We start from the raw sequence: 49133 nt of genomic DNA, 5'->3' as shown, positions 1-49133 counted from the left end.
GACCGGTGGCCTGCTCCACCCGATGCGCGACATGCTCGACCGCATCACCGATATCGTCCAACCACCCCACGGACGACCCCCGCTCTGTCCTACTTTCGGGTCTACATTCGCGCCCGGGTCGGAGCCCGGCATAGGCACCACGGAACACCCCTACCGCGAATCCCCCAGTGCCACTACCCTACCCGATAGATCCTGCGGACAATGCCGGGGCCGCCATCGATCCGGAACGGTTCACACGGGAACTGTTGCCTGCGACAAGGACTCCAATCAAGCGAACCGCCGGACCGCCTGAGGCGGTCGAGGGGATGTGTGTGTCAGGCGGCGGCGCGCTGGGGGCGGCGGGCGTCGACGACGAGGGTCGCGGCGGCGAGGGCGGCCAGGAGTGGGTGGACGATGTGGTCGCGCATGTCGACCGGGATCGCGCCGAGTAAGACTTTGTGCTGCAACAGCTCCCAGGCTGTTGCGGCCAGGTAGACGAGGCCGACCGTGGTGACGGCGGCTCGGGTCGTGCGGGGCAGGGTGAGGCCGGTGAGCAGGATCGCGGTCAGTATCAGTTGCCAGATCGAGCGCCAGCCGTCGCCAGGGAGGCCGAAATGGGTGCCCATGGCGAGGGTGGTCAGGGCTCGGATGGCCAGGAAGATTCCTACCACCAGGCAGTACCAGCGGGTTGCATGCGGGCCTAGTCGTTTCACGAGCATGGCGAATCCTCTCCGAGGGTCTTAATGCCACTGTGGCATTAACACATCGCACTATACTGCCGCCATGGCAGTAGCGGAAGGCGGGGCGCGGCGGAGGCGGCGGCAGCCCGAGGACGCTCGGCGCGAGATCCTCGATGCGGCAACGGAACTGCTGGCCACGGTGCCTGCGCACGAAGTCACGGTGGCGGCGATCATGGGGCGGACCACGTTGTCGCGCAAGTCGTTCTATGTGTATTTTCGTGATCGGGCCGAGCTGGTGGCGGCGCTGGTGCACCCGTTGCGGGTCGAAGCGGACGCGGGGCTGGCGCAGTGGGCCGCCGCGGTGGAGCCGGTCGCCGCGGGGCGGACGGCGTTGCGGGCGGCTGCCGAGACGTATCGCCGCCACGGGGCGATTCTGCGGGTGGTGTTCTGGGCTGCCACCGGGGATCCCGATATCCGCCGGGTTCGTGACGATCTGACCGCGGCCGTGGTCGATGTCGCCGTCGCCAAGGTGGAGCAGGCGAGCGCGGGGCTGGCCGATCCGCGCGCCACCGCGATCGCGTTGGTCACCATGAACATTCATCGGCTGCTGGCGCTGGACGCCGAGGCCACCGATACCGAACTCGACGAGCTGGTCGGGACCCTGTCCACGATCTGGGAGCGCACTTTGCGGCTCTGAGCGCGAATCCCCGACCTGCCCGCCGGTCGGCATCGGCGCCAGCGTGCTCAGTCGAGCAGCCAGTCGTCAGGGCTGAACAGTTCGAAATGCACACGGTCGGCAGGGATTCCGGCGGCGTGCAACTGGGCGCGAACGGCCTGGAGGAAACCTGTACTGCCGCAGAGGTATACGTCGGCGTCGGCGGGGAGGTCCAGGCAGGTCAGGTCGACGGTGCCCGGGTGACTGCCGGGGGAAGGGTGCTCGTACCAGACGGTGAGGTCGGCGGCCGGCAGGCGGTCCACCAGGGTGCGCTGGGCGTGACGCAGGGGGTGGGTGTGCTCGGCGCGGTCGGCATGTATCACCCGGACGCGGCGCGCGGAGCCCTGGGCGGCCAGATGTTCCAGGATGCCGATCATCGGGGTGATGCCGATGCCCGCGGAGACCAGTACCAGAGGTGAGATCGCCTCGGTGTCGATCGTGAGGTCGCCGAAGGGCAGGGTGATCCGTATCCGGTCGCCGACTGCGACCGTGGTGTGCAGATGGGTCGAGACCTCGCCTGCGGGATGGGCATCCGTGGCGGTGACCGGCCGCACCGCGAAGGCCGACCGGCGGTCGTGCGGTGGGTTCACCAGGCTGTACTGGCGCAGCTGCCGGGCACCGTCGGGGAGTTCGACGCCTACCGAGATATATTGCCCAGGAAGGAATTCCGGTAGGGGGTCGGGCGACTCCACGACGAAGGTGACCACACCGGAGGGGTCGACGATCCGGTCCACCACCACGGCGTCGCGGAACACGTCGCCGGGCTCGACACCGGCGGCGGCGTACAGGTCGCGTTCGAGGCTCATCAGGGTGTCGGCCATCAGCCAGTAGACGCGGTCCCAGGCGGCGGCGATCTCGGGGGTCACCACATCGGCGCCCAGGACCTGCACGATCGCGGCGAACAGGTGCTCGTGCACGATCGGATATTCCGCGGGGACCACTCCCAGCGAGGCGTGTTTGTGGCCGATGCGGTGGAGCAGGGTGCGGGGATGCGGGAGTGCGGGATCGACGAGGTGGGTGGCGAAGGTCGCGATGGAGGCCGCCAGGGCGCGTTGCTGAGCGCCCTGGGCCTGATTGCCGCGGTTGAAGCGATCGCGCAGCAGGCCGGGGTGGGCGGTGAACAGCCGGCGGTAGAACTCCGCGGTGATGTCGTCGATCCGGGCCGCGATCAGCGGGAGGGTCGCGCGGACCACCTCGGCGTGCCGGCGGTCGAGTTGCGCGGGGAATTCGGGTGCGATCGTCATCGGATACTCCTCTCGGGATCGGCGTGGGACGCCGTGGGAGTACGGTAACGACTACATCGGAATTTCGGCCGATTATATTGGTGTGCAATCAATTACGCGCCGGAGTGCGGAATTTCCAGGTGCAGCAGCGCGACCGTGCGGTGGTCGACCAGATCGCCGAGGGTGTAGCCGTCGAGTACCCGGTAGAACCGTTCCTGCGCTTGCGCGAGCATGCGCCGCAGGCGGCAGGCCGACGCCAGGGGGCAGGGGTGTTCGCCGGCGCAGTCGACGACCTCACCGGCGCCCTCGAGGCCACGCACGATCGCGCCGACCGTGGCCGAGCGGCCCTTGTCGGTGAGGAAGATCCCGCCGGTGCGACCGCGCTGCGAGTCGACCAGGCCGAGATCGGACAGTTTCGTCACCGCCTTGGCGACGTAGTGTTCGGACGCGTTCACTTGGCGGGCAATGAGTTTGGCCGTCACACGCTCCTCAGCGGCGGCACTGACCGCCAGGCGCATCATCGCGCGCAGGCCGAGATCGGTGAATCGGGAGAGCTGCACCAGACCACCCTACTTTATTCCGCTTTCCGGAAGCGGAATAAAGGGTGTGGGCTCGAATACGCGACGCCGTGCGGATTATGTGCGGCGGGTCACCGCCGCGCCGCCCAGTCCGGGACGAGCACGGTGTGCAGGGCGTCCTCGACCAGGCGCGGCAGCGGCAGGTCGCGGCAGCGGGGATCGGTGATCCAGGTGCGGAAGGTGTATTCGCTCGCGGCGAGTGCGACGGTGATCAGCAGGCCGGGGCGGGGGTCGGCGGCGGGGTCTCCGGTGACGCCGAGGCGGCGCGCGGCCACCGCGATCAGGGCGGCCCGGTCGCCGGGGCCGACCAGGGTGACGCGGCTGATCAGGTGCGGGGCGCTGCGGACGGCCGTGCACCAGAGTTCGGTCTCCGCGGATTCGACCACGGTCGTGCAGTCGACCATCGCCGCGATCAGGGCGTCGACGACACCCTCGCTCGCGGGCCGGTTGTCGAAGGCCGCGACGATCGTCGAAATACCTTCCAGCAGTGGATCTATCAGCAGGCTGTCCTTGCCGGAGACGACCCGGAAGAAGGTGCTCTTCGAGATTCCCGCGGCGGCGGCGATGTCCTCGACGGTGACGGCGTCGAATCCGTTGCGCGCGAACAGCTGTAGCGCCGCGGCCCGCACGTCGGCGATCAGCTGGGAGCGGCGGCGGGCGCGCAGCGGCAGCGGCGGGTCCAGGCGGGTGTTCATCGCGGTGTCAGCAAATCGGGGTGGGCCCGGCCGGCGACCAGAGGCAGTTCGACCGCGGTGCGGATGCCCGGCGGCGCCGCGCACACGTACGGGATCGAGTTGACCAGGTGGGCGGCGGTGGCGACGATGCCGGCGTTGCGGGTGAGGCCGGAGCCGACCGATTCGGGATGCCAGCCGTGGATCACCACGTGGTTGCTCGGATCGCCCTCCACCTGCATCTCGAACCGCGGCCCCTCGGGGCCGAAACTCCATGCCGGATCGAGGTTTTCCTCACCCATCAACCAGTTCACGCCGATCCGGACGACGGTGTCGGCGCCGACGGTGGCCTCCCAGTGGAAGCGCTGGGCGGCGACGCGGCCGGGCTCGATGACCCCGATGGGCGAGTCGATGGGGGCGGTGGCGACGGCGCAGTCGTGCAGGCCGCGGATCTCCGCCGCGCCGGGGGCGATGCCGAGGGTCTCCAGGATCATCCGCACCGACTGCCGGAAACCGCCGTCGAGCAGTGACAACATGGGGCCCTCGGCCGCCGCGGCGGGGGTGGCCCCGAACCGCATGATGTGGCGGACCACGTCGGGGGCGTCGTAGGTGCGGATATCGGAGAATTCCTCGCCGCGGACGAAGGTCACCGCCGACGACATCGCCGTCATCATCAGCGGGAAGATCTCGGTGACGCCGCCGGGGTCGATGCCGGTGCCGTGCAGGGTCGTGCCGCCCTCGGCGCAGGCCGCACGCAGCGCGGCGGCCTCGTCGGCGCCGGGATAGAACCATCCGACGGGGGTGACCACGTTCTTGCCCGAGCGCAGCAGCGCCGCCACCTCGCCCGCGTCGGGCAGCAGCGGCGCGTACACCACCGCGTCGGCGCGCAGCGCCAGGATCTCGTCGACGCTCGAGGTGGCGACGACCCCGAGCGGATCGGCGCCGATGATCTCGCCGACGTCGCGGCCGTGCTTGCTCTCGGAATGCACCCAGCAGCCGGTCAATTCGAGCTCCGGGTGAGCCCGGACGCATTCGATCGCCGCCCGGCCGACCGAGCCGGTGGCCCATTGCACGACCGTCCACACCATCGGGAACCTCCTGAGACCGACACCGTCCATGGGAGTCTGTTCCCACTTGGAACCGAGTGTCAAGGCTGCTCCGCGTGGACCGGTGACGACGCAATTCAGCGCCGGCGCTTTACCGTGGAATCAACGACGGAGGGGAGCCCGACGATGCCCGACCACCGGGAGAGTTGTCCGTTCTGCGAACGGATCGCGAACTACGACTACGACCAGCACTACAACTTCATCGTCGTCCGCATCCAGCCGCTGAACCCCGTCACACCGGGGCATCAGCTGTTCGTACCGACGTGGCATGCCGAACATCCCAGCGACGAAGCGGTGCGGGCCGCGATGGGCTACGCGGAGTACTACGGGGGCGACCAAGGCGGTGATTTCAATCTGATCACCTCTTCGGGAACCGCCGCGACCCAGACCATCCGGCACATCCACGTGCACTACGTCCCGCGCCGCGCCGACGACGGCCTGCGCCTGCCCTGGACCCCGCCGGCGTGGTGACCGGCGGGAAACGCACTGCGCCGCAGGCTAGTCCACCGGTTTGCGGCGGGTGCGCCGCAGCGGGTCGGGCCATTCCAGGCGCGCGGGATCGTCGGGGATGTGGTCGATGGCCTGGGCCAGAATGGTTTTGCCGGTGTCGTGCAGCATCAGGCTCAGCTGGTCGAGCACATCACCGATCGCGACGCCCGCGGTGCGGAGTTCCTCGCGGGTCGAGTCCGGGCGGTCGTAGACGGCGTGCAGGGCGTCCAGGCGCAGGCTCGCGTCGAACAACCGGCGGGCCAGCCGGCAGCCCAGTTCGGCGAATGCCACTGTGCCCTCGGCTGATTCGGTGGCCTGGAGCGGAGGGCCCAGTGGGATGAGGCGGCCGCGCATGGCGGTCGGCGGTAACGGGACCGGTCGCATCGTCTCGGTCATGGCTTGCCCTCCGGAGCGCTCGAACGGATCGCCGGACCGGAACGGAAGTCCGGCGCACGAGCCCGCGGTCGGCTCGTGTGAAACGCGATCGAAACACTACGGCTCAGCGGCGCTGTCCGGGAGGGTCATTGGTCATCTCTGTGCGGTTTCATCCGGGAACGAGAACCGCCAGGTCGGTATCGTAGCGGCGGTACAGCAGCCGGCCGCGGGCGGTGTCCCGGTCGGTGTAGAACAGGTGGGGCAATTCGAATTCACACAGCCGTTGCGCGGCTTGGGTTTCCGAGAGCACCAGCGGAGACCTGGGGGTCAGGGTGAACGGGCCGATACCGGTGCGAGGTGGCTCGGCGCGGTACTGGCGGACGAGCTTGTATCCGGTGGGTCCGGCCCGGTGGACCGCGGCCTCCTCGCCGGTCTCGATGTCGGTGAACAGGTGGGCGGGATAGTCCATCGCATCCATCTCGGCGGCCGCCTCGATCGGGGTACGCTGTTGCAGCGCAACGATTTTGCGGCGGATGACCCGGCCCGGGCCGGCCGTCGGCGGGCCCGGGGGCCGGTCGTCCGGCCAGGGTTGCGGCCGCCACGGCCGCAACCGGGTGGTGATCAGCCGGTTCAACCTGGTCACCAGCGGCAGTATCCGGGTGCGTTCGGGGAGTACGGTCTGCACGCGGGCCGGGGCCTCCGCGAGGACCAGGTTGACCTGCGCCAGCAGCGGGCCGTCGGCGCAGGCGGTGAGGCGGACCCGGGCGCCGCCGGCGATCGCGTAGCGGTCGAGCATGCGGGCGACCGCTCCGGCCGTCCGTTCCAGCTCCAACTCCGGGACCGCACCTCGCACCAGCACGGTGACCTCCGGATACGACGTCGACGACCACGAGTGCGCTGTCTTCGGCACGCAGACCTCCTTTCACCCCGGGACGGGGGCAGTCCGATCAGCATCACGTCCGATCGGATACCCGTTCCAGGGCCTTAGGTCACCGGTCTGCCGGGCTTCGGTCCGCCGAAGCACTCGGGGACCGTGCACGCTCAGGGCAGTGGCACACTCAGGGCAGTGGCACCGACCAGTGCACGATCGTCCCGCCGCCGGGTGCGGGGCCCAGCACGACCCGGCCGCCGTGGCGCTCGGCACGGGTCTCCAGGTTGGCCAGGCCGCTGCGCCGGGTGTTGTCCGGATCGAAACCGCCACCGTCGTCGGTGATCTCGAGGGTGACGTCGTCGGTCACCGACACCATGATGGTGACCGTCTCGGCCCGGGAGTGGCGGACCACATTGCTGAGCCCCTCCCGCAGCGCCGCCTCCATATCGTCGGCCAGCGGCCCGGGAACCACCGATATCGGGCCGCTGAACTGGGTGACGGTACGCAGGCTGGTCGCCGCGGTCATATCGGAGATCACGTCGTGCAGCCGCTTGCGCAGCGGCGAGGCGCCCGACTCGTCACCGTGCAGATCGAAGATGGATTCGCGGATGTCCTCCACGACCGATTGCAGATCGTCCACGTTGCGGGTCAGCCGATCCCGCATCTCCGTCGAGCGGGCGCGTTGCAGGGTGCCCTGCAACGCCAGCCCGGTCGCGAACAAGCGCTGGATCACCCGATCGTGCAGGTCGCGGGCGATCCGGTCGCGATCGGACAGCACGTCGAGTTCCCGCATCCGCCGCTGGGTTTCGGCCAGTTGCAGCGCCATCGCGGCCTGGTCGGCGAACAGGGCCATCATCGGCAGCGCGGCGGCGTCGAATTCGACGGCGGCCGGCGCGCGCACCGCGACCAGCACCCCGATCACGGATTTACGAGCGCGCAGCGGCAGGATCAGGGTCGGCCCGAACTGGTCCCGCAGATCCGGGAAGGGGTTGTACGCCGGTTCGGCGCCGGTCTCGGCGTCGCCGGTGCGGAACACCACGCCGGTGCGCGACCCGTTGAGCGGAATTCGCCGGCCCAGCAACGTCGGCGCGGGAGCACCGGAACCGGCGCACACCATCAATTCCGCGTCCTGATCGTCAGAATTGTCCGGGTCTTCCGGCAGTGCGATGAATGTGCACACCGAATCGGTCAGCGTGCGGGCATGATCGGCGATGGTATCGAGCACTTCGGCCGGTTCGCCACCGGCCAGCAGTTCGGTGGCCACGTCCCGGGTGGATTCCAGCCAGCGCTGCCGTTGCCGCGATTCCTCGTACAGTCGTGCATTCTCCACGGCGATCCCCGCCGCCGCCGCGAGCGCCTGCACCACCGCCTCGTCGTCCTCGGTGAACTCCTGTCCGTTGGCCTTCTCGGTCAGATACAGGTTGCCGAACACCTCGTCGCGGACCTTGACCGGAACCCCGAGGAACGACTTCATCGGCGGATGGTTGACCGGGAAGCCGACCGAGGTCGGATGCGTCGAAAGATCGGTCAGCCGTAGCGGTTTCGGCTGCTCGATGAGCAGTCCGAGGACGCCGCCGCCGTGCGGGAGGTCGCCGATCAGCGTCCGGGTCTGATCGTTGATGCCCTCGTAGACGAACTCGGCCAGATTGTGGCCGGTGCCGCGGGTCTCCCGCACGCCCAGGGCGCCGTAGCGCGCGTCGACCAGTTCGATCGCGGTGTGCACGATCGAGCGCAGCGTGTCGTCGATATCCAGGCCCGCGGTCACCACCAGCATCGCCTCGATCAGCCGGTCGATACGGCTCTGCACACCCACCAATTGCCCGATGCGGTCCTGAACTTCGCGAAGCAATTCGCGCAACCGCAACTGCGACAGCACATCACTCATCGAAGTACGGTCGCCGACCGGTAACTCGGGCACGGACATGCCAGCCATTCTCACACGACGTAACTTCCGTGTCAGCAAACCAATTCGTCGCTTTTCCGGTGTCACGAATTGCGGGTCCGGTTAACACGTGGTGATCGAAAACCGAGCCCGTGCCGTGGTCCGACGGCCCCCACGATCGGGGACTTTCGGTCGTCCCCGGCGCGGCGCCCGCCGTGCCACGCTGGACTTATGACCAATACGAGCCGAACCCCCTCCGCTCCGGACCCGAACCCGCCCATCGTCGTCGGCGTGGACGGCTCCGCGTCGTCGTACCAGGCCGTCGCCTGGGCCGCGGTGGATGCGGCCCTGTACGGCTGCCCGCTGCATCTGGTCGATTCCGTCGCCATCGCCGCGGGAGCCGGCGCCGAAGTCGCCTGGACCGGCATCGACAACGAGTGGCTGAACACCGAGGGTGAACGGGTCCTGGCCGAGGCGACCCGGATCGCGCAGGCCGCGGTGCCCGGCGACGGGCCGTCGATCACGACCGACGTGACTTTCCGGCACGTGGTGACCGATCTGGTGGCACTGTCGAAGACCGCCCGCCTGGTCGTCGTGGGGGACCGCGGCCTGGGCGCGGTCGGCCGCGGCGTGCTCGGCTCGGTCGGCTCCGCGGTGATGCACCACGCGCACTGCCCGGTCGCGATCGTGCACGCCACCGCGGCCATCGACCCGGTCTCGGCCGTCGAACCGGTGGTGGTGGGCGTCGACGGGACCGCCAACAGCGTGCCCGCGCTGGAGATTGCGTTCGAGGAGGCCTCCCGGCGCAAGGTCGGCCTGACGGCCGTGCACGCCTGGAGCGACATGTCCGCCGGGCTGGACGTCTCGATCACCGGCTGGGACGCCCTCCGCGACTCGGAGGATGCGGTGTTCGCCGAGAGCCTGGCCGGATGGTCCGAACGTTATCCCGATGTCGAGGTGCGGCGGATCCTGGCCCGCGACCATCCGACCCGGGCCCTGCTCGAGGCCGCCGAGCGCGCGCAACTGGTGGTGGTCGGCAGCCACGGCCGCGGCGGTTTCGCGGGCATGCTGATCGGCTCCACCAGCAATGCGCTCGCCCATGCGGCGCAGTGCCCGATCGTGATCGTGCGGCACGGCCGGCGGCAGCCGGAAATCAGCGGCTGACAACCACTTCCGGCCGGCGCACGACCGGATGGTCCGTGCTCGTCACCGGTCGCGCACCGAGATCAGGCCGCCGAGGACACCCAGGTAGGCGGTGCCGTCGGGGCCCAGGGCGATCCCGGAGTAGTTGTTGTTGAACAACGGCCCGGCACCGGACAGCTGCTTCCACACCGTGCGGCCGGTGCGGAAGTCCAGGGCGGTCCAGTACCACGGATCCTCGGGCCCCGAACCTTTGGTGTAGGTGTAGATCAGACCGGTGGCCAGCGACAGTTTCGGCACCACTGTGGGCCCGGCCTCGGCGTCGGTGGACCACTCCCGATGGCAGCCGCGGCCGTCGGCGTCGAGGTCGACGCGGGCGAAGCCGGGGGTGGTGGTCCGGCCGAGCAGGGTGGCCTCCGGGCCGGTGTAGCCGAAGTTGTTCTCCACCACCAGCGATCGGCCCGCCGCGATCAGCGAGTTCTCGGTGGCGCTCGCGCCGGGGGCGAACACCGGCACCGAACACACCTGCCGCGCAGCCGCATTCGGTGCGGTGCGGTAGACGACGACGTTCATCGGGTCGGCGTTGTCGGTGACGGCGACGTAGCCGCCGGGTAGCAGCGCCGGAGTGGTGCCGGTGCCGGCGTCGACCTGTCCGGGTTTGCGCCGGCCGCTGTTGGCGTAGGTGACCCGCCAGGTGACCGCGGGTTCGCCGTGCGGGCCCGCGTCGAAGCGCAGCAGTTCGTGATCGGTGGCGAGGTACACGTCGCCGTCGGCGCCGACGGCGAAGGAGTTCTCGATCTCCCCGTCGGCGCCGGTGCCGAGTCGGATCACTTGCACCGCACCGGTTTCCGGGTCGATGGTGCCGACGGCGCCGTCGGTTCTGGCGACGAACCAGAACCGGCCGGTGCTGTCGGGCAGCACCGAGTTCACGATCTCGTCCGGGTGCAGGGCCGCGCGCAGGTCGTCGTCGCGTTGCAGGGTGAATCCGTCGGCGGCGGCGGTCTCGGCCAGCACCAGCACGTGGTCGTCGTGGGTGCCGATCACCGCGCGGCCGGCGTTGTCCAGATAGAAGTAGCCGCCGCCGGTGAAATCGCTGAACGCGCCCTGGCGCAGGTAGTCGGTGACGGCCCGGCGCGGCAGCGGGTAGCTGCCGAGGACCCGCAGGCCGACCGGATCGATCAGGTACAGCGCGGTGTCGGCGCCCAGGCAGGCGGTGACGATGCGGCCCGCCCGGTCGAAGGCGATCGAACCGCACTCGCTGCCCAGCAGCAGCGAATTCGTCTGTGGCGCAACGCCGAGCGGACCGGGACCGGGATAGGTGTTGGTCATCCAGCCGTCGTCGTGGATGTTGGACGACGCGCCCGGGGCCAGGTACGGATGCTGCGGCACCGCGGGAATCCCGGTGATCGGCTGCGCGGTGGCGGGGCTGCCGGAGAAGCCGGGCGCGGACCCCGGTTCCTGGGGGATCGGCGCTGCCGCGGCCTGGCCCGCGCCGAGCACCAGGACGGCGCCGAGGGTGACGGTCAGGCCGCGGGCGGGCCGCCGGATTCGGTCGAACATGTCTCGATTGTCGCCGTACGCCCTCGCCGCCCGGTGTGCCGGGTGATCGTTCCGCAACCGGATAACTGCGAATTGACGGACGGACGATTTTCGCATCCACCCCGATGTTTGCCGAGAATTGTTGTCGGACTTGCCGAATCGCGTAGGTGTTCTCGGTTAGGCTCGGAACACAGCCGTACCGGCTGTCGTGGTGGTCTCGAACGGGAAGGCGCCCTCATCGGCGAGGGGGACAATGATCGTGCAGCCGTTATCCGGTGTCCGGAAAATACTCGTGGCCGCCGCGGCGGTGGCCTGCCTGCTCCCGTTCGGGGCGGCATCGGCGCAACCGCCCGACGACGGCACGGTCCAGGAGATCGACGGGGTGGCCACGGTATCCGTGCCACCGGCCTCGTGCGAACCGGGCGCGCAACCGGAAACGGGTCTCCAGGGCGACGTCGGGGCCGCCGATCGCGACAGCGGGCGCAGCACCCAGGGGTATCGGTGCAATCTGACCCGGCTCGGCGGCTATGCCGGCCGCGGCGGCGGTATCACCTCCACCAGTTTCGACCACTGCCTCTACATGGGCAGCACCTTCCCGGGTGATCTGCTCGGGCCCGCGACCGGCGTGCAGGTCGTCGACGTGTCCGACCCGGCGAACCCGGTGCTGTCCGCCACGCTCACCGAACCGGCGATGCTGGCCGGCACCTGGGAGAGCCTGAAGGTGAATCCGGCCCGGAAACTGCTGGTGGGCACCGGAGTTCCGGCACTGACCGGATTCGGGCTGCTGTCGGTGTACGACATCTCCGACTGCGCGCATCCGCGGCTGCTCAACCCCGGGCCGGGCACGAATCTGGCCATGCCGCTGCCGATCACGGCACACGAGGGCGGATTCTCGCCGGACGGCAACACCTATTGGGCCTCCGGGGTGGCGCCGGGCATCGTGAGCGCGGTCGACCTGACCGATCCGGCCGATCCCCGGGTGATCTGGCAGGGCCTGCCCGGATTGTCGATGCACGGCATGGGAATCAGCCCCGACGGCAACCGGGTGTACCTGTCGAACAACTTCGGCGGGATCAGTGTGCTGGACAGCAGCGCGGTGCAGCGCCGGGATCCGAATCCGGTGGTGCCGGAGCTGGCCGAGATGCACTGGGGCGACGGCTGGGCCACGCAGCACAGCATTCCCGTCGAATACGGCGGGCACCCGTACCTGTTCACCGTCGACGAGGCGGGATCCGGTGGGGTGAAGCTCATCGACGTCGCCGACGATCGGCGGCCGCGCATCGTGAACACGATCAAACTGGCGATCGAACTGCCCGCCAACCAGGATCGGGCGGTGGCATCGAGCATGGGCGGTGGCGTCTTCGCCTACGATCCGCACTACTGCGCCGCCGACCGGCCCGTCGACCCGACCGCGCTGGCCTGCGGCTGGGAATCGTCCGGCATCCGGGTCTTCGACGTGCGTGATCCGATGCGGGTGCGGGAGATCGCCTACTACAACCCGCCCGCCCGGACCGGCCAGAACGCCGAGCTGTGGAATTCGCCGCACGCGCTGGCCTCGGTGATCGGCGCGCCGCTGCTGTCCGGCCCGGCCATCATCACCTCGCTGGAGCAGGGACTGTTCGACCCCACCGAGGCCTTCGGGCCGCGCTCGGGTGAGGTGGTCGGCGGCGACATCTCGACCGACTGGTGTTTCGCGCCGCCGGAATGGCACGGCAGCCAACTGTGGACCGCGTGCGCGGACAACGGATTCCTCGCCCTGCAACTGGCTCCCGGCACCTATTCCGTTCCCGCCGACCAGCATTCCACGGTCGGATCATGACCGTCCGCCGCGCCGGCGGCGTGCTCGCCGCCCTGTGCGTGGCGGTGTTGCTGCTGGTGATGGGCGCGGCTCTGCGGCCGCTGCTCGTCCCCGGCTCGACACCGCCCCCGACAGTGCTCAGCGCCACCGAGATCGCTTTCGTCCAGGACATGACCGCCCATCACCAGCAGGCGCTGCTGCTGGTCCAGCGACTGGAACCGCAGGCCGATCCGATGGTGCTGCGGCTGGCCCAGCAGATCGCCGACACCCAGCGCGGCGAGATCGGCATGATGCTCGGCTGGCTGCGCCTGGCCGGCGCCACCGTCACCGACCCACACCCGATGGCGTGGATGCACGACGGCGCCGAACCCTCTCCGGCGCACCAGCATTCCGCTGCCGCGGCGGCACCGGTCAATGGGCTGCCGATCCCGGCCGCATCCGGATCCACCCCGGCCGGTCGGTCGACGAGCACCGCTGCGGCCGAAGCGATCCCGGTGGACATGCCAGGCATGGCGAGCCCGGCCGAGCTCGACCGACTGGCCCACACCACCGGCCCGGACGCGACCATCCTGTTCCTGCGCCTGATGCAGCGCCACCACTACGGCGGCATCGCGATGGCCCAGGCCGCGGACCGAATCCTGAAATCCGGCGTGGTGAAACAGGCCGCCCGGGACATGATCACCACCCAGAGCCAGGAGGCCGGGCTGATCGGATTGCTGCTGGACAAGACATCCGGCCCGCCGGCGCGCTGACCGCGCGCGGTGGCCGATCCGGCCCGCGATGAATTGGGCTGCGGTCGTGAGCCGTTGGTCACCACATCGGCTGTGTGCCCGGTTCAGAGTGGGCTGGGCGGAACAGGATCCGTGGGGGGCGGGTCCGGCGACGGGATCGGGGGGACGTCGGGTGCCGGGCCGGGCCGGGGTTCGGGGACCGGGGGGAACGGTTCGGGGGCCGGCGGTTCGGGGACCGGGTCCGGGGGTGGCACCGGCGGGATGGGGTCGGGGGCCGGGGGGAACGGGGTGCCCATCGACCGCCAGCCGGTGCCGGTGCAATCCGGTGGCAGCCGCGGCGGCCAGGGGCCGTCCGCGTGGCATACGTGCTGGGCCGCACAGTCGCACCAATAGATTCCGGGGGCGGGCAGGGTCGCCCGCAATTCGTGGTTCGAACTCGGCGCGTATTCGATCACTCGCCGCGGCTACCCGGCAGCGCATGCGGTACTCGGGTGGACACGAGATCGTTGCACGGCTGATCGGGTGTCGTCCGGATCACCGGTGTCGATCGGGGCCGGGGTGGGTATAGCCGCCGTGCACATGCGGGTCTTCGAGGTGGGTATGAATCAGAACGACGAACACAGCGAGTGGGTGGGGCAGCCTCATCCTCAGGGGGAGCCCGAGCCGATCACGGCCGCCGAGGCGGACGCGGCGAAGTTGTCCAGCCCGGATCATCCGCTGGGTACTCCGGGGCGGCGTTTCGATCGGCGGTCCCCGTTCATGCTCGGGGTGGCCGGCGCCGCCGGGGTGCTGCTCACCGTCGGGGCGGTCCAGGTGGTGCTGGCCGCGCACGAGGCGTTGCTGCTGGTGGTCGCCTCGTTGTTCCTGGCGATCGGGGTCGAGCCGGCGGTGTCGTGGCTGGCCGCGCATCGGGTGCGGCGGGGTGCGGCGGTGGCGCTGGTGTTCGTGGTGGTGGTCGCGGGGCTGGCCGGATTCCTGGCGGCGATCATCACGCCGCTGGTGGATCAGGGGCAGGCGCTGGTCGGGCATGCGCCGGATCGACTGCACCACCTGGAGGACACCTATCCGGCCTTCCGGTCGGTGGCCGATCGCTTCCATCTCGAGGAGAAGGTGCGCGACGCGGTCGACACCAAGTCCGCCGACCTCGCCCACGGGCTGGTCGGCGCCGGGAAGATCGTCTTCGGGGCGGTGACCAGCACGGTGGTGATCTTCGTGCTCACGGCCTATTTCTCGGTGTGTTTCCCGAGTCTGCGCGCCAACCTGTACCGGCTGTTCCCGCAGCACCGCCGGCCGCGCGCGATCCTGATCGGTGACGCCATCTTCGCCAAGGTCGGCGGCTACGTCCTGGGCAATCTGCTGATCTCGCTGATCACCGGCGTGCTGACCTTCGTCTGGCTGGCGGCGTTCGGGGTGCCGTATCCGCTGGTGCTCGCGGTGCTGGTCGCGGTGCTCGATCTGATCCCGCTGGTCGGGTCGACGCTGGCGGGTATCGTGATCGCGGTGGTGGCGCTGACGGTGTCGCTCCCGGTCTGCCTGGCCACCGTCGGATTCTTCCTGGTCCTGCGAGTGGTCGAGGACTACCTGCTGGCGCCCCGGATCATGGGCCGCACGGTGCAGGTGCCGGGGGTGGTCACCGTGGTCGCGGTGCTGATCGGCGGGTCGCTGCTGGGGGTTCTGGGCGCGTTGCTGGCCATCCCGCTGGCCGCCGCGGTCCTGCTGCTGGTGCGCGAGATCCTGTTTCCCGGGCTGGATCAGGACCGGTCACGGACCACGCCTGCGTAGCGGCCCGGCCCGGCCGCGGATCGCACCCGCGGCCGGGCCGGGGCCGAATCCGGCAGCGCCACAGGCTGTCCGGCGGCGGCAGCGGTGCTCACCGATGGGCGAGGTCCAGCGGCGGCCGCGGAACCAGGTGGTGCAGAACCCATTCGACGCCGAGACAGTCCGCCGGGAGGGCCGGCATCGCCGCGCCGCCGCCTTCGGTGAGGCACCAATGGCCGCGCCCGCAATCACATTCGTAGTAGCCGCGGACCAGGGCGTTCTGACCCGGGAGGCACCGCAGGACTTCTCGGATTCTCGCCATGGTCCACGACTACCCCGGTCCGCGGCGGTGACCCGGCCCACCGCGGCGCCGTGGCCGGAATGTCATGCGGCGCCGAGGATCGCGGCGAGGTCACGGTGGTTGAGGTAGACGAGGATGTGGCAGCCGCCGGCGTCGCGGCGGACCAGATAGGTGGATTCGAGCCGGACGGATTCCCCGTCCCGGCGCGGGGTGTCCCAGTCGGCCGTCACCAGGACGTGGCGGTCGTCGAGATCGAGCTGGCTCGCCGCCACGCAGACGGCGTGCCCGAGACCGGCCGCTTCGAACATGCTCCGCCGCATCGGCAGCGACGCCACCAGCGCCTCGCGCGTGACGACCGTGGCGGTGTTCGGATCTGCGGTGAGGAACTGCGCGGCGAACTGCTCGCCCTGGTCGGATTCCGGTATCGCGGAACGTCGTTCGAAGTCGGAGAGGAAGGCGGCCAGGTCGGGATCCAGCGGCTTCCAGGTGGTGGTGATCACGGCGGTGCGGCTACTTTCTCGCGGAGGGTGCGCCGGACGGCCGGCGCGGCTACCTAATCTAGATTAGCTAATTCAGATTAGGCAAATGGGAATTCACAACCGCCCGGCGATCTTCGCCAGCACGGGCAGCGCCGCGGTCAGCGCCGCGTGTTCGGACTCGTCGAGATCGTCCCGGAGCACGGTGTGGATGCGGCCGACGACGGCGGCGCCGCGATCCCGCAGGCCCCGCCGCCCGGCCTCGGTGATGGTGACCACCACCCGGCGGCCGTCGGCCGGATCCCGGGTCCGTTCGACCAGGCCCAGCTCCTCGAGATGCCGCAGCACCCCGGCGATCGCCGGGGTGGTGACGTCCTCGTCGGAGGACAGGGATCCGGGTGAGGCCGGGCCGTCACGATCCAGGCGGTGCAGCACCGCCAGCTCGAGGAAGGCCACGCCCTCCTCGGCATCGACCAGCAGCCGCCGCATCCGGCGCGCCAGCCGGCCGGTCACCAGCCGCAGCTCGCGCGCGGTCCCGGAATCGTCCGTCGTCATACCGGCAATCTAGTCAGTCGGCGCCGCGGGTCCGGCGCGGGAGATCACTCCTGGAGTGCGCGTTCCCGCAGCGTGGTGAGCGCCTTCGTGAGGATGCGGGAGACCTGCATCTGCGAGACGCCCAGCTGTTCGGCGATCTGGACTTGCGTCCGATTCTCGAAGAAGCGCAGCCGCAGTACCCGGCGGTCACGTTCCGGCAGGTCCAGCAGCAGCGGGCCGATCGCCAGGGCATCGTCGGTGAGCCGATACCCGGTTTCGCTGTCCGCGTCGACCAGCGCCGGCGGGGTCGGGAGGCGGGGGCTGTCGTCGCTGTCGGAACCGTCGATGCTGTCGGTGCTGTAGGCGTTCGACGCCAGCAGGGCGTGGGTGATCTCCACCCGGTCGACCTCGAGTTCGGTGGCCAGTTCCGAGGCGGTCGGCATCCGGTGCAGCCGATGCGACAGCCGTTCCACGGCGGGGCCGATCGCGGCCTGCAACAGTTTCGTGCTGCGCGGCACGCGCAGCGCCCAGGTGCGGTCGCGGAAGTGGCGGCGGACCTCGCCCATCATGGTGGGCACGGCGAAGGCCATGAACGAGGAGCCCTTGCCGAGTTCGTACCGATCGATGGCGAGCACCAGCCCCACGGATGCCACCTGGTACAGGTCGTCGTACAGCTCACCGCGACCGGCATAGCGCCGGGCGATGTGCTCGGCCAAGGGCAGGCAGCGGTGCACGATGTGCTCGCGCACGCGCGCATATTCCGCATCATCGGCCGGGATGGCCGCCAATTTCTCCAGCCACGGATCGATGTCGTCGTACGGATCGTGGCCGCGGCGAGACCGGTCGGCGGTGACCGGTGGTACGGAGTGATCGAGCATGGTGTGCCTCCGGCGACCCCATTTTCGATGAGAGGTCCGGCGCTCTGAGTTGAACGTGACCTGTCTCGGATGGCCGCGATCTCCAGTCTCGCCGTCGTCCCGGCGGTCTGTCTGTGCGGAAAACGAAGGATCGGCGGGCCAGAAAGCGAATTCCGGCCCGGATCATCCGTTCGTCGTCGGGTCCGGACGGCCGCTGAGCGTGGTGGCGGGGGATCGTCCGTAATGCCGCCGGTAGAGCGCCGCGAACCGGCCGGCGTGGCCGAAGCCCCAGCCGGTCGCGATCGCGGCGACGGTCGCGTCCCCGCCGGCGATGAGCTGCTCGTGGGCGCCGTGCAGCCGGAGTCTGGTCAGATGCGCCATCGGGGTGGTGCCGAGGTGACGGCGGAACGCCAATTGCAGCGCACGCACGGAGATGTACGCGGCCGCGGCGATATCGGACACCGCGATGTCGTCGTGCACCCGGGTCTCCATATAGGACAGCGCCCGGCGCAACGCCGCCGGATGCGCGTCCGTGCGGCCGGAGTCCGCCGACTCGTCGCCGGCGGTGTTCGGGAAGGTCTCCAGCACGGCGGCGGCCAAGTACTGGGTGCCGGTGGCCGCCACCAGCGGCGGCACCTCTCCGTGGTATTCGGCGGCCAGTTGCCGGAGGTGGGTGAGGATCGTGTTCAGCCGCCGACCGGCCGCGACGGATACCGGGCGGTGACCGGTCAGTTCGACCGTCGTCGCGGGGTCGGCGTCCACCACCCGCCCGAGGTGGGCGGGATCGAACATGGTGATGGTGTAGCGCGCGGAATGGATCACCCCGGAGTACGGCAGCTGCGGTGGGGTGAGAATGCCGATGTCACCGGGTTCGAACCGGTCTGCTCCCGCGTCGAGATGGTGTTCCTCCACCGAGCCCGATTCCACCGCGCACAGGCAGATCCTGCCCAGCGGTTCGGCGTCGTAGCTCATCTCGAAGCCGAGCTCGAGACGGTCCAGGCTCACCTCGCCGAGCAGTTCCCGGGAGACCGTGCTGCGGACCGGCGCGTCGGTGGCGTTGCCGATCTTCATGGTGGTGTAGTTCCGGTTCAGGAACTGCTCGGTAGCGGCCAGGCTGGTGCTGTCGAAATCGATACTCATCTCGGTAGTGCTCCTCGCTGTCCGGACCCCGAGCCGGACGGACGCCGTGCACGCTTGCTGGGTGGATCCCGATCACCTGTCTACCTGTGCCGGATACCCACTTGCGCGCGCCGGATGCACCGCGGGCCCGCCACCGCGCGCTCGGTCGCCGGGATTGCCGGCGGCACATTCGGCCGGCTCGGCATCCGCCGAGGCTCGGGCCCGCAGATCCTGGAGGATGCGCAGCAGCATGCGGCAGACTGTCATCTGGGACACACCCAGGTGGTCGCCGATCTGCTGTTGCGACAGGCGGGCGGAGAAGCGCAGGGCCAGCAGGGTCAGGTCCTCCTGCGACAGCGACCGCAGGTGCGGGGCGACGGCGAGGGCGTCCTCGACCACCTCGTAGAGCGGTTCGGTGACGGCCAGCATGCCGCTGCGGGGCAGCGGCGGGTCGTCGTCGACGTCGATCAGCATGTCCAGCGATTCGGTGTGGTAACAGTGCGAGCCCAGCATGGCCTCCTCGATGGCGCCGACCGGGACGTCCAGATCGGCGGCGAGGTCCGCGCGGGTCGGCATGCGATGCAACTGCTGGGCCAGGTGCGGGGTGGCGGCGTTGATCCGCTGGTGCAGTTCCTTCAACCGCCGCGGCACATGCACGGTCCAGCCGCAATCCCGGAAGAAGCGGCGCAGCTCGCCGGTGATGGTCGGGATCGCGAACGCCAGGAACGGGCTCTCGTGGCCCGGGTCGTAGCGGTCGACGGCCAGCACGGTACCCAGCCGCGCCACCTGGCGCAGATCGTCGAAGGTCTGGCCGCGGCCGAGGTAGCGGGAGGCGAGATGGTCGGCCAGTGGCAGGCAGCAGTCGATGATCCACTCCCGCAGCCTGGCCCGGGACGGGTCCTCGGGGTCGAGGCCGTGCAGGACCGCCAACTCCGGTTCCAGGTGGTCGTACGGATCGCCGTCACGATCACGGGGAGAACGCGCGGCGAGAACGTCCGGCGCGTCCGCACACACGATGCTCATGCCGGTCCCTTCGTCGGAGCACCCGATAACACGTCGATCCCGGCGCGGAATGCGGTTTCACACGGTGTGCACGAGCGGCAGATCCGATGCTCTGCCCGGCGCGGGACCCCAGCCGGCCGTGCTCTCGACCGACCACCCGAGCATCCCACCGGGACCGGGCGCGGGGTCCCCTCGTGATCCTTTCGATCCGATCCGGCAACGTCGCCGATAACGAGGAGATCGAGCCGTTGATTCGATTTTCGACGCCCGGGTAGGCCGATAGCGGATATGTCCGCCCGTCCGGAAGGGAATGTCATGCCCCAGGAATGGTCCGCCAAGGACGAACGGCAATACGAGCACATCGAGGAATCCGAGCGCCGGCGGGGCGCCGGCACCCGCCGGGCGAAGGAGATCGCGGCCCGCACGGTGAACAAGAATCGCGCGCAGAGCGGTCGCACACGTACCGCGAGCCGCAGCACCCTGGCGGATATGTCACCGCAGCGCCGCGGCGGCCTGCGATCGGGCACCGACCGGCCCGCGGGGCCGACCCGTGATCAGCTCTACAACGAGGCCCGGCAGCGCAATATCAAGGGCCGCTCCACGATGACCAAACAGCAATTGTCGAAGGCGCTGGGAAAATAACGCTCGGACGGCCGTTTCCAGGACAGTCGCCGGAATCGGGACACCGCGCCGCGCCGGTGTTCAGAGCCGGAATTCCGTGGCGCTGACCGCCAGCGACATACCGTGACCCACGATGTCGTCGGCCGCGGCGCCCAATTTTCCGGAGTGCGGCAGCAATCCGTCGACGACCTCCGGAACCCCTTCGACCAGTAGCGGTTCCAGTCGCGCGTGGTCGACGTACCATTCGGCGTGGCGGAGGTTGGGCACCGCTGCGGCGATCGGCGCGTGCAGCGCGGGCGCGCCGTGCGCGGACACGTCGAGCCCGTGCGCGGCCGCCAGTGCCGCGCCTTCGAGAAAGCCGCTGTAGCCGCCGCATCGGGTCACGTTCAACTGGAGGCAGTCCACCGCCCCGAGCAAGGCGGCCGCGCCGAACGGCTCGCAGATGTATTCGCCTGCCGTGACATCACATTCGACGCTGTCGCGCACCGCCGCCAGACCGGCCCGGTCGGCGCTGGGCACCGGCTCCTCGAACCAGGTGACACCCAACTCGTCGAGGGCGGCGCCCCACCGCCGCGCGGCGCCGACGGAGTAGGCGCCGTCGGCGTCGACCATGAGTTCGGCACGGCCCGTGACGAGTTCGGTGGCCAGGATGAGCCGGTCCAGGTCCCGGGCGATGTCGCGGCCGATCTTGATCTTCACCGCCGTGCACCCGGCGGACAGCCAGCCGAGGATCTGGTCGGCCAGCTCGTCGTCCGGGAGGTTGGTGAAACCACCGGAGCCGTAGACCGGCGTCGCCAGGCGGACCGTCCCCAGCAGCCGGGTCAGCGGCGAATCCAGCAGTCGCGCTTTGAGATCCCACAGTGCGATGTCGATCGCGCTGAGGGCGTGCGCGACCACACCGGTGGTCCCGATGTCGCGGCAGGCCCGGCGCAACTCCGACCGGCACTGCGCGATGTCCCAGGGGCTGCGGCCGGCCAGAATCGGCAGCAGTTCGTGTTCGATGATCGCGGCGGCCGCCGGGGTGCTGTAGGTCCAGCCGAGTCCCGTCACGCCGCCGGCGCTCAGCGACACGGTCACCGCGACGGTGGACGTCCAGGCGAAAGTGCCGTCGGTTTCCGGCCCCGGCGTCGGAAATCGGTACACCCCTACGGAACCCGGCGCCTCGAGCAGGAGCGGGGGCGCGGTCATATCGCGCCCCGCGGTGTCCCGGCAGGCGCGGGTGGTGCGGCGGGGGAATGTGGCATGGCCTGCCCTTCGTACGACGTCGACCCGGACAATGCTCGGCGGCTACCCCGTCCGGACCGGCTCACACAGCCCGATTCGGATCCGGATCGTCGTCGGCGCCCAGCGGCAGCGCGCGGCGACCGGCGGCGTGCTCGCGCCGGCCACATCCTGTGCGGTGCGTGCCACCTCGTGCGGGCGGCGCCGAATCATCCGGTCGCCGGTAGCGCCGGTCACAGCTCGGCCGACGGTTGCGTAGCCGGTGCGGCGCGGGGTAGCCGCGGGGGAACAGCCCGTCCAGCCCCGATCACAGCCATCACGCTGCGGTACCGAAAGGAAGACATCATGCTCCGGCGTATCGCCCGGCCGCTGCTGGCCACCACCTTCGTCGCCGACGGCATCGCCGCCCTGACGGATCCCTCGTCGCGAATCGAGGCCGCCGGCCGCCTGGCACGGCGCGGCGAGCGGGTGCTGCCGCGCGGGCTCGGGGCCTACCTGCGGGACAACCCCTCCCGGATCGTGGAGATCAACGCGGCGATCCGGGTCGGCGGCGGAGCGCTGCTCGCGATGGGGAAACTGCCGCGATTGTCGGCGATGGCGCTCGCCGCCACCGCCGTCCCGACCACCGTGACCGAACACGATTTCTGGAACGAGAAGGACCCCGACCGCAGGACCCTGAAACGGGCCGGATTCCTCCAGGACGCGAGCATGCTCGGCGCGCTGCTGATCGCGGCCACCGACCGCGAGGGCCGGCCGTCGCTGGCCTGGCGCGGCCGCCGGGCGCTGGCCCGGTTCCGCACCGAAACCGCGCCGCGGCGAGCGCATTTCGCCGAAACCGCGGACACCGTCCGGGAGCGCGGCGCGGAAGTCGGTGAGGCACTGCGTGATCGGGGCGAACACTTCGCCGAGGCGACCCGGGAACTCGGCGCCCGGGCGGAATCCGCCGCGGCCCAGCGCGGCGGCCGGCTGCTCGACACCGCCCGCCACCACGGCGGCGACCTCTACGACACCACCCGCGACCGCACCGGAGAGCTGCTCGACACCGCCCGCGACCGGCGCGAAGAGCTGCTCGACACCGCCAGGGACCGGGGCGAGGATCTGCTCGGCACCGCGCGGGATCGCAGTGGGGATCTGCTCGGCACCGCGCGGGATCGCGGTGGGGATCTGCTCGGCACCGCGCGAGATCGCGGTGAGGAGTTGCTCGATACCGCTCGGGGGTCGGAGCTGTACGGACTGGCCCGGGAGCGCGGGGAACAGTTGACCGAGGCGGCGCGCCGACGGTCGCGGTCGCACTGAGGAAGGACACGGTCATGCCCGGACAGCTCCAGGACGCCCGCGTACTCATCGTCACCTCCAACACCGGCGTGGAGCACGACGAACTGGTGGTACCGCGTGACCGGCTGCGGCAGCGCGGCGCGCGGGTGATCCACGCGGCCGAGCACGACGCCCCCGTGCGGACCTACCACCACGATCTGGAGCCCGACGAGGAGATCCGGCCCGACACCACCCTCGATGCGGTGGACCCCAGCGAGGTCGATCTGCTGATCGTGCCCGGTGGCACCGTCAACGCCGATCGGCTGCGGGCCAACGACTACGCCCGTCGCCTGGTCCGCGCCGCGGCGGGCGCCTGGAAGCCGATCGCGGCCGTCTGTCACGGTCCGTGGTTGCTGGTCGATGCCGGGGTGTTGCCGGGTAAGCGGCTGACCTCCTATCCGACGCTGAGCACCGATATCCGCAACGCTCGCGGTGAGTGGGTGGATCGGCCGGTCGTGCGCGACGACAGCGACGGCTGGACCCTGATCACCTCACGGCGACCGGCGGATCTGCCCGATTTCGTCGATGCCATCACCCGGGAGCTGACCGACTGAATCGCCATGGTGCCGGGCAGGCGGCACACCGGTTCCCGATAGCCGAAAACGTGGTATGCCAGAAGTTCGCTGACTAGACTGGCGGCGAAGGGCCGAGCGTCCGCTTCGAAGGTGATATATGGCCGCACACCCTGCTGTCGGGGCGACAACTTACGACGCGAGCCTGCACCATGGGGGATCGGGTGGAGTTTCCGCGTCCGGAGGTCGAGCCGACGCAGTGACCGACCCGGCGGAGCGAGACATCGCCGCCGAGTTGCTGGCGTTCGGCTATGCGGACGCCGAGGTGATCGGGCGCGGCGGATTCGGCACGGTCTACAAGTGTGTGGAGTCGGCGCTGGACCGGCCGGTGGCGGTGAAGGTGCTCAGCGGCGACCTCGATGCCGACGACCGCGCGCGATTCGTCCGCGAGCAGCGCGTGTGCGGCCGGTTCGCCGCACATCCGCACATCGTCCCGATGTTGCGGGTCGATGTCACCGCCGGTGGCCGACCGTTCCTGGTGATGCCGTTCCACGCGCGCGGATCGCTGGAGCGGCGCCTGCGCGAACGGGGTGCGCTGCCCTGGCCGCAGGTGCTCACGCTGGGGATCAAGCTCGCCGGGGCGCTGGCCGCGGCGCACAGCGCGGGCGTGCTGCACCGCGACGTGAATCCGGCGAATATCCTGATCACCGATTACGGCGAACCGCAGCTGGCCGACTTCGGCCTGGCCCGCACGCCCGACGCCTTCCACACCGCCGACGGGACGCCCGCGTACACCGCGCCGGAGGTGCTGCAAGGGCGGCCGGCCTCCACGGCCGCCGATCTGTACGGGCTCGGCGCCACGCTGTTCGCGGTGCTCACCGGGCATGCGGCCTTCGCCCGGCGGGACGGCGAGACGCTGCTCGCCCAGTTCGTGCGGATCGGCTCGGAGCCGGTGCCGGATCTGCGGGCCGCGGGACTGCCGGCGCCGCTGTGCTCGGCGATCGAGGCCGCGATGGAACGTCGGCCGGAGGACCGGCCCGGGTCGGCACGCGAATTCGGCGCCCGGCTGCGCGACATCCAGTTCGCCGCCGGACTGCCGGTCGACGCGCTGATCCCGGCCGTCGGCACGGAGGCCGCGCCCGCACGGCCGCGGCGCACCGGACGACCGGCCCCGGGCACCGGATTACGACCACCGACCTCCTCGCACCGGCTGATCGCCCGCCCCCGGCTGCTGCGGGCGCTGCGCGAGGGCGGTTCGCGGCGGCTGGCGCTCGTCCACGCGCCGGCCGGCTACGGCAAGAGCACGCTCGCCGCACAGTGGGCGGCGGAGCTGACCGCCGACGGCATCCCGGTGGCCTGGCTGAACCTGGTGCCCGACGACAACAACATCGTCTGGTTCCTCACCCACCTGATCGAGGCCGTCCGGCGGGTGCAGCCGAATCTGGCCGGTGAGCTGACGCAGGTGCTCGAGGAGGGCGCCGCCGACACCGCCGACGAGGTCGTCACCGCCTTGATCAACGAGATCCACGCCGGTGACCGCACGGTCGCGATCGTCCTCGACGACTGGCATCGCATCCACAGCGCCGAGGTGCGCGAGGCCGTCCGGTTCCTGCTCGACGACGCCTGTCGCCATCTGCGTCTCGTCGTGACCAGCCGGACCACGATCGGACTTCCGCTGGGACATCTGCGAGTTCGCGACGAACTGGTCGAGATCGATGAGACCGCATTGCGATTCGACGAGCCGGAGGCCGGACAGCTGCTGCACGACGTCGGCGGCGTGCCGCTGGACTGCCCGCAGGTCCGGGACCTGTGCCGCACCACCGAGGGCTGGGCCGCCGCACTGCAACTGGCCTGCCTGTCGCTGCCGGGCAAGGACGATCCGGCCGCGCACATCGGCCGCCTGTCCGGACAGCACGAGGCCATCGGCGAATACCTGATGGACGACGTGGTCGGCGAACTCGATCCGGCGCTGCTGGAATTCATGATGCGGACCGCGGTGACCGATACCGTCTGCGGCGATCTCGCCGAGGCCCTGACCGGCGAACCGGGCGGCCAGGACCGGCTGGAGGAGGTCCGGCGGCGCAATCTGTTCCTGCGCGGCCAGGACGAGGAGCTGCACTGGTTCCGCTACCACAGCCTGTTCGCCGGATTCCTGCGGCAGCGGCTGGCCCGGCGGCATCCCGGCCTGCCGCAACGGCTGCACGCGGTGGCCTCGGACTGGTTCGGCGAGCACGACATGCTCACCGAGGCAGTCGATCACGCGCTGGCGGCGGAGCGGCCGGAGCGCGCGCTGCGGCTGGTCCTCGACAGTGCCGACACCCTGCTCGCCCAGTCGCGGATGTCCACGTTCCTGGCGCTGGTGGCCAAGCTGCCGCCCCGGCAGGCCGCGGCCGATCCGCAGCTGCAACTGGCCGTGGCCTGGGCGCATCTGCCGCTGTTCCACCGCGACGCGGTCTGGTCCGCGCGCTATCGGGTGGAGACGATCCTGGCCACCCGGCCCCAGGACACCGCCGGCACCGATATCGCGGTCGAGGCCGAGGTGGTCCGGGCGGTGCAGGCGTTGCAGAGCGACCGGTTCGACGATCTGTCGACGGTGGCGAAATGGCGGCTGAGCGGACCGGTCCGGCCGTTCCTGGCCGATGTCGGGGCCGCCGCCGCGGCCGCGCTGGCCTTCTACCGCTTCGATTTCGACGAGGTCCGGCGCTGGCACCAGCGGTCGTCCCGGCGCAGTGTCCGCAGCGGCCCGTTCAACGCGGTGCTCAGCGATGTGCCCGCCGCCATGGCGGCCTTCGAACAGCTCGAGGTCGAGCGGGCCGAGACGGTCCTGCGGGGCGCGCTGGCGGTCGCGCTCGAGTCCGGGCTGCGGCCGCATGCGGCCCGATTCATCACCGCCGCTCAGCTCGCCGAATTACTCTATCTCACCGGGCAGTTCGCCGAGGCCGGGGAGCTGGTGCCGGTCGGCGAGGAACTGGACACGGCCATCGTGGAGGTGCTGCTCACCGCCCACGGCACCGCCGCGCGACTGGCCGGGGTGCGCGGCGACACGGCCGCGGCGATATCCAGCCTCGACCGGGGATATCAAGTCGCGCAACAGCTTTCACTGCCCCGCCTGACGGCGCGGATGCGCAACGAGCGGATCCGGCTCGGCCTGCCGATCGGCTGCGACGAGCGCCGCTACCTGGAACGGCTGGCCCCCTACGCCCGGCAGGGCGACCATATCCGCGCGGCCACCGCGGAATACGACCAGGATTCGATCATCCGGCTGCTGCTGGCGCAACGATCGCCGAGCGCGATCCGGCGGGCGATCGAACGGTCGGAGCGGATGTTCGAGCAGATCCGCCGGCAGCGGCGCCCGCGCGCGCTGTTGCAGGCGCAGCTGTTGCACGCCAGTTGCCTGGCCGCGGGCGGTCGCACCCCGGAGGCCGTGGAGCTGTCGGCGCCGGCCCTGTCCCGGTGCGCGCGGCTCGGCCTGGTCCGCTTCGCGGCCGACAGCGGCTGTCCGAGTCTGGTCGCCGTGGCCGAAACCCTGTACGGCGCAACGGAAGCCCCCGGAACACCGCCGCGGCGGTTCCTGCAACGGCTGCTCGAACAGTATCGGCCGATCCCGGACTGATCCGCCGCGGTTTCAGGAACCCAAGTGCGGCAGCCGATTCGGGCCAACCGCAGCGCTGATCTCGGTCATCGCGGCGCCCGCGTCCTGGGCGAGGCGGGGGACGCCACCCTCGACGCACACCGACAGCGCGGGACCCGCTATCGCACAGGCGGTCTCGTGATCACCGGCGGTCCACAGGCAGCAGGCGTAGAGCAGGCTCGCGTCGACCAGTCCGCGCGGGCGGTTCTGGGCGCCGATCTCCCGGTACATCACCTCCGCGCGGGCACAGGCGGCCGCCACGGCGGACGAGGTGCCGTCGGCGAGCAGCATCCGGATCGCGGACTCCTGGGCGAGTTCGGCGAGTGCGGCCCGAATCCTGGTGTGCTGCTTACGATACAGCGGCAGATTCAGCAACCGGTCCCGGACCTCGGCCGGGATCGGCAGGCCGATGCGGAGCCGCTCGTTGGTCAGGCGCGCGGACAGCCGCGGCAGCGACCGCTCCTGCGCCATCCGTTCCCCGGCGGTCAGCAGTTCCTCCGCACGGTCCAGTTCGCCGCGGATCGCCGCGAGCCGGGCACCGGTACCGTATGCGGCGAGGGCGACCTCGGCGCCGCGTGGCTCGCACGGCCCGCGGACCACCGCGGCCAGCAACTCCTCGGCCTCGTCCAGGCGGTTCTGCCGGTAGCGCAGATCGCCGAGATACGCACCGGCCAGTTCGGTCGCCCGGTCCACCAGTTCCGATCCCGGCGATATCGAGGCGAAGGCGGTGGTGAAATGCCGTTCGGCGACGTGCGGATGCACCTGCTCCACCTCGGCCAGGCCCGCGATGCAGTGGCTGTGCATCACCGACAGCGAGGGCAGGGTGCGGCCGTAGCGCAGCGACATCGCGTGCCAGTGCCGCACGCCCGCGAAGTCGAACCGGTTCAGGGCGTCGACGGCGGCGAGGTCGCACGCGGTCAGCGCCACCACCAGGTTGTCCAGGGAATCGAGGTGTTCGGGGACAATGTCCGGCAGGTTCTCCAGCCGGTCGGCGACGTACTCCTCCATGCCGACGACCAGGGCGGCCTCCACCCGGTACGCGGTCGCCTGCGGTTCGGGGACGTGCGATGCCTCGATCGCGGCGTCGATCTTGCGCACCGCGCCGTGCACCCGCAGGCCGCGTTCCAGTCCGACGTTCGCCCAGGCGGCGGCCAGTTGCAGTCGCGGGCGCAGATCGGTCAGGGAGGCGGGAAGTTTCGCCATCAGCCCCAGGATGGTGGCCATCCGGGAATTCAGCAGCAGCGGCATCACGTGCTGTTCGACGAGATCCACCGCGCGTTCCGGATCACCGGCGGCGAGCGCGTGATCGACCGCCTCGACCAGCTTGCCGTGTTCGGCGAACCAGTCACCGGCACGGGCATGCAGCACCTGCACGCGATCGGGATCCCAGTAGCCGAGCCGGCGTTGCAGGTGATCGGCGAACAGGCGGTGGTAGCGGAACCACTCGCCGTCGTCGGTCTCCTCCCGGTGCAGGAACAGGTTCCGGTCGGCGACCTGGTCGAGCAGTTCCGCGCTGTCGGCGCGGCCGGACAGCGCGGTGGCCAGGCCGGCGCAGATGCGGCTGGTGATCGAGGTCGTCATCAGGAAGTCCAGCAGCGGCGGTTCGAGCGAGTCGAGGACGTTCTCGGTGAGGTATTCACCGATGGCGTGGTGGCGGCCGCTGAGATTGTCGATGAACCCGCTCGGATCCTCCCGCCCGGACAGCGACAGCTGGGCCAGGCGTAGCCCGGCCGCCCAGCCCTCGGTCGATTCGCGGATGCGGGCCACCTCGTCGGCGGTCAGCTCCAGGCCGCTGGCCCCGACCAGGAAGGCGTCGGTCTCGGCGGCGTCGAAGCGCAGCTGGGCGGTGTCGATCTCGACCAGTTCCCCCGCGACCCTGAGTTTGCTCATAGGTAGCCCCGCGCGGCTGCGGCCGACCACGACGAGTTGCAGATGGTGACAGCCGTGTTCCAGCAGATAGTCGACCGCGACGCGGGTCCGGCGGCCGTGCACCCGATGCCAGTCGTCGATGACCAGCGCGATCCGCTGCCCGCCGCGATGGATCTCGTCGATCAGCGCCGCCAGCACCGACCGGGTGGCATTGGAGGACCGCTCCTCCAGCAGGGCGCCGAGTTCGCGGGCCAGCTCCGGGCGCACCCGGCGCAGGGCCTCGATCAGGTGGGAGAGGAACCAGACCAGGTCGTCGTCGTCCTCGTCGGCGGTCAGCCAGGCCACCGGCACCCCCGCCGACCGCAGTTCGTGCGCCCACTGGATCGCCAGCGTGGTCTTGCCGAACCCCGCCGGACCGTGGATGACGACCAGCCGCCGCCGCCCGGCCGCGCGCAGGATGTCCAGCAGGCGGGTGCGGTCGATGAGCGACCGCGACGCGACCGGCGGGCGCAAATCGGTGAGCGCGACCGGCGGCGATGCCCCAGCCGGAGGCACCGGCACCGGCGCCGGCTTAGCGCCGTCCACACCGTGCGACCCACCGCCACCCTCGTGCTGTCCGGGGCCACCACCGTGCGACCCGACGCCCTCGCGGCGCGGACCGCCACCTCTGCCGGGCAGACCGGTATCACCGCCGCGGGGCCCGGCGCCGTCGCGGCGGGGACCGCCACCTCTGCCGGGCAGACCGGTATCACCGCCGCGGGGCCCGACGCCCTCGCGGCGCGGACCGCCACCTCTGCCGGGCAGACCGGTATCACCGCCGCGGGGCCCGACGCCGTCGCGGCGGGGTGGCGCGGCCATCCCGTCGACGGGCCGGCCGGTGGCCCGTTGCACGTCGCGCAACATTTCACCGAATGCGACGGCCGTGGCCGGTCGGTCGGCGGGATCGGGCGCCAGCGCGGCCGCGAGTACGTCGCCCACCGCGCCGGGGACGACGTGGGCGTGCAGGTCGGGGCCGAACCCACCGGCCGCACCGCCGGGGCGGTCCGCGGGAGAATGGCCGGTGACCAGGTAGTACAGCGTGGCGCCGAGGCCGTAGACGTCCGCGACGGCGGTCGGTGCGGCACCGTCGAGGACTTCCGGCGCGGTGAACGCGGGGGTGCCACGGACCGGCACGGTCGTCACCGTGTCGTCGCGCGAGCGGGCGATGCCGAAGTCCGACAGCTGGGGTTCGCCGTAGTCGGTGAGCAGGATGTTGGCCGGCTTGACGTCACCGTGCACGATGCCGAGCGCGTGCGCCGCGGCCAGCGCCCCGGCCATCCGCACCCCGATCGATACCGCGTCGGGCCAGCGCAACGGACCGTTCGCGCGCAGTACGCGATCCAGTGAACCTTGCGCGTGGTACGGCATCACGAGGTAGGGACGGCCGCCGGCCGTGAGATCGGCCCGCAGCACCGCGACGATGTGCGGATGGCCGGACAACCGGCCCAGCGCGCGTTGTTCGCGGACGAATCGTGCCCGTTCGTCGCCGTACACCTCCGACAGCAGTAGTTTGACCGCGACCAGCCGGTCCGACCGGGACTCGCGGCAGCGGTAGACGATGCCGAAGCCGCCGCGCCCGATCTCCTCCGGGCCGTCGAAACCCCCGGCCACCAGTTCCGAACGGACCCTGGTGGACCTGTCCCGCGCAGTGGCGGCGCTGTCGATTTCGGTCATCGAATGCTCATGGATTTCTGGATCGGGTCATCGGTGACCCGGACCTGAGGTACCACGATACCCCGATCGTTGCTGACCGGTAGCCGAAATTCCCGAAGGCCGGATAGGGTGGTCCGGACCACGTCGAACGGGTGCGGCAGGAGGTGGTTCGGATGCGGTGCGTCGTCTTCGGCGCGACCGGCTACATCGGCGGGCGGCTGGTGCCGGAACTGCTGGCGGCCGGGCACACCGTCCGGGTGGTCGCCCGCACGCCCGGCAAACTCGCCGACGCGCCCTGGCACGACCTGGTCGAGATCGTGCGCGGCGATGTGACCTCCGGCGCGGACCTGCGGGCGGCGCTGGCGGGACAGGAGATCGCCTACTACCTGGTGCATTCGCTGACCCGCTCGGATTTCGTCACCGTCGACCGGCAGGCGGCGCAGTCGCTGGCCGACGCCGCGGCGATGGCCGGGGTGCGGCGCATCGTGTACCTCGGCGGCATCGTGCCGGAAGGGCAGCGGATGTCCCGGCATCTGGCTTCCCGGGCCGAGGTCGGGCGGATACTGGCGTCCGGGCCGGTGCCCGCGGTGGTGTTCCAGGCCGCGGTGATCATCGGGTCCGGTTCGGCCAGTTTCGAGATCCTGCGCTATCTCACCGAACGGCTGCCGGTCATGGTCACCCCGCGCTGGGTGCGCAATGCCATCCAGCCCATCGCGGTGCGCGACGTGCTGTACTACCTGACCCGGGCCGCGGCGGTGCCCGGCGATTTCGCGGGAGCCTTCGACATCGGCGGACCGGACGTGCTGACCTACGCCGGGATGATGCGCGAGTACGCGGAGGTGGCGGGCCTGCCCCGGCGCGGCATCCTGCCGGTGCCGGTGCTGACCCCGTGGCTGTCGGCGCAGTGGGTGAATCTGGTGACCCCGGTGCCGCGTTCGATCGCCGTCCCGCTGATCGAATCCCTGATCAACGATGCCGTCTGCCGGGAACACGGTATCGCGCACCATATTCCGGACCCGCCGGGCGGGCTCACCGGCTACCGTCGCGCGGTCGAGCTGGCGCTGCGGCGGATTCGCGATCTGGACGTGCCGACCCGCTGGTCCGACGCGACTGTGCCCGGCGCGCCGTCGGATTCGCTGCCCACCGACCCGGACTGGTCCGGCGGTTCGCTGTACAGCGACGTGCGCAGCCGGCGCACCGGCGCCGATCCGGCCACCGTGTGGTCGGTGCTGGAGGCCATCGGCGGGGAGCACGGGTGGTATTCGTTCCCGCTGGCCTGGTCGCTGCGGGGCTGGATCGACCGGTTCCTCGGCGGCGCCGGACTGCGTCGCGGCCGCCGGGATCCGCACCGGCTGCACGAGGGCGAGGCGCTGGACTGGTGGCGGGTCGAACGGCTGGACCGCCCCCGGCTGCTGCGGTTGCGCGCGGAGATGCGGGTGCCCGGCCGGGCCTGGCTGGAGCTGTCGGTGGAACCCGACGGGTCCGGCGCGACCTACCATCAGCGTGCGCTGTTCGAGCCGCACGGCCTGGCCGGGCATCTGTACTGGAAGGCGATCGCGCCGTTCCACGCGATCGTCTTCGGCGGGATGGCCCGCAACATCACCGGCGCCGCCGAGCAGGCGCGGCCACCGGCCCGGCAGCGCCGGTTCAGTCGAAGGTGATGACGACCTTGTCGGTCGCGCCCGGGGTGGCCGCGAGCCGCAATCCACGCTCGACCTCGGCGAACGGGACCACATCGCTGACGATGTGCTGATACTTGTCCCAGTCCGCGATGATCGAGTCGGTGACCTCGAAGATCTCGGTGGGGTAGCCCATCGACATCCGGATGTCGACCTCGGTGGTCAGGATCTCCTGGAAGTCGATCGGCACCGGCTTCTTGTGCACGGCGATGACGGTGAGCACGCCGCGGTGCCGCATCGCCCGCAGCGCCGTCTCGATCACCGCGGGCACACCGGCGGCGTCGATGTAGACGTCGGTGGCGGGCCGGTTCGCGCGGCCCATGAACCCCGGCACCTCGCCGTGCAACTGCTTCAGGCGCTCGATCACGTCCTCCTCGGCGGAGTTGATCACCGCGTCGGCGCCGACCTTCACGGCCTTGTCCAGCCGGTTGGGCACCACATCGACGACCACCACATGCTCGGCGCCCTTGGATTTCAGGCCGATGGCGGCGCCGAGGCCGACCGGGCCCGCGCCGAACACCACGGCCTTGGTGCCGACGCCCGCGCCGGACCGGTTGACCCCGTGATAGGCCACGGCCATCGGCTCGTTGAGCGCGACGACGTGCCACGGGATCTCCTTGGGCACCACGCGGAACTGGACGCCGGGCCGGGCGTCGCGCAGTACCAGCACATCCGACAGCCCGCCCTGGGCGCCGCCGTTGCCGATCATGCCGTCGACGGCGGCCATCGGGTTGATCACCACGTGGTCGCCGACCTGCACACCCTCCACCTCGGCCCCGACCCGGATCACCTCACCGGCCGGCTCGTGCCCGAGCCGGGTGTCGCCCTGGCGCGGCGGGATGCCGCCGACGTGGATGTAGAGCATGTCCGAGCCGCAGATGCCGCACGCCTTCATCTGCACGACCAGGTCCGCCGGGCCCACCTCGGGCGGTTCGACCTCCTGGATCTCGGTCCGATCCGGCGCGGTCACGGTCACCGTCTTCATCGACGTCTCCCTACGGTTACTAAATCGATTTAGTAGGTAGGCTAGCATCGGCGAGCGGAGGATTCGAGAGGTAGGGATGGCCAGACGCGTCACACTGCGCGACGTCGCGGCGCACGCCGGGGTGTCACCGGCGACCGTGAGTTTCGTCCTGAACGCGGCGCCGGGCCAGAGCATCCCCGAGCCGACCCGGGACCGGGTGCGCCGCGCCGCCGCCGAACTGGGCTACGTCCCGCATTCGCTGGCTCGCGCGCTGCGCGAGGGCAATTCGCGGCTGGTGGTGGTGGAGGCCGGTGGCCTGCTGTGGGCCCGGCTGCTGGAGAACTTCGTCCGGGGGCTCGGCGAGGAACTCGCGAATCACGGTCACACCCTGCTGGTTTCGTTCACCGGGCCGGGGCAGGCCGACCGGCGGGCCGCCATCGAGTCGCTGAGCCCGCGCGCGGTGATCGACCTGCCCGCCCTGTACGACCGCCCGGACCGGGCGACCGCCGACGGCGGCTGGATCGACGGCATGGCCGCGCACTACGCCACCCAGATCGGCTATCTGCACGGCCGCGGCCACCGCCACCTCGCGGTCGCGGCCGGACCGCCGGCCGATCCGCTCGGGGCGCTCATGACCGAGCACATCCGTTCCGCCGCAACGGCTCTGGGCATGCAGGTGGACGCCGTGCTGCGATTCGATCCGGCCGAGGACCCGCTGCCTCCCCTCACCCTGCCCGCCGAGGTCACCGCGATCGCCGCCCTCAACGACGAACTGGCCCTGGCCGCGCTCGCCGCCGGGTCGCGCGACGTCGCCGTGATCGGCCTGGGTGATTCGGTGGCGGGGGCACTGCGGCGACCGGCGCTGACCACCGTCCGTATCGATACCCACGCCTACGGTCGCCGGGCCGGGCGTGACATCCTCGGATTGCCCATGAGCGCAGCGAAACCCGCAGCCACGGAGGTGGTCGCCCGCGCCACGGCCTGACCGGCGGGCACGAATTCGGCCGTGAATTCGGCGGCGCGACAGCGACATCCGCTTCTCTGTGCCGATGCGTCGAGACATCATCGACAGCCGAGTCCAGGATCGGCCAGCGTGGAAGCCGCTGCACGTGACCACGTTTCGGCCCCGCCGCCGAGACCGATCGCCGGGCCCGATCGCCCCCGGTCCGGACGGTCCGGCACAGTAGGCGATCCGAGCCGCCGGCCCGCATTCGACCGGACGGTGCGGTCTCGTGGCGATCGCCCACGGCCGTGGCCCGACGGGCGAGACGGATGCGGGATGGTGCCGAAAATGTTGGTCCGCAACGGAATTCGTCAGGTGAGGCGGTAGGCGGTGTAGCGGACGCGGGTCGCCTCGCGGACGCAGGAGGCGACGAACAGGGACTGCTGGAACTGCGGGTGGGTGGCCGACTCGAGGGTGACGACCGTGCGGAAGTAGTAGTCCGCGGGGTCGACCGGCTCGCCGCGCAGCAGCGCGGCCAGCACTTCGGGTGCGCCACTACGGATTCCGACGGCGTGCAGGTACAGCAGCCCGCCGTCGTCGGCGCGGGCGGTGTAGCGGCCGTCGATCTCGACCGCCCCGTCGGATCGGACCAGTTGCCAGTCCGCGCCGCCGGGCAGGATCCGGCCGTCGAAGGCGCCGCGGACGGTGCCGCCGACGATCGGGACCACCCGGCGGTGTCCGGCGCGAGTGTGGCCGTGGTCCTCGAGCGGGCCGAGGTCGGCCTCGACGACGAAGGCCGGTTCCAGTGCGGGGACCGGCGGTTCGGCCGTCATCGAGGCCGGACCGGCAGGTCGATGCGGGAGGCGTCGGGGCCGGTGTGCGAGATCTCCTGATGCGCGACCACGGTGGTGGCCGCGTCGAAGGCGGGCTCGCCGGTACCGGGGTTGCGTGCGTAGCGCGGGTGCGCGCCGGAGCTGACCTGGACGCCGACCCGATGGCCTGCGGCGAAACGGTGGAACGCCGGCCACAGCGGCACCTCGACCACCCGGAAGCCGTCGGCGTCGGGTGCGGGATCGGTCGTGGCGATCGAACCGACCCGGCGGATGCCGTCGCAGACGGTCATCGAGCGGCCGTCGGGGTGCACGTCGGTGAGGCGGACGAACACGTCGTAGCTCGGCGAGCTGGACCGGATGCGGAGGTGGGCGGCCGGTTCACCGGCGATGTCCAGGTCCGCCGCGAGCGGTTCGGAACGGAAGACCACGACGTCCGCGCGCTGCTCGTGCGCGGCGTTGTCGACCGGTGCGGTCGCGGGCAGCAGGCTCGGGCCGCCCAGCGCCGGGGTGGGGTGCGCGGGGTCGTAGGTGTAGCGGGTGGCGCCCTCGGGTCCGGGTGTGGTCGCCAGCCCGCCGCCGGTGTGCAGCGACCAGCCCTGTGCGGCCACCCCCGCGGGCGGCCAGACCGCGAGGTCGTGCCACTGTTCCGCGCCGGTCTGGTAGGCGCGCACCGGCGTCGCCCGGCCGGCGTCGGCGCCGGTGAAGGTCTCCTTCAGGAAGGCGACCGTATCGTTGTGCGCCGGAACGGCTTTGCCACGCGACAGGTGCCCCCACGGCCCGACGGTCAGTCGCGGCGGATTACCCGCCTCGACCAGTTGCCGGTAGGTGCGCAACTGCCAGGGCGCGAAGATGTCGTACCACCCGGTCATCATGAGGACGGGCGCGGTCACGTCGGGCACCGAGGCGGTGTGCGACTGCTGCGTCCAGTACTCGTCGGTGAGCCGCTCGTGCCGCAGCCAGTCCTGGTACCAGTGGATCGGGTGCCCGGTGGCGGCGGAGTCGCCGTGGCTCAGCGGCAGCGCGTCGAAGGCCCGCTGGAGTTTGGGGTCCGGCAGCAGGATGCCCACCAGCGCGAGGCCGCCGCGGGCCATCCGGTCCATCATGGCGGTCCAGCCGAGCGCGTTGCGCAGCGAGAAGGCGCCGTTGTCCCAGGTGATCGCGCCGAAGTCGGGCATCGTGATCTGTAGGACCAGCGCTTCCGGGGCGTTGTCCGGGTCGTCGCGCATCATCTTCCCGGCGACCGCCCACTGCGTGTAGCCCATGTAGCTCTCGCCGAAGGTCGCGAGCCGGCCGGTGAACCAGGGCTGTGTGCGCACCCAGCGGTGGGTCGCGATGCCGTCGCGCTGCTCGTCGATCTGCGGGGTGAACACGCCCTGCGAGCCCCAGGTGCCGCGGCAGCTCTGGAAGAAGACCGGGAAACCCTCGTAGGCGAGCACGCGGGCCGCCCCGCCGAGCGCGCCGCGGCGGCCGTACGGCCCGCGGATGACGACGGTCGGCAGCGAGCCGTCCGCGCCGACGGGCCGGTACAGGTCGCCGAGCAGCTCGACGCCGTCGTCCATCGGGACGCGCAGATCCCGTTCGATCGTGACCTCGTGGCGGCCGAGGGCGGTGCCGCGCATACGCGCGTCGAGTGCCCGGGTCAGTCGCTGTCGCAGCGTGGTCATCACGTCTCCTTGCCGGATCTGCACCGCCGCGTCGCGATGCGCACCCCGAATCGTGTCCGCATAATACAGGAATCCTGATAATCGAGGCTCGGATTCACACCGCTCTCGGATCCCCGCCGACGGACTCGTTCGCACAGGTCCGCGCCGCCGAATCGGGCCGGGTCGCAGCCAGATCGGCCGCTACGGGGTGCGAACCGGCCTTGGCTACGGACCGGCGGGCAGCGAAAGTGAACGAGACAGTATCGTCTCGAAACTCGGACCGAGGTGTGGAATGCGACCGCTGCCGGAAGTGGCGCCGGTCAACGAGTGGTTCTGGCGGGCCGGAGCCGACGGGAAGCTGCGTATCCGGGGCTGCACGGAGTGCGGCACACTCGTGCATCCGCCGACGCCGATCCGCCCGCGCTGCCGCAGCCTGGCGCACGCGCCGGTCGCGGTGTCCGGCCGGGCGACGGTGGCCGGGTACACGATCAACGCGCGGCCGGCGGACCCGGCTCCCGGCGCTCGCGGCGGAATGCGGACGGTGTTGCGCCGCTGTAGTTCTCGAAGGCCCGGGTGAAGGCCGCGGCGCTGTCGAAGCCGACGGCTGTGGCGATGCTCATGACGGTGCCGGTGGTCTGCACCAGCAGGGTGGTCGCCTGCAACAGCCGGCTCTGGTGCAGGTACTGCCGCCAGGTCATTCCGGTGGCGGCACGGAAGCGGCGGCGCAGGGTCCGCTCCGAGACGGCTACGGCCCGGCACACCTGTGGCAGCGTGGCCGATGCCAGATGGTCGTCGGTCCAGCGCATGGCCTCGGCGATCAGCCGGTCCCGGGTGGCCGGGAGATGGAAGGGCTGCTCGTCCTCGAGCCATTCCACCACCAGATGCGCCAGCGCCTCGAAATAGGCGTCGCCACCCGCATCGGTACCGGATCGGTCGATGGGCCAGCGGGCGGTGTGCACGGTCATCTCCCGCAGCAAGGGCGGGGCGTGCAGCACGCGGGCACGGAAGGTGGTGTCGCGCACCAGGACCGGATCGAAGAACACCGATACCGTGCGAACCTCACGCAGGATCGACCGGTGTGCCAGGCCCGCCGGGATCCACACCGCCTGCCGCGGCGGTGACCGGAACCGGGCCCGGGCGGTCTCGACCTCGATCACACCCTCGACCGCGTACTCCAGCTGATGCAGATCGTGCCGATGCCAGGCGGCGCCGGGCATCGTGCCCGCGAACACGTACGACCCGGCGGTGACCCCGGAGCCACCACGCAGGCTCACCATCCGGGAATCGGCCGCTGGGAGCAAGGAATCGGCCGCCGCGGCGGTGCCGGTCACCACCGGCCGAGCGTACCAATGGATGCGGGCCCGCCACCGCGCCGGGCGCGAATCACACCGGCGCGCACCGACATCCACGAACGGAGCACACCGTGAACCAATCGCATCTGAGCTACCTGGCGAGCCCGGCCTGGGCCGACACGCTGCGAATCCGGCTGCTGCCCTGGCTGCGCGAACATGTCGCCGACCTCGGCGCGGTCCTCGAAATCGGCCCCGGCCCCGGCCTTTCCACCGACCTGCTGCTGGAACTCGGCGCGACGGTCACCGCAGTCGAGATCGACCCCGACCTGGCCGACGGGCTGCGCCGGCGACTGCCGGCCGCGACCGTGATCCACGGTGATGCCGCGGCGGCGGACCTGCCCGCCGGCCACTTCACCGCCGCGACCTGCTTCGCCATGCTGCACCACCTGCCCTCACCGGAGCATCAGGATCGGTTGTTCGCCAACGTCCGGCACGCCCTGCGCCCCGGCGCGCCGCTGCTCGGCACCGATGCGATCGACTCGGCGGCGATCCGGCACGGTCACCTCGACGACACCTTCGTCCCCGTCGATCCCGAGACCCTGCCCGCCCGCCTGACCGCCGCCGGGTTCGAGCACATCACCGTCACCGCGCACGACGAACACCACTTCCGTTTCAGCGCAGTCGCTTCCGCGTAGGCACGGCACGCGGTGGCGGGTCACGACTCGTCGACGACCTCGACGCGATGATCCGCCACCACGCGGCCGGTCTCGTCCTCGATGCGGATGGCCTCGATACTCGATCGGACCTCCGGATCGACCCCGTTCACGAAGTGCAGCTTCAGTTGCGGTGGTTCACCGTCGACCCAGTATTCCGGGTTGCTGTGCGAGATGACGAGATGCCGGCGGACCTGCGCTTCCAGATCCTTGCGCGCACTCGCCTGGGATGCGGGATCGTTGGTCTTGACCTCGTGCCACACCCGGCCGTCGCCGGTCACGACGTCGACCTCGCCGGTGAGCCGGACGCCCGCCGGCGTCACGACATCGATCGGCGCACCGAGGTCGGAGACGCCGTCGAGTCGCGTGGCCATCCGGATCTCGCCCTCGTAGCCGCGGATGTTCGCCTCGGGACCGTGCAGCAGCGCGTCGTTGACCATGCTCCGGGTGATCGGTTCACCGGCCGCGCTCCTCGCGTGCACCAGGTCCGAGAGCCGGTCGACGATGCCGCGATGGGTGTCGATGCCCGACTGCCAGCGGCCCGTCTTCTCCGCCAGCTCCGGCGATTTCGCCAGCAGTTCGTCCAGGTGCCGCTGGGTGGTGTCGAGACTCCGGCCCATGTCCTCGATGCGGGCGGTGGCCGCGCCCAGTTCCGGCTCGGTCAGCGGCGCCTGCTGATACCGGAACGTCCGGGCGAGCCGATCGGCGAGTGTGTCGCCGTCCCGGGCGGCGACCGTCTCCACCTGCCGGAACCACCCGTCGGTAGTGCGGGAGGCGATCCCGTCGACGATCCGCTGCGCCTTCTCCGACTGTGTGAATGCCTCGGCCTGCCGGGGCGCGAGCCGGTCCACGACATCGGAGGAGAAGCCCTGCCGGGCGAATCCCGCGCGCGCGTCGAGCAGTGACCGGCGATAGACGCTTTCCAGCGCCGAGCTCCGATACGTCTCGTAGCGTTCGCGCAACAGGCGGGTCGCCTGGTCCACGGCGTCGCGTTCGGCGCCGCTGTCCGCGATCCGGGCCGCGGCCCGCTGCAACGACTCCGGCAGCGGCCCGTGCTCGAGCTCCGCGCGACCGGCGAGCCGCCGCAGCGTACCGTCGGCGAAGAACGGTCCGGGGCGGGGCGCACCGGCGGCGGACTCGCGCAGTACCGACGGCAGTTCGATCCGGTCGGCCCAATCGCCGGTCCGGGCGCCGGCGTCGTGCGCGATCAGCTCCCGGGTGCGGCCGTCCCGGAGGTAGTCATCCACCAGGCGGCGAGCGCCGGCCTCGGTCTCGCCGCGCCTGCTGATCGCAAACCTGGTGCTGTGCAAGAAGTCTCGCCGCACGGCGACCTCGCGCCCCAGAAACTCCGTCCGATACCGTTCCAGGACAGCGCGTTCGACCTGTGCCGCGGTCGCCTCGTCCACACCGGTGGCGCGCAGCCGCGACATCAGGCCGTGTATCTCGCCCGGGATGTCGTCGCCCGCGACGCCGCGGTAGGCCGGCAGGCGCTCGCCGCGGTCGGCGGCGGCGATCAGGCGGCCGCCGAGTTCCTCGGGTCCCTGGTAGCGGCGCACCGAGCCGACGACCTCGCCGGAGATGTTCTCCACCCCGTCGTGCAGGAAGACCCCGACGCGCCGGCCCAGCAACCGGCTCAGATCGTCGCGCGTCCGCCGCAGCATGTCCCCGGCGACCCCGGTCATCCCCGGCGCCTCTCCCCGGACCGGCGGCGCACCGGCGGGGCCGGTGGTCCACTGGCCATGGGAGTGAACTGTAAGCGATTCGAATCCTTTCGGCGTTCTCCCGCATCCACCACCGAAAACACGGCCGGAACGGGAAGGATGCGCCGGGGACAGGTTGGGTAATACCGAGGTATTATCGTGGCAGCGTGACGTACGAGTGGTGGATCGGCTCGGGCCGGTTCTTCGATCGGGCCGGCGTGCGGCGGTGGGAGGTGATGGACGTGTTGTACTCGTCCCACCGCTGGCCACGGCCGGTGACGACACCGGAGGGTTCCCCCGCGCTGACCGTGTGGGGTCGCACCGAGGAGGGCCGACCGCTGGTGGTGCTGCTGCGCCGGCTGCACTCGGACCTCGACACCTGGCAGATCCTGCTGGCCGCGGAGATGCGGCCGCACCAGTTGCAGGAGTACACCGCATGGGAGGCGGAACGATGAGCAGGAACTACGAGCCGCAGCCTGACCTGGATCCGGCCGACATCCTCGATTCCCTGGTGTTCGACGACACCGCGGCGGTGCCGCCGCTGCCGCCGACCGCCGAGGAGCTCGAGCGCGGCATGGTCACCATGACCTTCAAGCTGCCGGCGGAACTGCGGGAGCGATTGCGCGACACCGCGGCCGATCACTGTGTCACCTCCAGCATGCTGGTCCGGCAGTACCTCGAGATGGGCCTGGCCGCGGAGCAGCCGCAGCGGATGATCCCGCTGTCGGACGCCATCCGGGTGCTGAGCAGTCTGCGGCCCACCGCCTGAGGGCAGTTCGCGGCCCGAGGGTGGGTTACGGCTCACCGCAAGAGAATTCGACTACCGCTCGCGCGAGGCCAGTCCGCACCACCGAGATCCCGGGAGTGCCATGTGTCGCTTGTTCGGATTGTCGGCCGCGCCGCATCGGGTGCAGGCCACCTTCTGGTTGCTGGACGCTCCGGACAGCCTCGCGGCGCAGAGCCGGCGCGAGCCGGACGGGACCGGGCTGGGCACCTTCGGCCCCGGCGGGTCGCCGCGGGTGGAGAAGCAGCCGATCGCCGCCTACGAGGACACCGCCTTCGCCCGCGAGGCCCGCGAACGTGAATCGGTCACCTTCGTCGCGCACATCCGCTACGCCTCCACCGGCGGTCTCACGGCGGCCAACACCCATCCGTTCCGGCAGCGCGATCGATTGTTCGCGCACAACGGCGTGGTGCGGGGCCTGCCCGAACTGGACGCGGAGCTGGGCGACTACCGGCGGCTGGTCGCGGGCGACACCGATTCCGAACGCGTCTTCGCGCTGATCACCGCGCGCACCGACCGGCACGGCGGCGATGTCACCGCGGGGATCACCGACGCCGTCGCCTGGATCGCCGACCGGCTGCCGGTGTTCGCGCTCAACCTGATCCTGATCAGCGCGACCGAGCTGTGGGCGCTGCGCTATCCCGACACCCACGAGCTGTTCGTCCTCGAACGGCCCGCGGCCGGTCGCCACCTCGAGCACGTCGGCGGCGCCGGTACCGTGCACGCGCACAGCCGCCGCCTGGCCGACCTGCCCGCGGTGGTGGTCGCCAGCGAACGCATGGACGACGATCCGGGCTGGCGGCCGCTGCGCTCCGGTGAACTGCTGCACGTCGACGGCCGGCTCGGTGTCCGTTCCGCCGTCGTCCTCGATTCCCCGCCCCGCCACCGTCTTTCACTCGCCGACCTCGGGACCGTCGCGGCGGCATCGCAATCCGAGACCGGCCGCGCACGCTGACGCCGTCGCCTCATCACCCGTCCGGCGCCTCGAAGGCGAAGGGCCCGTGGGAAAGTCGCTGGTCCGGTCGCGCCCGGTCGGCGAAAGGCCGCAGGTGCAACCGCATCCGGTGGTCCTGATTCGCCGCCTCGCCGTCGGAGTGCCGGCCGCGGGCGTAGTCGCCCTGCCAGGTCGGGCGGCCGGAGGCGGTTTCGCGGTCGCCCTGCATGAAGTCGGCCCGCGAGCCCCGCCAATGCTCGTGTTTGAGCCGCAGCCCCTCCGCGGATTCGATCGGCCGCAGCTCCGGGACGAACTGCTCCAGTTCGGCGCGGCGCTGCGGGACGATCATGCAGATCGGTTCGCCGGGTTCGAACCGCACCGGCGTCAGCGGCCGGGTGAACTTCCAGTTCATGGTGAAACCCGCACTGGACCAATCGGTTTCGACCAGCCCCTCGAGCGGGTACAGCGCGTCCTTCGGATGGTTGGCCGGGCCGCGCACCAACAGGTTCCATCCCGGCGGCGTGCGGAACACGATCGGGATGTGCCAGGTCAGGATGCCGTACCCGAAGTGACTGATCGGCAGCAGTCCCTCGGGGCCCGGCTCCGGCCGCACGCTGACACTGGCCGGCGTCTCGTCACCGAGCCACACCGCACCGAACGCGCGGGTGTTGTGCACCACCCAGCCGCTCTGATTGGCGATGAGCATCGGCAGGCACCGATTGGCCCAGCCACCCCTGGTCGCCGTCATCCAGTCGCGGGTGATCGGCGCCGGGCTCATCGGCGGCGCGCCCTCGTGCAGCCGGAATCCGATCAGCCGATACGTGTCGCCGCCGGATTCGCTGCTCATGTCCACGCCCCGAATCAGATTGCCGCGGATACCCTCGCAGTGCTCCGCACCGCCCGTATCGCTGGATGTCCCCGGCGCCGTTCGCAGCATACGACGCGAGCGCGCCCGGCCGCCGCCGATTACCCCGATTTTCCGTCAGCTCAGCAGCGCGCGGCCGTACCAGTCGGCGGTGTCGGTGACGCCGGGGAGGACGAAGAAATAGCCACCGCCGAACGGCTGGACGTAGTCGGTGAGCGGCTCCCCGGCCAGCCGGGTCTGGATGGCCTCGAACTGGCGCCGCACATCCTGCTGGAAACAGGTGAAGATGTGCCCGGTGGCCAGGTTGCCGTTGGGGTCGACGCCGAGGTCGTAGTTGTAGGAGCGGCGGATCAGCTGCTGGTCGGCCGTGTCCGGGGTGCGCGGATTGGCCAGCCGGATGTGCGAGGTGAGCGGGATGACCGAACCCTGCGGGTCGGCGGCGTAGTCGGGGGTGTCGAATTCGTTGTTGCCGTCCAGCGGCGCACCGGAGTCGCGGCGGCGGCCGAACATGTTCTCCTGCTCGTTGGTCGAGACGCGATCCCAGAATTCGACCAGCATGCGGATCAACCGGACCACCTGATAGGTGCCGCCGCGGGTCCACGCCGGTTCGTCGGGGCCGTCGGTCCATACCAGTGAGGTGGCGGTGCCGCCGGTGGGGTTGGCCGTGCCGTCCTTGAATCCCAGCAGGTTACGGCCGGTGCCGGACGGGCGCGGCGGGGAGTTGTAGCCCTCGATCTTCCAGCGCAGTTGCAATGCCCCACGCGTCTGCCGGGTGATGTCGCGGATCGCGTGGTGCACGGTGTCGGGGTGGTGGGCGCACAGTTGCAGCAGGACGTCGCCGTGCAGCCAGGCCGGGTCGGGAGCGTCGTCGGGGAAGATCCGCATCGGCGTGAGCCGGGCCGGTTTGCGGGCCGCCAGGCCGAACCGGTCGTCGAACAGGCTCGCCCCGACACCGGCGGTGATCGTGAGCCCGTCGGCGGGGACCTCGGGCCCGAGCACGGCGCTGTCGGACGGCGGTTCGCCGAGGCCGAGATCGGCCGGAGCGCCACCGGCGGTGAGGAACCGGGCCCGGCCGGTGAGGGTCTTCAGCAGATCGGCGAGGTCACCGCGCGCGGCGGTGACGTCGAAGGCGGCGAAGCAGGAGGCGTTCTGTTTGTCGGCCGGGCCGGGGGTGAGCACACCGGCCTGATGCACGCCGTGGAAGGGATACGACGGCGCCGCCACGGGCCCGCCGGTGGTCGCCGCGGCGGCGTCCACCCGGGCGCCCTCGGCGAGCACACCCGCGGTGAGGGCGGTTCCGGCCGCGCCCGCGGCGGCGCCGGAGAGGAAGCTGCGGCGGCTGACATTCATCGTGGGTCCTGACCTGTGGTGTCGTCGGAGTGGGAGCGGGTGTCAGTGGGCGAGCGGCACTTCCAGCAGCCGCGGCACCCTGGCCAGGGCCTCGAGCGCGGCGCCGAGCGCGGCGGTGACGGCCTGCCGGGCTGCCGCCGGGGTCTGTCCGGGCGCCCGCCAGCGACCGCCGTCGCGGGTGGCCAGCAGCGCGTCGTGCAGCGCGTCCAGCCGGGTGCGCAGGGTGGCGCGCAGCGTCGGCGCGCGCTGATCGAGCAGCGGGCCCAGTTGGTCGAGTACGGTGGCGGTGACCTCGACATCGGCCTGGGTCAGCGGATAGGCGGCGCCGGAACCCTCGTCGTCCATGCCCGAGAAATGGTCGCGCAGTGCGTCTTCCAGGATCTCGTGGGCCCGGATCGGCAGGTTGGACGGATCACCGGCCAGATCGGTGTCGCTCAGCTTCTTCTGCACGGTGGCGAGATCGGCGCCCAGCTGGTCGGCGATCGGCGCCAACTGGTCCGGGGACTGGCCGTGCCACAGCCCGTATTCCAGCCGGTGCAGCCCGGTGAAGCCGGGATCGGCGACGCCGCCGGGCAATCCGCCGGGCAGGCCGTCGACCGCGGTGCCCGCGTCGCCGAAACTGTTGTAGGAAGCGCCGACTCGTTCCCACTCCTGCTGTGCGGTCAGCCAATTCGCTTGCGCGGCAGCGATGTTGCGCGCGCGCAGATCGCGGCCGACGGCGGCGGTCGCGGCGGCCACCCGGGTCAGCGCCGCGGCCGCGTAGGTCTGGTAGGCGTTGTTCGGCGGGGTCAGGTCGTCGGTGGAGACCGGTGTCACCGCCGCCGGGGCGGTGGCCGCGCCGCCGGTGACCTGCACCGTGCGCGAGGACGCCGCGGGCTTGCCCGACATCAGGCAGCGAACGGTGTAGGCGCCGCTGTTCAGGGTGGCGGTCAGCTGCGCGGTGGTGGCGGGACCGATGGTCTCGATCTCGCCGGCCACCCCGCCGGCGCCGTCGAGCAGGTAGATCTCCCCGGCCTTCGCGGTGGTGTTGTGCACCGCGAAGGTCTGCGAACCGGTGTGCCCGGACGACCATTCCGGGGCGCACGCGCTGTCGGTGATCGACACCGCCTGGACCGAACCCGCGCTGCCGGAGGGCAGCAGCGCGATGGCCAGGCCCGCGGCCAGCACCGGGACCAGCACCAGCACCCCGGCCACCAGCCGCGGCCGGGGTCCGGCGACCCGCTCCCACCAGTCCGGCCGGGCCGCGGCGGCGGGCTCGGCCGCCGCCGGAGCGGGGGCGCCGCCACCGGCGCGGACGAACAGCGGGATCACCACCACGAGGTAGACCGCCCAGGCCACCACCTGGAGCACGGTCATCTTCGGCGACAGCTCGGTGACGCCGGTGATGATCGAGACCCACCAGGAGTTCGGGTCGAGGTGCGCGGTCAGGTCGAAGGCCACCCAGTGCGCGCCCGGCAGGATGTTCGCGTCCTGGAGGTCGCCGAGGCCGTAGGACAGCACCCCGGCGGCGATGACGATCAGCACCAGCGCGGTGCGGTTGAAGAACACCCCGAGGTTGAGCCGTACGGCCTGGCGATACAGCAACCAGCACACCGCCACCGCCACGATCAGCCCGAGCACCGCACCCAGCAGCGGTGCGGCGGTGGCGCCGGAGGCCTTGACGGCCGTCCAGACGAACAGCGTGGTTTCCAGGCCCTCGCGGCCGACGGCGAGGAAGGCCGTGATCGCCAGCGCACCGGCGCCGATCGCGGCCGCACGCGCCACCTCCCCGCGCAGCTGCCGCGACAGCGACGCGCCCGTGCGCCGCATCCAGAACACCATCGCGGTGACCAGGCCCACGGCCAGCACGCTGAGCACACCGCCGACCGCCTGCTGCCCGGAACTGGACAGCACGCTGGTGGAATAGGTCAGCACGGCAGCGAAACTGCCGGCCAGCGACACCGCGCCCAGCAGGCCCAGCCACACCGGCGCGGTCGACACCGGCCGGCCCGGCGAGGACACCTTGTGCGCGGCCGCCAGCAGGATGGTGACGACGAGACCCGCCTCGAGACCCTCTCGAAGGCAGATCAGCAGATTCGGAACAGCTTCGGCCCAGCTCACCTCAATAAGGTAAGGCACACCTTTATCCCAGGTCCAGCAGGGGTTCCAGAAACAGGTGCGACAGTAGCGGACGGCCGCCGGCTGACGCCGATCGGAGTGTCACGCACCGAGGCGGTGCAACACCACCAACGGGATGACCCGGTCGGTGCGGCGGGTGAATCCGGCGAGCGCGGGGGACAGGGACAGCAGCGTGGACCAGAGCGGTTCGCGGGCGGCGCCGGTCAGCACCTCGGCCCGGACGGGAACGGTGTCGGCGCCGACCTCGACGGTGACGTCCGGATTCGCCCGCAGGTTGTGGTACCAGCCCGGATGCCGGGACGCGCCGCCGTTGGAGGCGACGATCGCGAAACTGCCGTCGGCCCTGGGGAAGTAGGCCAGCGGGGTGATGCGCTCGCGGCCGGAGCGGGCGCCGACGTGGTGCAGCAGCAGCATCGGGGCCCCGCCCAGTACGCCCTCCACCCGGCCGCCGCCGGCCCGGAACGCCGCGACGATCCCGCTGTCGAAGTCAGTCACGACCTATACCGTAGACCAGTCCGAAGTTGCCGTCCGGCCGCTGCTCGAGGCTGCGCAGTTGGAGTGCGCGCCGCTTCTCCACCGTCGTGAACAGGCCCGTGCCCGGGCCCACGATCAGGGGGTAGACGATCAGCCGCAGTTCGTCGACCAGCCCGGCGTCGAGGGCGGCCGCGGCGATCCGGGCGCCGCCCATCAGGTAGATGTCCTTGCCGGATTCCCGCTTCAGTGCCGCGAGATCGTCCAGACCGGGCAGGATCCGGGTGTTCGGCCAGGTCGTCTCGGTGAGGGTGGAAGAGACCACGTAATGCGGTATGCCCGGGGCGATCCGGGCCCACTCCAGTTCGCCGGGGGTGGGCACCAGGCCGGTCTGCGGGGTGGGCTCGGCGGGGTGGGCCAGGATGCCGGTCCAGTACTGTTCGTAGCCGGGGAACATGCCGCCGCCGAGTACGCACGCGTCCACCTGCGGGGTCAGGCCGTAGTCGTCGGACCAGCCCGTCACCCAGTCCGCATAGCGTTGCGCGCCTTCGGTCCGGCCGTCGGCGGAGATCTTGAAGGCGGCGATGAGTTTACGCATTGTCGTTGTCTCCCACTGTCATCGGAGCTGGGTGTGACCGAGACGGGCCGCGTACCGGTCCCGCAGCTCGGCCATGGCATCGTCGAAATAGGGCGGGGTGCGCCCGGCCAGCCGATCGGCCAGCAGGTCCAGATGGGCGTGCCAGCCCGCGCTGTAGTTCAGGACACCGGCGGGACCGGCGATCCGGCGATGGGTGACCACCAGCCGGACCCGATCGCCGACCGGGGTGAGTTCGAAGGTCACCTCGGAGCCGTCCTCCCAGGTGTGGGTCAGCAGGCGCGGCGGATCCCAGGCCAGGATGGTGGTCGGCATCAGGTGTTCGTCGACCGGGCCGCGTGGCTCCCCGGTGAGCTCCGCATTGCGGAACACGTGCGCCACCGTGCCGCCGACGCACGGTTCGACCTCGCCACCGGCCAGCCAGGTGCGGCGTTTGCCGGGCTCGGTGAGGAAGGCCCAGACCCGTTCGATCGGGCCGCGCACCTCCCGTTCGATGCGCACGGTGTCCGGGGTGACCAGGGTGCCGTATTCGCTCATCGTCGTTCCTCTTCCGGGTCGTCGGCCGCCAGGGCCGCTTCGAGTGCGTCGAGCCGGTCGTTCCAGAACCGCTCGTAACGGCGCATCCAGGCGACGCCGTCGCGCAGCGGGGTGGCGTCCAGCACGCAGGTATGGGTGCGGCCGTGCACGAATCTGCGCACCATGCCGGCGCGTTCGAGCACCTTGATGTGCTTCGACGCCGCCGCCAGCGACACCGCGAACGGGGCCGCCAGCTCGCCGACCGATCGCTCCCCGCCGGCGAGCATGCGCAACATGCTGCGGCGGGTCGGGTCCGACAGTGCGTGGAAGATCGCGTCCAGCCGTTCCGGCGAATCCTCAACCACAAGGTTGAATATGCCAGGGGGCCGGTCGATTGTCAACCGAAAGGTTGAATGTTCGGGCGTAAAAAAGAGCGGCCGGGGGCGCGACGAATCGCGCCCCCGGACACCGGACCTCAGGCCGACTGCGCCTCCCACATCCAGTGCAGCTGTTCCAGCCGCGCGGTGATCTCGATCAGCAGGTCCTGCGTGACCGGATCGGCCTTGTCGGTGACCTCGATGCGCCGGCGCAGCCGCCGGATCACGATGGCCAGATCGGCGGCGATGGTGAAGCTGACGTCGTCGTCGCGCTGCCAGCCCGCCGGGAAGGCGTCGATGCCCGACCGGTCCGCGACCGCGCGGACCCGCCCGTCCGGGCTCACGCCGACCGCGGTCGCCCGCTCGGCCGCCGCGTCGGTGAACTCCCTTGCCGCGTCGACCAATTCGTCCAGTGCCAGGTGCAGCGACCGGAACCTGGGCCCGATCACGTTCCAGTGCGCCTGTTTTCCGATCAGCGCGAGATCGGTCAGATCGATGACGGTGTCGCGCAACGCGTCACCGGCCAGCCGCTGCTGCTCCTGATCGAGTTCGGTGGTGATGGGGTGAGCCATGTCCGCCTCCTTCGTTGTCGTGGCCTCTGCACAGGAGCTACCCGCTGCGGCCCGGAACTATCGGCCGGCGGCGAATTCGGCGGTGTGCCCGGCGAATCGG

At 70.9% G+C, this 49133-nt stretch carries 47 protein-coding genes; 17 read left to right on the top strand and 30 right to left on the bottom strand.

Annotated elements, in window-relative coordinates:
• Nucleotides 1–314 precede the first annotated feature (314 nt).
• Nucleotides 315–698, bottom strand: coding sequence for a DUF4383 domain-containing protein (locus tag LBW94_RS11595; protein ID WP_225053820.1), 384 nt, complete (start codon nt 696–698; stop codon nt 315–317).
• A 64-nt stretch (nt 699–762) separates the two neighbouring features.
• On the opposite strand from LBW94_RS11595, the gene LBW94_RS11590 reads away from it, so the two are divergent.
• Nucleotides 763–1356: a TetR/AcrR family transcriptional regulator gene (locus LBW94_RS11590; RefSeq protein WP_225053818.1), complete on the top strand. Its 594-nt coding sequence runs from the start codon at nt 763–765 to the stop codon at nt 1354–1356.
• A 47-nt stretch (nt 1357–1403) separates the two neighbouring features.
• Here the strand turns inward: LBW94_RS11590 and LBW94_RS11585 are convergent, their stop codons facing one another.
• From LBW94_RS11585 to LBW94_RS11570, 4 genes are all read right to left on the bottom strand, one after another.
• Nucleotides 1404–2618, bottom strand: coding sequence for a globin domain-containing protein (locus LBW94_RS11585; RefSeq protein ID WP_225053816.1), 1215 nt, complete (start codon nt 2616–2618; stop codon nt 1404–1406).
• A 92-nt stretch (nt 2619–2710) separates the two neighbouring features.
• Nucleotides 2711–3157, bottom strand: a complete 447-nt coding sequence (locus LBW94_RS11580) for an RrF2 family transcriptional regulator (RefSeq protein WP_225053815.1) — start codon at nt 3155–3157, stop codon at nt 2711–2713.
• Between the two features lie 89 nt (nt 3158–3246).
• A complete protein-coding gene (locus tag LBW94_RS11575) occupies nt 3247–3870 on the bottom strand; it encodes a TetR family transcriptional regulator (RefSeq protein WP_225053813.1) in 624 nt (207 codons plus the stop codon).
• Nucleotides 3867–4934 carry a dihydrodipicolinate reductase gene (locus tag LBW94_RS11570; protein WP_225053811.1) on the bottom strand — a complete coding sequence of 356 codons (1068 nt, stop codon included), beginning with the start codon at nt 4932–4934 and terminating at the stop codon, nt 3867–3869. The genes LBW94_RS11575 and LBW94_RS11570 overlap by 4 nt, the downstream gene beginning before the upstream one ends.
• Before the next feature lie 144 nt (nt 4935–5078).
• Here LBW94_RS11570 and LBW94_RS11565 point away from each other — a divergent pair, with 144 nt between their 5' ends.
• Nucleotides 5079–5423: an HIT family protein gene (locus LBW94_RS11565; RefSeq protein WP_225053810.1), complete on the top strand. Its 345-nt coding sequence runs from the start codon at nt 5079–5081 to the stop codon at nt 5421–5423.
• Nucleotides 5424–5450: 27 nt separating this feature from the next.
• Here LBW94_RS11565 and LBW94_RS11560 read toward each other — a convergent pair whose 3' ends face one another.
• The 3 genes from LBW94_RS11560 to LBW94_RS11550 all read right to left on the bottom strand — a co-directional run bounded on the left by LBW94_RS11560 (nt 5451) and on the right by LBW94_RS11550 (nt 8572).
• Entirely contained in the window at nt 5451–5837 is a 387-nt protein-coding gene (locus tag LBW94_RS11560; protein ID WP_225053808.1) for a hypothetical protein, read from the bottom strand.
• Between the two features lie 148 nt (nt 5838–5985).
• Complete coding sequence (locus tag LBW94_RS11555) at nt 5986–6726, bottom strand: sigma 54 modulation/S30EA ribosomal C-terminal domain-containing protein (RefSeq protein WP_225053806.1); 741 nt, start codon at nt 6724–6726, stop codon at nt 5986–5988.
• 148 nt (nt 6727–6874) lie between these two features.
• The gene (locus tag LBW94_RS11550) at nt 6875–8572 is read right to left on the bottom strand and encodes a GAF domain-containing sensor histidine kinase (RefSeq protein WP_323137827.1); all 1698 of its coding nucleotides are present in this window, start codon (nt 8570–8572) and stop codon (nt 6875–6877) included.
• A 228-nt stretch (nt 8573–8800) separates the two neighbouring features.
• On the opposite strand from LBW94_RS11550, the gene LBW94_RS11545 reads away from it, so the two are divergent.
• The gene (locus tag LBW94_RS11545; RefSeq protein ID WP_225053803.1) at nt 8801–9733 is read left to right on the top strand and encodes a universal stress protein; all 933 of its coding nucleotides are present in this window, start codon (nt 8801–8803) and stop codon (nt 9731–9733) included.
• 42 nt (nt 9734–9775) lie between these two features.
• On the opposite strand, the gene LBW94_RS11540 is transcribed toward LBW94_RS11545, so the two are convergent.
• Nucleotides 9776–11269: a hypothetical protein gene (locus LBW94_RS11540; RefSeq protein WP_225053802.1), complete on the bottom strand. Its 1494-nt coding sequence runs from the start codon at nt 11267–11269 to the stop codon at nt 9776–9778.
• Between the two features lie 232 nt (nt 11270–11501).
• Between LBW94_RS11540 and LBW94_RS11535 the strand changes: the two genes are divergently transcribed.
• The 3 genes from LBW94_RS11535 (at nt 11502) to LBW94_RS11525 (ending at nt 15559) form a co-directional block, all read left to right on the top strand.
• Entirely contained in the window at nt 11502–13067 is a 1566-nt protein-coding gene (locus tag LBW94_RS11535) for an LVIVD repeat-containing protein (RefSeq protein WP_225053800.1), read from the top strand.
• On the top strand, nt 13064–13798 hold the full coding sequence (locus tag LBW94_RS11530) for a DUF305 domain-containing protein (RefSeq protein WP_225053799.1): 735 nt from the start codon (nt 13064–13066) through the stop codon (nt 13796–13798). The genes LBW94_RS11535 and LBW94_RS11530 overlap by 4 nt, the downstream gene beginning before the upstream one ends.
• A 579-nt stretch (nt 13799–14377) precedes the next feature.
• Nucleotides 14378–15559, top strand: coding sequence for an AI-2E family transporter (locus LBW94_RS11525; protein ID WP_225053873.1), 1182 nt, complete (start codon nt 14378–14380; stop codon nt 15557–15559).
• Between the two features lie 88 nt (nt 15560–15647).
• On the opposite strand, the gene LBW94_RS11520 is transcribed toward LBW94_RS11525, so the two are convergent.
• From LBW94_RS11520 to LBW94_RS11495, 6 genes are all read right to left on the bottom strand, one after another.
• Nucleotides 15648–15857 carry a hypothetical protein gene (locus tag LBW94_RS11520; RefSeq protein ID WP_225053797.1) on the bottom strand — a complete coding sequence of 70 codons (210 nt, stop codon included), beginning with the start codon at nt 15855–15857 and terminating at the stop codon, nt 15648–15650.
• A 62-nt stretch (nt 15858–15919) separates the two neighbouring features.
• Nucleotides 15920–16336: a hypothetical protein gene (locus LBW94_RS11515; RefSeq protein ID WP_225053796.1), complete on the bottom strand. Its 417-nt coding sequence runs from the start codon at nt 16334–16336 to the stop codon at nt 15920–15922.
• Nucleotides 16337–16429: 93 nt separating this feature from the next.
• Nucleotides 16430–16867: a MarR family winged helix-turn-helix transcriptional regulator gene (locus LBW94_RS11510; protein ID WP_225053794.1), complete on the bottom strand. Its 438-nt coding sequence runs from the start codon at nt 16865–16867 to the stop codon at nt 16430–16432.
• Nucleotides 16868–16911: 44 nt separating this feature from the next.
• Nucleotides 16912–17724: a SigB/SigF/SigG family RNA polymerase sigma factor gene (locus LBW94_RS11505; protein WP_225053793.1), complete on the bottom strand. Its 813-nt coding sequence runs from the start codon at nt 17722–17724 to the stop codon at nt 16912–16914.
• Nucleotides 17725–17886: 162 nt separating this feature from the next.
• A complete protein-coding gene (locus tag LBW94_RS11500; RefSeq protein WP_225053791.1) occupies nt 17887–18843 on the bottom strand; it encodes an AraC family transcriptional regulator in 957 nt (318 codons plus the stop codon).
• A 72-nt stretch (nt 18844–18915) separates the two neighbouring features.
• Nucleotides 18916–19845, bottom strand: coding sequence for a sigma-70 family RNA polymerase sigma factor (locus LBW94_RS11495; RefSeq protein WP_225053790.1), 930 nt, complete (start codon nt 19843–19845; stop codon nt 18916–18918).
• A 294-nt stretch (nt 19846–20139) separates the two neighbouring features.
• On the opposite strand from LBW94_RS11495, the gene LBW94_RS11490 reads away from it, so the two are divergent.
• Nucleotides 20140–20466, top strand: a complete 327-nt coding sequence (locus LBW94_RS11490) for a plasmid stabilization protein (protein ID WP_225053789.1) — start codon at nt 20140–20142, stop codon at nt 20464–20466.
• Between the two features lie 60 nt (nt 20467–20526).
• Here the strand turns inward: LBW94_RS11490 and LBW94_RS11485 are convergent, their stop codons facing one another.
• Nucleotides 20527–21633, bottom strand: a complete 1107-nt coding sequence (locus tag LBW94_RS11485; protein WP_225053787.1) for an enolase C-terminal domain-like protein — start codon at nt 21631–21633, stop codon at nt 20527–20529.
• A gap of 378 nt (nt 21634–22011) precedes the next feature.
• Here LBW94_RS11485 and LBW94_RS11480 point away from each other — a divergent pair, with 378 nt between their 5' ends.
• The 3 genes from LBW94_RS11480 to LBW94_RS11470 all read left to right on the top strand — a co-directional run bounded on the left by LBW94_RS11480 (nt 22012) and on the right by LBW94_RS11470 (nt 27105).
• Nucleotides 22012–22962, top strand: coding sequence for a DoxX family membrane protein (locus LBW94_RS11480; protein ID WP_225053786.1), 951 nt, complete (start codon nt 22012–22014; stop codon nt 22960–22962).
• 14 nt (nt 22963–22976) lie between these two features.
• Complete coding sequence (locus LBW94_RS11475; protein ID WP_225053784.1) at nt 22977–23534, top strand: type 1 glutamine amidotransferase domain-containing protein; 558 nt, start codon at nt 22977–22979, stop codon at nt 23532–23534.
• Nucleotides 23535–23751: 217 nt separating this feature from the next.
• Nucleotides 23752–27105, top strand: coding sequence for a serine/threonine-protein kinase (locus tag LBW94_RS11470; RefSeq protein ID WP_225053783.1), 3354 nt, complete (start codon nt 23752–23754; stop codon nt 27103–27105).
• A 12-nt stretch (nt 27106–27117) separates the two neighbouring features.
• Here LBW94_RS11470 and LBW94_RS11465 read toward each other — a convergent pair whose 3' ends face one another.
• Nucleotides 27118–30705, bottom strand: coding sequence for a serine/threonine-protein kinase (locus LBW94_RS11465; protein ID WP_225053781.1), 3588 nt, complete (start codon nt 30703–30705; stop codon nt 27118–27120).
• A 152-nt stretch (nt 30706–30857) separates the two neighbouring features.
• Between LBW94_RS11465 and LBW94_RS11460 the strand changes: the two genes are divergently transcribed.
• Nucleotides 30858–32345 carry an SDR family oxidoreductase gene (locus LBW94_RS11460; protein ID WP_225053780.1) on the top strand — a complete coding sequence of 496 codons (1488 nt, stop codon included), beginning with the start codon at nt 30858–30860 and terminating at the stop codon, nt 32343–32345.
• On the opposite strand, the gene LBW94_RS11455 is transcribed toward LBW94_RS11460, so the two are convergent.
• Nucleotides 32332–33348: a zinc-dependent alcohol dehydrogenase gene (locus tag LBW94_RS11455; RefSeq protein WP_225053778.1), complete on the bottom strand. Its 1017-nt coding sequence runs from the start codon at nt 33346–33348 to the stop codon at nt 32332–32334. The genes LBW94_RS11460 and LBW94_RS11455 overlap by 14 nt on opposite strands.
• Nucleotides 33349–33424: 76 nt before the next feature.
• Here LBW94_RS11455 and LBW94_RS11450 point away from each other — a divergent pair, with 76 nt between their 5' ends.
• A complete protein-coding gene (locus LBW94_RS11450) occupies nt 33425–34312 on the top strand; it encodes a LacI family DNA-binding transcriptional regulator (RefSeq protein WP_225053776.1) in 888 nt (295 codons plus the stop codon).
• A 329-nt stretch (nt 34313–34641) separates the two neighbouring features.
• On the opposite strand, the gene LBW94_RS11445 is transcribed toward LBW94_RS11450, so the two are convergent.
• Together LBW94_RS11445 and LBW94_RS11440 are read right to left on the bottom strand one after the other, a co-directional pair.
• Nucleotides 34642–35103 (bottom strand): DUF3237 family protein, encoded by a 462-nt coding sequence (locus tag LBW94_RS11445; protein ID WP_225053775.1) that lies wholly within the window; start codon nt 35101–35103, stop codon nt 34642–34644.
• A complete protein-coding gene (locus LBW94_RS11440; protein ID WP_225053773.1) occupies nt 35100–36767 on the bottom strand; it encodes a CocE/NonD family hydrolase in 1668 nt (555 codons plus the stop codon). Before LBW94_RS11440 ends, LBW94_RS11445 begins: the two co-directional genes overlap by 4 nt.
• Before the next feature lie 271 nt (nt 36768–37038).
• Between LBW94_RS11440 and LBW94_RS11435 the strand changes: the two genes are divergently transcribed.
• A complete protein-coding gene (locus LBW94_RS11435) occupies nt 37039–37323 on the top strand; it encodes a Zn-ribbon domain-containing OB-fold protein (protein WP_225053772.1) in 285 nt (94 codons plus the stop codon).
• On the opposite strand, the gene LBW94_RS11430 is transcribed toward LBW94_RS11435, so the two are convergent.
• The gene (locus LBW94_RS11430) at nt 37235–38080 is read right to left on the bottom strand and encodes an AraC family transcriptional regulator (protein ID WP_225053770.1); all 846 of its coding nucleotides are present in this window, start codon (nt 38078–38080) and stop codon (nt 37235–37237) included. The genes LBW94_RS11435 and LBW94_RS11430 overlap by 89 nt on opposite strands.
• An 89-nt stretch (nt 38081–38169) precedes the next feature.
• On the opposite strand from LBW94_RS11430, the gene LBW94_RS11425 reads away from it, so the two are divergent.
• Entirely contained in the window at nt 38170–38733 is a 564-nt protein-coding gene (locus LBW94_RS11425) for a class I SAM-dependent methyltransferase (protein ID WP_225053769.1), read from the top strand.
• 20 nt (nt 38734–38753) lie between these two features.
• Here the strand turns inward: LBW94_RS11425 and LBW94_RS11420 are convergent, their stop codons facing one another.
• Nucleotides 38754–40433, bottom strand: coding sequence for a hypothetical protein (locus tag LBW94_RS11420; protein WP_225053767.1), 1680 nt, complete (start codon nt 40431–40433; stop codon nt 38754–38756).
• 185 nt (nt 40434–40618) lie between these two features.
• On the opposite strand from LBW94_RS11420, the gene LBW94_RS11415 reads away from it, so the two are divergent.
• The 3 genes from LBW94_RS11415 (at nt 40619) to LBW94_RS11405 (ending at nt 42190) form a co-directional block, all read left to right on the top strand.
• Nucleotides 40619–40906 carry a hypothetical protein gene (locus tag LBW94_RS11415; RefSeq protein WP_225053766.1) on the top strand — a complete coding sequence of 96 codons (288 nt, stop codon included), beginning with the start codon at nt 40619–40621 and terminating at the stop codon, nt 40904–40906.
• Nucleotides 40903–41220: a hypothetical protein gene (locus tag LBW94_RS11410; protein WP_225053764.1), complete on the top strand. Its 318-nt coding sequence runs from the start codon at nt 40903–40905 to the stop codon at nt 41218–41220. The genes LBW94_RS11415 and LBW94_RS11410 overlap by 4 nt, the downstream gene beginning before the upstream one ends.
• A 100-nt stretch (nt 41221–41320) precedes the next feature.
• On the top strand, nt 41321–42190 hold the full coding sequence (locus tag LBW94_RS11405; RefSeq protein WP_225053763.1) for a class II glutamine amidotransferase: 870 nt from the start codon (nt 41321–41323) through the stop codon (nt 42188–42190).
• Between the two features lie 13 nt (nt 42191–42203).
• Here the strand turns inward: LBW94_RS11405 and LBW94_RS11400 are convergent, their stop codons facing one another.
• The 8 genes from LBW94_RS11400 to LBW94_RS11365 form a co-directional block, all read right to left on the bottom strand.
• Nucleotides 42204–43016, bottom strand: a complete 813-nt coding sequence (locus tag LBW94_RS11400; RefSeq protein WP_225053761.1) for a DUF6065 family protein — start codon at nt 43014–43016, stop codon at nt 42204–42206.
• A 135-nt stretch (nt 43017–43151) separates the two neighbouring features.
• On the bottom strand, nt 43152–44384 hold the full coding sequence (locus tag LBW94_RS11395; RefSeq protein WP_225053760.1) for a Dyp-type peroxidase: 1233 nt from the start codon (nt 44382–44384) through the stop codon (nt 43152–43154).
• Nucleotides 44385–44426: 42 nt separating this feature from the next.
• A complete protein-coding gene (gene efeU / locus LBW94_RS11390; RefSeq protein ID WP_225053758.1) occupies nt 44427–46484 on the bottom strand; it encodes an iron uptake transporter permease EfeU in 2058 nt (685 codons plus the stop codon).
• A 99-nt stretch (nt 46485–46583) separates the two neighbouring features.
• Nucleotides 46584–46997: a nitroreductase family deazaflavin-dependent oxidoreductase gene (locus LBW94_RS11385; RefSeq protein WP_225053757.1), complete on the bottom strand. Its 414-nt coding sequence runs from the start codon at nt 46995–46997 to the stop codon at nt 46584–46586.
• Nucleotides 46990–47571, bottom strand: a complete 582-nt coding sequence (locus tag LBW94_RS11380; RefSeq protein ID WP_225053756.1) for a dihydrofolate reductase family protein — start codon at nt 47569–47571, stop codon at nt 46990–46992. The genes LBW94_RS11385 and LBW94_RS11380 overlap by 8 nt, the downstream gene beginning before the upstream one ends.
• Nucleotides 47572–47589: 18 nt before the next feature.
• Nucleotides 47590–48105 (bottom strand): SRPBCC family protein, encoded by a 516-nt coding sequence (locus LBW94_RS11375; RefSeq protein ID WP_225053754.1) that lies wholly within the window; start codon nt 48103–48105, stop codon nt 47590–47592.
• Nucleotides 48102–48449, bottom strand: a complete 348-nt coding sequence (locus LBW94_RS11370) for an ArsR/SmtB family transcription factor (RefSeq protein WP_225053752.1) — start codon at nt 48447–48449, stop codon at nt 48102–48104. Before LBW94_RS11370 ends, LBW94_RS11375 begins: the two co-directional genes overlap by 4 nt.
• A 110-nt stretch (nt 48450–48559) precedes the next feature.
• The gene (locus tag LBW94_RS11365) at nt 48560–49033 is read right to left on the bottom strand and encodes a Dps family protein (RefSeq protein ID WP_225053751.1); all 474 of its coding nucleotides are present in this window, start codon (nt 49031–49033) and stop codon (nt 48560–48562) included.
• Nucleotides 49034–49133: the final 100 nt, after the last annotated feature.

This window comes from Nocardia sp. alder85J, from assembly GCF_020176955.2.
Taxonomy (GTDB): domain Bacteria; phylum Actinomycetota; class Actinomycetes; order Mycobacteriales; family Mycobacteriaceae; genus Nocardia.
Note: the sequence above shows the minus strand (reverse complement) of the source record. Positions and strands in the feature narration are given on the sequence as shown.

Excerpts from the sequence above, each read along its gene's own strand:
- LBW94_RS11375 (WP_225053754.1), bottom strand. The coding sequence starts at position 48,105 with ATGAGCGAATACGGCACCCTGGTCACCCCGGACACCGTGCGCATCGAA.
- LBW94_RS11395 (WP_225053760.1), bottom strand. The coding sequence starts at position 44,384 with ATGAATGTCAGCCGCCGCAGCTTCCTCTCCGGCGCCGCCGCGGGCGCG.
- LBW94_RS11590 (WP_225053818.1), top strand. The coding sequence starts at position 763 with ATGGCAGTAGCGGAAGGCGGGGCGCGGCGGAGGCGGCGGCAGCCCGAG.
- LBW94_RS11535 (WP_225053800.1), top strand. The coding sequence starts at position 11,502 with ATGATCGTGCAGCCGTTATCCGGTGTCCGGAAAATACTCGTGGCCGCC.
- LBW94_RS11455 (WP_225053778.1), bottom strand. The coding sequence starts at position 33,348 with ATGAAGACGGTGACCGTGACCGCGCCGGATCGGACCGAGATCCAGGAG.
- LBW94_RS11510 (WP_225053794.1), bottom strand. The coding sequence starts at position 16,867 with ATGACGACGGACGATTCCGGGACCGCGCGCGAGCTGCGGCTGGTGACC.
- LBW94_RS11485 (WP_225053787.1), bottom strand. The coding sequence starts at position 21,633 with ATGACCGCGCCCCCGCTCCTGCTCGAGGCGCCGGGTTCCGTAGGGGTG.
- LBW94_RS11450 (WP_225053776.1), top strand. The coding sequence starts at position 33,425 with ATGGCCAGACGCGTCACACTGCGCGACGTCGCGGCGCACGCCGGGGTG.
- LBW94_RS11495 (WP_225053790.1), bottom strand. The coding sequence starts at position 19,845 with ATGAGCATCGTGTGTGCGGACGCGCCGGACGTTCTCGCCGCGCGTTCT.
- LBW94_RS11525 (WP_225053873.1), top strand. The coding sequence starts at position 14,378 with ATGAATCAGAACGACGAACACAGCGAGTGGGTGGGGCAGCCTCATCCT.
- LBW94_RS11500 (WP_225053791.1), bottom strand. The coding sequence starts at position 18,843 with ATGAGTATCGATTTCGACAGCACCAGCCTGGCCGCTACCGAGCAGTTC.
- LBW94_RS11545 (WP_225053803.1), top strand. The coding sequence starts at position 8,801 with ATGACCAATACGAGCCGAACCCCCTCCGCTCCGGACCCGAACCCGCCC.
- LBW94_RS11570 (WP_225053811.1), bottom strand. The coding sequence starts at position 4,934 with ATGGTGTGGACGGTCGTGCAATGGGCCACCGGCTCGGTCGGCCGGGCG.
- LBW94_RS11490 (WP_225053789.1), top strand. The coding sequence starts at position 20,140 with ATGCCCCAGGAATGGTCCGCCAAGGACGAACGGCAATACGAGCACATC.
- LBW94_RS11585 (WP_225053816.1), bottom strand. The coding sequence starts at position 2,618 with ATGACGATCGCACCCGAATTCCCCGCGCAACTCGACCGCCGGCACGCC.
- LBW94_RS11400 (WP_225053761.1), bottom strand. The coding sequence starts at position 43,016 with ATGAGCAGCGAATCCGGCGGCGACACGTATCGGCTGATCGGATTCCGG.
- LBW94_RS11480 (WP_225053786.1), top strand. The coding sequence starts at position 22,012 with ATGCTCCGGCGTATCGCCCGGCCGCTGCTGGCCACCACCTTCGTCGCC.
- LBW94_RS11380 (WP_225053756.1), bottom strand. The coding sequence starts at position 47,571 with ATGCGTAAACTCATCGCCGCCTTCAAGATCTCCGCCGACGGCCGGACC.
- LBW94_RS11575 (WP_225053813.1), bottom strand. The coding sequence starts at position 3,870 with ATGAACACCCGCCTGGACCCGCCGCTGCCGCTGCGCGCCCGCCGCCGC.
- LBW94_RS11405 (WP_225053763.1), top strand. The coding sequence starts at position 41,321 with ATGTGTCGCTTGTTCGGATTGTCGGCCGCGCCGCATCGGGTGCAGGCC.
- LBW94_RS11460 (WP_225053780.1), top strand. The coding sequence starts at position 30,858 with ATGCGGTGCGTCGTCTTCGGCGCGACCGGCTACATCGGCGGGCGGCTG.
- LBW94_RS11420 (WP_225053767.1), bottom strand. The coding sequence starts at position 40,433 with ATGACCGGGGTCGCCGGGGACATGCTGCGGCGGACGCGCGACGATCTG.
- LBW94_RS11560 (WP_225053808.1), bottom strand. The coding sequence starts at position 5,837 with ATGACCGAGACGATGCGACCGGTCCCGTTACCGCCGACCGCCATGCGC.
- LBW94_RS11365 (WP_225053751.1), bottom strand. The coding sequence starts at position 49,033 with ATGGCTCACCCCATCACCACCGAACTCGATCAGGAGCAGCAGCGGCTG.
- LBW94_RS11550 (WP_323137827.1), bottom strand. The coding sequence starts at position 8,572 with ATGAGTGATGTGCTGTCGCAGTTGCGGTTGCGCGAATTGCTTCGCGAA.
- LBW94_RS11595 (WP_225053820.1), bottom strand. The coding sequence starts at position 698 with ATGCTCGTGAAACGACTAGGCCCGCATGCAACCCGCTGGTACTGCCTG.
- LBW94_RS11530 (WP_225053799.1), top strand. The coding sequence starts at position 13,064 with ATGACCGTCCGCCGCGCCGGCGGCGTGCTCGCCGCCCTGTGCGTGGCG.
- LBW94_RS11435 (WP_225053772.1), top strand. The coding sequence starts at position 37,039 with ATGCGACCGCTGCCGGAAGTGGCGCCGGTCAACGAGTGGTTCTGGCGG.
- LBW94_RS11410 (WP_225053764.1), top strand. The coding sequence starts at position 40,903 with ATGAGCAGGAACTACGAGCCGCAGCCTGACCTGGATCCGGCCGACATC.
- LBW94_RS11445 (WP_225053775.1), bottom strand. The coding sequence starts at position 35,103 with ATGACGGCCGAACCGCCGGTCCCCGCACTGGAACCGGCCTTCGTCGTC.
- LBW94_RS11440 (WP_225053773.1), bottom strand. The coding sequence starts at position 36,767 with ATGACCACGCTGCGACAGCGACTGACCCGGGCACTCGACGCGCGTATG.
- LBW94_RS11565 (WP_225053810.1), top strand. The coding sequence starts at position 5,079 with ATGCCCGACCACCGGGAGAGTTGTCCGTTCTGCGAACGGATCGCGAAC.
- LBW94_RS11520 (WP_225053797.1), bottom strand. The coding sequence starts at position 15,857 with ATGGCGAGAATCCGAGAAGTCCTGCGGTGCCTCCCGGGTCAGAACGCC.
- LBW94_RS11475 (WP_225053784.1), top strand. The coding sequence starts at position 22,977 with ATGCCCGGACAGCTCCAGGACGCCCGCGTACTCATCGTCACCTCCAAC.
- LBW94_RS11505 (WP_225053793.1), bottom strand. The coding sequence starts at position 17,724 with ATGCTCGATCACTCCGTACCACCGGTCACCGCCGACCGGTCTCGCCGC.
- LBW94_RS11540 (WP_225053802.1), bottom strand. The coding sequence starts at position 11,269 with ATGTTCGACCGAATCCGGCGGCCCGCCCGCGGCCTGACCGTCACCCTC.
- LBW94_RS11465 (WP_225053781.1), bottom strand. The coding sequence starts at position 30,705 with ATGACCGAAATCGACAGCGCCGCCACTGCGCGGGACAGGTCCACCAGG.